General features: G+C 62.5%; 48 protein-coding genes and 5 pseudogenes (2 of these 53 cut by a window edge). 26 read left to right on the forward strand and 27 right to left on the reverse strand.

What is annotated here, in order from left to right; all coding sequences use genetic code 11:
* From der to ETW23_RS10745, 3 genes are all read right to left on the reverse strand, one after another.
* Positions 1-984 carry the 5' portion of a ribosome biogenesis GTPase Der gene (gene der / locus ETW23_RS10735; RefSeq protein ID WP_129371077.1) on the reverse strand. It extends 489 nt beyond the left edge of the window, so the window shows 984 of its 1,473 coding nt (coding positions 1-984); its start codon is at positions 982-984; the stop codon falls past the left edge of the window.
* A gap of 72 nt (positions 985-1,056) precedes the next feature.
* On the reverse strand, positions 1,057-2,379 hold the full coding sequence (locus ETW23_RS10740) for a PQQ-like beta-propeller repeat protein (protein WP_134829980.1): 1,323 nt from the start codon (positions 2,377-2,379) through the stop codon (positions 1,057-1,059).
* A 53-nt stretch (positions 2,380-2,432) separates the two neighbouring features.
* Positions 2,433-3,104: a hypothetical protein gene (locus ETW23_RS10745; RefSeq protein ID WP_134829981.1), complete on the reverse strand. Its 672-nt coding sequence runs from the start codon at positions 3,102-3,104 to the stop codon at positions 2,433-2,435.
* 290 nt (positions 3,105-3,394) lie between these two features.
* On the opposite strand from ETW23_RS10745, the gene ETW23_RS10750 reads away from it, so the two are divergent.
* Positions 3,395-4,510, forward strand: a complete 1,116-nt coding sequence (locus tag ETW23_RS10750) for an efflux RND transporter periplasmic adaptor subunit (RefSeq protein ID WP_134829982.1) — start codon at positions 3,395-3,397, stop codon at positions 4,508-4,510.
* Positions 4,507-8,337, forward strand: coding sequence for an efflux RND transporter permease subunit (locus ETW23_RS10755; protein ID WP_134829983.1), 3,831 nt, complete (start codon positions 4,507-4,509; stop codon positions 8,335-8,337). Before ETW23_RS10750 ends, ETW23_RS10755 begins: the two co-directional genes overlap by 4 nt.
* A 75-nt stretch (positions 8,338-8,412) precedes the next feature.
* Here the strand turns inward: ETW23_RS10755 and ETW23_RS10760 are convergent, their stop codons facing one another.
* Positions 8,413-8,739: a hypothetical protein gene (locus tag ETW23_RS10760; protein ID WP_129371082.1), complete on the reverse strand. Its 327-nt coding sequence runs from the start codon at positions 8,737-8,739 to the stop codon at positions 8,413-8,415.
* Between the two features lie 216 nt (positions 8,740-8,955).
* On the opposite strand from ETW23_RS10760, the gene ETW23_RS10765 reads away from it, so the two are divergent.
* Positions 8,956-10,278: an AcvB/VirJ family lysyl-phosphatidylglycerol hydrolase gene (locus tag ETW23_RS10765; protein WP_134829984.1), complete on the forward strand. Its 1,323-nt coding sequence runs from the start codon at positions 8,956-8,958 to the stop codon at positions 10,276-10,278.
* A gap of 81 nt (positions 10,279-10,359) precedes the next feature.
* Here ETW23_RS10765 and ETW23_RS10770 read toward each other — a convergent pair.
* A protein-coding gene (locus tag ETW23_RS10770) for an IS5 family transposase (RefSeq protein WP_134829985.1) occupies positions 10,360-11,147 on the reverse strand; the annotation gives its coding sequence in 2 pieces (ribosomal slippage) (positions 10,360-10,811 and positions 10,811-11,147; 789 coding nt in all).
* 176 nt (positions 11,148-11,323) lie between these two features.
* Here ETW23_RS10770 and ETW23_RS10775 point away from each other — a divergent pair.
* A complete protein-coding gene (locus ETW23_RS10775) occupies positions 11,324-13,495 on the forward strand; it encodes a methyl-accepting chemotaxis protein (RefSeq protein WP_134829986.1) in 2,172 nt (723 codons plus the stop codon).
* A gap of 97 nt (positions 13,496-13,592) precedes the next feature.
* Here ETW23_RS10775 and ETW23_RS10780 read toward each other — a convergent pair whose 3' ends face one another.
* The 3 genes from ETW23_RS10780 to ETW23_RS10785 all read right to left on the reverse strand — a co-directional run bounded on the left by ETW23_RS10780 (position 13,593) and on the right by ETW23_RS10785 (position 17,165).
* Positions 13,593-15,422 carry an ABC transporter ATP-binding protein/permease gene (locus ETW23_RS10780; RefSeq protein ID WP_134829987.1) on the reverse strand — a complete coding sequence of 610 codons (1,830 nt, stop codon included), beginning with the start codon at positions 15,420-15,422 and terminating at the stop codon, positions 13,593-13,595.
* Positions 15,423-15,519: 97 nt separating this feature from the next.
* A complete protein-coding gene (locus ETW23_RS25920; protein ID WP_254695192.1) occupies positions 15,520-16,071 on the reverse strand; it encodes a LysM peptidoglycan-binding domain-containing protein in 552 nt (183 codons plus the stop codon).
* Positions 16,059-17,165 carry a hypothetical protein gene (locus ETW23_RS10785; protein ID WP_254695193.1) on the reverse strand — a complete coding sequence of 369 codons (1,107 nt, stop codon included), beginning with the start codon at positions 17,163-17,165 and terminating at the stop codon, positions 16,059-16,061. The genes ETW23_RS25920 and ETW23_RS10785 overlap by 13 nt, the downstream gene beginning before the upstream one ends.
* Before the next feature lie 183 nt (positions 17,166-17,348).
* On the opposite strand from ETW23_RS10785, the gene ETW23_RS10790 reads away from it, so the two are divergent.
* Positions 17,349-17,900 (forward strand): TIGR00730 family Rossman fold protein, encoded by a 552-nt coding sequence (locus tag ETW23_RS10790; RefSeq protein ID WP_134829988.1) that lies wholly within the window; start codon positions 17,349-17,351, stop codon positions 17,898-17,900.
* Here ETW23_RS10790 and rarD read toward each other — a convergent pair.
* From rarD to ETW23_RS10830, 8 genes and pseudogenes are all read right to left on the reverse strand, one after another.
* Complete coding sequence (rarD, locus tag ETW23_RS10795; protein WP_134829989.1) at positions 17,837-18,748, reverse strand: EamA family transporter RarD; 912 nt, start codon at positions 18,746-18,748, stop codon at positions 17,837-17,839. The genes ETW23_RS10790 and rarD overlap by 64 nt on opposite strands.
* Positions 18,749-18,857: 109 nt before the next feature.
* On the reverse strand, positions 18,858-19,457 hold the full coding sequence (locus ETW23_RS10800) for a superoxide dismutase (protein ID WP_134829990.1): 600 nt from the start codon (positions 19,455-19,457) through the stop codon (positions 18,858-18,860).
* A gap of 136 nt (positions 19,458-19,593) precedes the next feature.
* A complete protein-coding gene (locus tag ETW23_RS10805) occupies positions 19,594-20,016 on the reverse strand; it encodes a hypothetical protein (RefSeq protein WP_134829991.1) in 423 nt (140 codons plus the stop codon).
* A 115-nt stretch (positions 20,017-20,131) separates the two neighbouring features.
* The gene (locus tag ETW23_RS10810; protein WP_134829992.1) at positions 20,132-20,575 is read right to left on the reverse strand and encodes a hypothetical protein; all 444 of its coding nucleotides are present in this window, start codon (positions 20,573-20,575) and stop codon (positions 20,132-20,134) included.
* Positions 20,576-20,764: 189 nt separating this feature from the next.
* Entirely contained in the window at positions 20,765-21,331 is a 567-nt protein-coding gene (locus ETW23_RS10815) for a sarcosine oxidase subunit gamma (RefSeq protein WP_134829993.1), read from the reverse strand.
* Positions 21,324-24,354, reverse strand: a pseudogene (locus ETW23_RS10820) (sarcosine oxidase subunit alpha family protein). Before ETW23_RS10820 ends, ETW23_RS10815 begins: the two are co-directional and overlap by 8 nt.
* A 49-nt stretch (positions 24,355-24,403) precedes the next feature.
* Complete coding sequence (locus ETW23_RS10825; protein ID WP_024089839.1) at positions 24,404-24,745, reverse strand: sarcosine oxidase subunit delta; 342 nt, start codon at positions 24,743-24,745, stop codon at positions 24,404-24,406.
* A gap of 85 nt (positions 24,746-24,830) precedes the next feature.
* Complete coding sequence (locus ETW23_RS10830; RefSeq protein ID WP_129371094.1) at positions 24,831-26,075, reverse strand: sarcosine oxidase subunit beta family protein; 1,245 nt, start codon at positions 26,073-26,075, stop codon at positions 24,831-24,833.
* A gap of 198 nt (positions 26,076-26,273) precedes the next feature.
* Here ETW23_RS10830 and ccmI point away from each other — a divergent pair, with 198 nt between their 5' ends.
* The 3 genes from ccmI to ETW23_RS10845 are packed head-to-tail and all read left to right on the forward strand — an operon-like array spanning position 26,274 to position 28,219.
* Positions 26,274-27,512: a c-type cytochrome biogenesis protein CcmI gene (gene ccmI / locus ETW23_RS10835; protein ID WP_134829994.1), complete on the forward strand. Its 1,239-nt coding sequence runs from the start codon at positions 26,274-26,276 to the stop codon at positions 27,510-27,512.
* Positions 27,509-27,982, forward strand: coding sequence for a Holliday junction resolvase RuvX (ruvX, locus tag ETW23_RS10840; protein ID WP_134829995.1), 474 nt, complete (start codon positions 27,509-27,511; stop codon positions 27,980-27,982). The genes ccmI and ruvX overlap by 4 nt, the downstream gene beginning before the upstream one ends.
* 3 nt (positions 27,983-27,985) lie before the next feature.
* Positions 27,986-28,219 (forward strand): DUF1289 domain-containing protein, encoded by a 234-nt coding sequence (locus ETW23_RS10845; protein ID WP_129371097.1) that lies wholly within the window; start codon positions 27,986-27,988, stop codon positions 28,217-28,219.
* 423 nt (positions 28,220-28,642) lie between these two features.
* Here the strand turns inward: ETW23_RS10845 and ETW23_RS10850 are convergent, their stop codons facing one another.
* The 4 genes from ETW23_RS10850 to dusA form a co-directional block, all read right to left on the reverse strand.
* Positions 28,643-28,939: a hypothetical protein gene (locus ETW23_RS10850; RefSeq protein WP_129371098.1), complete on the reverse strand. Its 297-nt coding sequence runs from the start codon at positions 28,937-28,939 to the stop codon at positions 28,643-28,645.
* Positions 28,940-28,990: 51 nt separating this feature from the next.
* Positions 28,991-29,788: a hypothetical protein gene (locus ETW23_RS10855; RefSeq protein ID WP_129371099.1), complete on the reverse strand. Its 798-nt coding sequence runs from the start codon at positions 29,786-29,788 to the stop codon at positions 28,991-28,993.
* A 5-nt stretch (positions 29,789-29,793) separates the two neighbouring features.
* Complete coding sequence (locus ETW23_RS10860; protein WP_134829996.1) at positions 29,794-30,648, reverse strand: sulfite exporter TauE/SafE family protein; 855 nt, start codon at positions 30,646-30,648, stop codon at positions 29,794-29,796.
* 86 nt (positions 30,649-30,734) lie between these two features.
* Complete coding sequence (gene dusA, locus ETW23_RS10865; protein ID WP_247676793.1) at positions 30,735-31,685, reverse strand: tRNA dihydrouridine(20/20a) synthase DusA; 951 nt, start codon at positions 31,683-31,685, stop codon at positions 30,735-30,737.
* Between the two features lie 197 nt (positions 31,686-31,882).
* Between dusA and ETW23_RS10870 the strand changes: the two are divergent.
* The 4 genes and pseudogenes from ETW23_RS10870 to ETW23_RS10885 all read left to right on the forward strand — a co-directional run.
* Positions 31,883-32,927: pseudogene (locus tag ETW23_RS10870) on the forward strand (glycine cleavage T C-terminal barrel domain-containing protein); the annotation flags it as partial.
* Positions 32,928-32,950: 23 nt separating this feature from the next.
* Positions 32,951-33,400, forward strand: a complete 450-nt coding sequence (locus ETW23_RS10875) for an OsmC family protein (RefSeq protein ID WP_134829998.1) — start codon at positions 32,951-32,953, stop codon at positions 33,398-33,400.
* 23 nt (positions 33,401-33,423) lie between these two features.
* Positions 33,424-34,222: pseudogene (locus tag ETW23_RS10880) on the forward strand (enoyl-CoA hydratase).
* A 4-nt stretch (positions 34,223-34,226) separates the two neighbouring features.
* Positions 34,227-35,860: pseudogene (locus ETW23_RS10885) on the forward strand (acyl-CoA synthetase).
* 85 nt (positions 35,861-35,945) lie between these two features.
* On the opposite strand, the gene ETW23_RS10890 reads toward ETW23_RS10885, so the two are convergent.
* Positions 35,946-36,692, reverse strand: a complete 747-nt coding sequence (locus ETW23_RS10890; RefSeq protein ID WP_205879890.1) for an SDR family NAD(P)-dependent oxidoreductase — start codon at positions 36,690-36,692, stop codon at positions 35,946-35,948.
* Positions 36,693-36,891: 199 nt separating this feature from the next.
* Between ETW23_RS10890 and ETW23_RS10895 the strand changes: the two genes are divergently transcribed.
* Both ETW23_RS10895 and ETW23_RS10900 read left to right on the forward strand, forming a co-directional pair.
* Entirely contained in the window at positions 36,892-37,446 is a 555-nt protein-coding gene (locus ETW23_RS10895; RefSeq protein ID WP_134829999.1) for a sigma-70 family RNA polymerase sigma factor, read from the forward strand.
* On the forward strand, positions 37,447-38,082 hold the full coding sequence (locus ETW23_RS10900) for a ChrR family anti-sigma-E factor (protein ID WP_134830000.1): 636 nt from the start codon (positions 37,447-37,449) through the stop codon (positions 38,080-38,082).
* A gap of 33 nt (positions 38,083-38,115) precedes the next feature.
* On the opposite strand, the gene ETW23_RS10905 is transcribed toward ETW23_RS10900, so the two are convergent.
* Together ETW23_RS10905 and ETW23_RS10910 are read right to left on the reverse strand one after the other, a co-directional pair.
* Positions 38,116-38,841, reverse strand: a complete 726-nt coding sequence (locus ETW23_RS10905; RefSeq protein ID WP_134830001.1) for an SDR family oxidoreductase — start codon at positions 38,839-38,841, stop codon at positions 38,116-38,118.
* Positions 38,838-39,608 (reverse strand): DUF1365 domain-containing protein, encoded by a 771-nt coding sequence (locus ETW23_RS10910; RefSeq protein WP_134830002.1) that lies wholly within the window; start codon positions 39,606-39,608, stop codon positions 38,838-38,840. Before ETW23_RS10910 ends, ETW23_RS10905 begins: the two co-directional genes overlap by 4 nt.
* A 122-nt stretch (positions 39,609-39,730) precedes the next feature.
* Here ETW23_RS10910 and ETW23_RS10915 point away from each other — a divergent pair, with 122 nt between their 5' ends.
* The 6 genes from ETW23_RS10915 to ETW23_RS10940 are packed head-to-tail and all read left to right on the forward strand — an operon-like array spanning position 39,731 to position 46,011.
* Positions 39,731-41,080: an NAD(P)/FAD-dependent oxidoreductase gene (locus ETW23_RS10915; RefSeq protein ID WP_134830003.1), complete on the forward strand. Its 1,350-nt coding sequence runs from the start codon at positions 39,731-39,733 to the stop codon at positions 41,078-41,080.
* The gene (locus tag ETW23_RS10920; RefSeq protein ID WP_134830004.1) at positions 41,019-42,176 is read left to right on the forward strand and encodes a cyclopropane-fatty-acyl-phospholipid synthase family protein; all 1,158 of its coding nucleotides are present in this window, start codon (positions 41,019-41,021) and stop codon (positions 42,174-42,176) included. The genes ETW23_RS10915 and ETW23_RS10920 overlap by 62 nt, the downstream gene beginning before the upstream one ends.
* Positions 42,169-42,660: a hypothetical protein gene (locus tag ETW23_RS10925; RefSeq protein WP_134830005.1), complete on the forward strand. Its 492-nt coding sequence runs from the start codon at positions 42,169-42,171 to the stop codon at positions 42,658-42,660. Before ETW23_RS10920 ends, ETW23_RS10925 begins: the two co-directional genes overlap by 8 nt.
* A 2-nt stretch (positions 42,661-42,662) precedes the next feature.
* On the forward strand, positions 42,663-43,889 hold the full coding sequence (locus ETW23_RS10930) for an MFS transporter (RefSeq protein WP_134830006.1): 1,227 nt from the start codon (positions 42,663-42,665) through the stop codon (positions 43,887-43,889).
* Positions 43,886-44,434 (forward strand): DUF3833 domain-containing protein, encoded by a 549-nt coding sequence (locus ETW23_RS10935; protein ID WP_134830007.1) that lies wholly within the window; start codon positions 43,886-43,888, stop codon positions 44,432-44,434. Before ETW23_RS10930 ends, ETW23_RS10935 begins: the two co-directional genes overlap by 4 nt.
* Before the next feature lie 59 nt (positions 44,435-44,493).
* Complete coding sequence (locus ETW23_RS10940; RefSeq protein ID WP_134830008.1) at positions 44,494-46,011, forward strand: cryptochrome/photolyase family protein; 1,518 nt, start codon at positions 44,494-44,496, stop codon at positions 46,009-46,011.
* 310 nt (positions 46,012-46,321) lie between these two features.
* Here ETW23_RS10940 and ETW23_RS10945 read toward each other — a convergent pair.
* Together ETW23_RS10945 and ETW23_RS10950 are read right to left on the reverse strand one after the other, a co-directional pair.
* Positions 46,322-47,374 (reverse strand): annotated as a pseudogene (locus tag ETW23_RS10945) (IS5 family transposase).
* Between the two features lie 153 nt (positions 47,375-47,527).
* Positions 47,528-47,710: a transposase gene (locus ETW23_RS10950; RefSeq protein WP_134830009.1), complete on the reverse strand. Its 183-nt coding sequence runs from the start codon at positions 47,708-47,710 to the stop codon at positions 47,528-47,530.
* 304 nt (positions 47,711-48,014) lie between these two features.
* On the opposite strand from ETW23_RS10950, the gene ETW23_RS10955 reads away from it, so the two are divergent.
* Entirely contained in the window at positions 48,015-50,228 is a 2,214-nt protein-coding gene (locus ETW23_RS10955) for a methyl-accepting chemotaxis protein (RefSeq protein ID WP_134830010.1), read from the forward strand.
* 85 nt (positions 50,229-50,313) lie between these two features.
* Here the strand turns inward: ETW23_RS10955 and aroB are convergent, their stop codons facing one another.
* Both aroB and ETW23_RS10965 read right to left on the reverse strand, forming a co-directional pair.
* On the reverse strand, positions 50,314-51,420 hold the full coding sequence (aroB, locus tag ETW23_RS10960; protein ID WP_134830011.1) for a 3-dehydroquinate synthase: 1,107 nt from the start codon (positions 51,418-51,420) through the stop codon (positions 50,314-50,316).
* Positions 51,420-52,010 carry a shikimate kinase gene (locus ETW23_RS10965; protein WP_129371105.1) on the reverse strand — a complete coding sequence of 197 codons (591 nt, stop codon included), beginning with the start codon at positions 52,008-52,010 and terminating at the stop codon, positions 51,420-51,422. Before ETW23_RS10965 ends, aroB begins: the two co-directional genes overlap by 1 nt.
* Positions 52,011-52,091: 81 nt before the next feature.
* Here ETW23_RS10965 and ETW23_RS25150 point away from each other — a divergent pair, with 81 nt between their 5' ends.
* From ETW23_RS25150 to ETW23_RS10985, 5 genes are all read left to right on the forward strand, one after another.
* Positions 52,092-52,241, forward strand: a complete 150-nt coding sequence (locus tag ETW23_RS25150; protein ID WP_164982734.1) for a hypothetical protein — start codon at positions 52,092-52,094, stop codon at positions 52,239-52,241.
* Positions 52,231-53,748 (forward strand): hypothetical protein, encoded by a 1,518-nt coding sequence (locus ETW23_RS10970; RefSeq protein ID WP_134830012.1) that lies wholly within the window; start codon positions 52,231-52,233, stop codon positions 53,746-53,748. Before ETW23_RS25150 ends, ETW23_RS10970 begins: the two co-directional genes overlap by 11 nt.
* A gap of 21 nt (positions 53,749-53,769) precedes the next feature.
* A complete protein-coding gene (locus tag ETW23_RS10975) occupies positions 53,770-54,693 on the forward strand; it encodes a site-specific tyrosine recombinase XerD (protein ID WP_134830013.1) in 924 nt (307 codons plus the stop codon).
* Positions 54,694-54,775: 82 nt separating this feature from the next.
* Positions 54,776-56,086 carry an HlyC/CorC family transporter gene (locus ETW23_RS10980; protein ID WP_129371108.1) on the forward strand — a complete coding sequence of 437 codons (1,311 nt, stop codon included), beginning with the start codon at positions 54,776-54,778 and terminating at the stop codon, positions 56,084-56,086.
* Between the two features lie 13 nt (positions 56,087-56,099).
* On the forward strand, positions 56,100-57,671 hold the 5' portion of the coding sequence (locus tag ETW23_RS10985) for a hypothetical protein (protein WP_134830014.1). It continues 63 nt past the right edge of the window; 1,572 of the gene's 1,635 nt are visible here — the first part of the coding sequence; it begins with the start codon at positions 56,100-56,102; its stop codon lies beyond the right edge, outside the window.

Below are 57,671 nucleotides of genomic sequence, written 5' to 3' on the forward strand. Positions count from 1 at the left end.
CTTGTTGTCTTCGATGTCCCATTTGTTGACTGCAACCACAACCGAGCGGCCCTCGCGCTCGGCCAGGTCGGCAATCCGCAGGTCCTGCTGCTCGAACGGGATATCCGCATCCAGCAGCACCACCACAACTTCGGCGAACTTCACCGCGCGCAGGCCATCGGACACAGACAGCTTTTCCAGCTTTTCCTGCACCTTGGCCTTCTTGCGCATGCCGGCAGTGTCAAACACCCGCATCGGCACGCCGTTCCAGTTCATCCGCAGCGAGATCGCATCGCGGGTGATGCCGGCCTCGGGTCCGGTCAGCAGCCGGTCCTCGCCCAGGATCTTGTTGATCAGCGTCGACTTGCCGGCGTTGGGGCGGCCCACAACAGCAACCTGCAGCGGCTTGGCATCGGTCGGCTCGGGGATGCTCTCGACCTCGTCCTCACCGATTTCCTCGTCCAGCACCACATCGGTGACCGGCGAATGATCCACCGCCTCGGATTCAAACTTCTCTGCCAGCGGCATCAGGACCGAATACAGATCCGGCATCCCTTCGCCATGCTCCCCGGACAAGCGCAAGGGCTCGCCCAGACCAAGGCTGTAGGCCTCCAGCACACCGGCTTCGGCGGCATTGCCTTCGGCCTTGTTGGCGACCAGGATCACGTGGGCGGATTTGCGGCGCAGGATGTCGGCAAACAGTTCATCCGTCGGTGTCACGCCGGTGCGCGCGTCGATCATGAACATGCAGATATCGGCCATATCCACCGCCCGCTCGGTCAGGCGGCGCATGCGGCCCTCGAGCGAGTTGTCAGTGGCATCCTCCAGACCCGCGGTATCAATCACCGTGAACCGCAAATCGCCCAGCCGCGCCTCGCCCTCGCGCAAATCGCGCGTGACACCCGGCTGGTCGTCGACCAGAGCCAGTTTTTTGCCCACTAGGCGGTTGAACAGGGTGGACTTGCCCACATTGGGACGGCCCACGATGGCGAGGGTAAAGGACATCAGACCAGCTTTCTGCGATTCAGACGCGGCTCATAACGCATCCGGGCGGCGTCCGCCACCCGGAAACACAGATCAGCGGTATGCCAGCAATTCACCCTTGGAGGAAACCACGTAAAGCGTCCGCCCTGCAACAACCGGTGCGGTGGTGGCGCCGCCCGGCACTTCAATGGTTCGGGTCAGGCTGCCGTCCTGCGGGTTGAAGAACCGCAGCAGGCCGTCGTTGGAGGCGACAATGATCTGCCCGCCCGCCAGAACGGGGCCGTAATGCACATGGATCCGGCCGCGCTTGCCGGGCTTGTCCTTCAGAAACCCAGGCAGATCCACTGCCCAGACCACCTCGCCGCTGCCGCCGTCCAGACGCAGCAGCCGGTTCTGGTCGCTGACCTGGAACAGGCTGCCGCCCGCGGGCCATGCGGTTCCAGAGGCACCTTCGCGCGCGGTCCACAGCCGGTCACCGGAGTCCAGATCGATCGCAACGGTGCGGCCCGAGTTATTGCCTGCGTAAAGGCGCTTGCCCGAAACCACCGGTGCACCGGTCACATCGCTGATCCGCGACAGGGTCTGACCCGTGCGCTGACCGGAGACGGACGCGCTCCAGCGCCGCAGACCGCCGCGGCGGAAGGTGGCGATCAGATCGCCGGACCCAAAGGCAAAAACCGCCAGATCGTTGGTCACCACAGGCGCAGGCGCGCCAAGGATGTTCGACGCCGAGGGCGAGGCTTCGATCTGCCAGGCGATGCGGCCGTCCTTGGTCTTGACCGCCCAGCCGGTGTCATCGCCAGCCACCAGATAGACCAGCCCGCCGCTGACCCGCGGCTGGCCGGAACCGGTGGCGTCCAGCTCCTGGCGCCAGATCAGGCTGCCGTCGGCGGCGTTCAACGCCGTCAGCACGCCATAGCCCGAGGAGATGTAGAGCACGCCGTCGTCATAGGCCAATCCGCCACCGGTTGCCTGGCCCTCGTCATCTGCTGCCGGGATCAGCGTGCTGCGCCACAACACCTGGCCCTGCTGCGATACCGCCGAGACCTGTGCTGCGCTGTCCAGCGCGTAAATGCGCCCGCCGCCGACAACCGGTGTTGCGGTGATACGCTGGCGCCGCCCATCGCCGTCTCCGATGGACGCGGACCAGATCCGCTGCGGCGCGGCCGACAGCGCCGGATGCGATGTGCGGGTGGCCTCGGCGCCATGGCCCTGGGCCCAGCTTGCATTTGCCACCTGCTTGGGTAAGGAAATCGCGCGGGATTGATTAACCACCTCAATTGCGGCCTCTGGACGGATGTCCTCGCGTTCGCCGCGCAGGATGATCTCCTCCTCGGAACAGGCGGCCAGAATTGCCACCGCTGCGGTGCCGCACAAAAATGCCCGTGTCCGGGAGAAAGTTCTGTTTTTTGTCATTGCCCTGCCCTGTCTGCCGTTCGTGTTCCGCAAGTTCCCATCCGCGGAGCGCCTTACCCCTCAGGCGCAGAGGCATCCTCAACGGAGCCGCCAAGCGCCACAATCACCTGAGTTGCCCGTTCTTTCAAGTCCGCACTCACAGCCGCATCCGCCGCAATCCCGCGAAGCCGGGTGATTGCGGCAGCGCTGTTGCCCTCTTCAATCTCCAAAAGCGCCAGCTGTTCGGATGCCAGCAGCGCCAGCGGCGCGCCCGGCTGGGCCAGCGCCTCATATTGCAGACGCCGGTCGCCGGCGCTCAGGGTTCCGGACTGCAGGGCCAGCGCCTTAAAGCTGGCAATATGGCGGTAAATCAGCGGCAGCTCGCCATTGACCGCCACGGCTTCCAGCCGCGCCACGGCCTCAGCAGTCTTGTCCGCGTCTGCCAGCGCACCGGCTTCAAGCATCTTCAGAATGGCCGCGCCGCCTGCGCTTTCGGCTGAAACTGCTGCCAGCGCTTCGGACCGGCTGCCGCTGCCGTCAATCTCCAGCGCCGCGGTGATCGCATCCCCCAGCGCTTCGGCCGCCGCCTGGTCCTGTGCTTTGCTGTACTCACGGAACGCCGCGCCGCCGACGATCAGCGCCACCACGGCACCGCCGATCCAGCCGTAGCGTTTCAGCATCAGGAAAAGCCGGTCACGGCGGACCTCTTCGGTCACCTCGTCGATAAAGCTGTCGGTATCGCTCATGAAAAGCCCCTGATATGCGCGGCCCGGACGTTCCGCCCGAACCGGTATTGAATGCGTTGCGCCCCTCTTAACCCGGCTCAAAGCCCAAGCCAAGTGGCCCGTTTGCACCAGAAACGCCGGCAATTACGCCAGAAAAGCAAGAAATGTGAACTAAACCACTTAGTTTAGAATGGACATCTCCTATATCAGGCTTATCCATACGCGCGACTCCCGTTGTGAGCAGGCCCCGCCGTATTCTGGCTATGGCTCATTTTGCACCCGGGACCAGACAAGAAACAGGAAGACCCGATATGCGTATCATTCCGATGCTGACTGCAGTGGCTGTGACGGCCGGCCTCTATCTGGTGGTGATTGAGCGCGACGATCTGATGGCCTTCGCCCGGGGCGAGAATGCACCGGAGGCAGCCGAGGCCGAAACCGTCATTGATGACGGCCAGGCGCTGACCCAGGCCGCGGACACGCGCGTTGGCGTGGTGGCGCTGCAAAGCAAGGCGCGCACCATTGGCAGCGCGGTCATCCTGCGCGGCCAGACCCAAGCAATCCGCCAGGTCGAAGTCCGGGCCGAAATCACCTCGACTGTGATTTCCGAACCTCTGCGCAAAGGGTCGCATGTTAAGAAGGGCGACCTCTTGTGCGAGCTGGACCCCGGCACCCGCCCGGCCATGCTGCTGCAGGCGCAGGCCCAGCTGAAAGAAGCCCGGATCAACCTGACCGCCTCCTCTAAGCTGTCCCAGGGCGGATACGCTTCGGAAACCCGGCTGGCTTCCTCCGAGGCCGCAGAGCGGACGGCACTGGCTGCCGTGGCTACTGCAGAAAAAGAACTCAGCCATCTGACCATCACCGCGCCGTTTGACGGTCTGCTGGAAAGCGACACCGCCGAGCTGGGCAGCCTGCTGCAGCCTGGCAGCCTGTGCGGGACCGTGATCCAGCTCGACACCATCAAGCTGGTTGGCTACGTGCCCGAGGCCGAGGTGAACAAAGTGACCCTGGGCGCCACGGCCGGCGCCGAGCTGGCAACCGGCCAGCAGGTGCAAGGGGAAGTCACATTCCTCAGCCGCTCTGCCGACCCCAACACCCGCACGTTTGAGGTGGAAATCACCGTTCCCAACCCGGATCTGAGCATCCGTGACGGCCAAACGGCGGATATTGCGATTTCGTCGGCCGGCCGGCTTGCGCATAAGCTGCCGCAATCGGCGCTGACGCTGAACAACGAAGGCAAGCTGGGTGTTCGTGTTGTCGGTTCCGACAGCACCGTGGTATTCTACCCCGTGCAACTGCTCAGGGATGAGGCCGACGGCGTTTGGCTCGGCGGCCTGCCCGAAACCGCGGATGTGATCGTGGTGGGGCAGGATTTTGTGACCGAAGGCGTCGCCGTGGCGGCCACCTACCGGGAGACTGAACAGTGATTGGCATTGTCGATTGGGCTGCCGGCCGTGCCCGGATGGTCCTTGCCTTTATAGCAATCTCGCTGCTTGTCGGCGGCGTCGCCTATTCAATGCTGCCCAAAGAGGGCGAGCCGGACATCGAAATCCCCGCCCTGTTCATCTCGGTCCCCTTCCCCGGCATTTCCGCCGAAGATTCCGAATCCCTGATGGTCAAGGTGATGGAGACCGAGCTGGCCGATCTCGACGGGCTGGACAAGATGACCTCAACCGCCGCCGAGGGTTATGCCGGTGTGGCGCTGGAGTTTGATTTCGGCTGGGACAAGACCGCGATCATGGCCGACGTGCGCGACGCCATGGACAAGGCCGAGGCAGAGTTTCCCGAAGGCGCCGAGAAATACTCGATCACCGAGATCAACTTCTCGGAATTCCCGATTGTCATCGTGAACCTGACCGGCGCCGTTCCGGAACGCACGATGGCGCGCATTGCCAAAGACTTGCAGGACGATCTTGAAGCCTTGGACGCCGTGCTGGAAGCCGGGATCGCCGGCAACCGCGACGAAATGGTCGAGGTGCTGATCGACCCGCTGCGGCTGGAGGCCTATAACGTCACAGCACTTGAGCTGATCAATGTTGTCCAGAACAACAACCAGCTGATTGCGGCGGGTGAAGTGGAAACCGCACAGGGCACTTTTGCGGTCAAGATCCCCTCCTCGTTCGACGAAGTGAAGGATATCTATCAGCTGCCGGTCAAAACCAACGGCGACCGTGTGGTAACCCTTGGGGAGCTGGCGCAGATCAATTTCACCTTCGAGGACCGGGTCGGCACTGCCCGGTTCAACGGCGGCGACACCGTGGCGCTGCAGGTGGTCAAGCGCAAGGGCTACAACGTTATCGACACCGTCAACCTGGTGAAAGAGACGCTGGAAGCCTCCAAATCCAAATGGCCGCCGGAACTGCAGGCCGCGGTTGAAGTCGGCACCTCCAACGACCAAAGCCGCGTTGTCGGCTCGATGGTCAGCCAGCTTGAAGGCTCGGTTCTGACCGCCGTGGCGCTGGTGATGATCGTTGTTCTGTCCGCACTTGGCAGCCGCGCAGCACTGCTGGTCGGCTTTGCGATCCCGACCTCGTTCCTCTTGTGCTTTGCCTTCCTGGCGCTGATGGGCGTCACCATTTCCAACATGGTGATGTTCGGCCTGATCCTTGCCGTGGGCATGCTGGTGGATGGCGCCATTGTCATCGTGGAATACGCCGACAAACGCATTAAGGAAGGCACCGGCCCGATGCACGCCTATGTCGAGGCGGCGCAGCGGATGTTCTGGCCGGTGGTGTCTTCCACTGCGACCACGCTCTGTGCCTTTTTGCCCCTGCTGTTCTGGCCCGGTGTGCCCGGTGAATTCATGGGCATGCTGCCGGTCACCATGATCTTCGTGCTGTCCGCCTCGCTGGTGGTGGCGCTGATCTACCTGCCTGTCATGGGCGGCGTCACCGGCCGCATCAGCCGCACGTTTGAGGGCGCCTCCCGCGCCTTGCGCATGGTCGCGCCCTGGTGGCTGCGCGCCGCCTTGGTGCCGGTGGCCATGTGGGGCATGTTTGCAGGCGCCATGCAGATGCTGAACCCGTCCTACCTTCTGGGCGGCGGGGCCGGCGGATTGGGCGGCGTGCTGTTTGGCGGGCTGGTCTTTACGCTTGCGTCCTTTGCCGCCTCCATCACCCTGAGCGCGGTCAAGATCGAACGCGAGCAGAAAGAGGTTACCCCCGGTTACCACCACACGCCTTTCGGCCATGTGATCAAATTCATCGCCGGCAACCCGGTAATGCCCATCGTGACCATCGCCGTGGTGGCATTTTCCATCATGACGGTGTTCAAAACCTTTGGCGAAAACAACCTGGGCGTTGAATTCTTCGTGGATTCGGAACCGGAGCAAGCCACCGCCTACGTCCGCGCCCGCGGCAACATCTCGTTGCTGGAAAAGGACGAAATGGTCCGCGCCGCCGAAGACATCATCCTGCAGCACCACGCGGTGATCAACGTCTTTTCCTTTGCCGGCGACGGCGGCCTGAACACCGACAGCTCCGGTGCACAGCTGCCGCCAGACACCATCGGCCAGGTCCAGTTCGAAATCATCCCCTGGGAAGACCGCCCCACCGACAGCGAGCCGCTGGACGGCTGGTTCGGCGGATTGCTGAGCAAGTATCTGGGTTTTGAAAAAGAACTCATTGCCGAGGAATACGACGGCAACACGGTTCTGGATGAGCTGAACGCCGAAATGGTCAAGCTGCCCGGGTTCGAAGTTGAGGTCCGCGCTCTGGCGCAAGGTCCGGCCTCCGGCAAACCAGTGCACCTGCGCCTGCGCGGTGACGGCTGGGAGGATCTGACTTCTGCCACCCTGGCCGCACGGGAGCATTTTGAAAACACTCCCGGACTGATCCTGATCGAAGACAGCCTGCCGCTGCCCGGCATTGACTGGCAGATCGACGTCGATGTGACAAAGGCCGGCCGCTACGGCGCCGATGTGGCAACCGTTGGCGCGATGGTGCAGCTTGTGACACGCGGCGTGCTGCTGGGTGACATGCGGATGGACAGCTCGGACGAAGAAATCGACATCCGCGTCCGCCTGCCGGAGCAGGACCGGGTGCTGTCAACGCTCGATAACCTCAAGGTCCGCACTGCCGACGGGCTGGTGCCGCTGTCCAATTTCATCACCCGCCAGCCGGTGCCGAAACTGGCCCAGATCAACCGCATCGGCCAAGAGCGCTACTATGACGTGAAGGCCGACGTGGACGCGGGTCTGAGCAAGGCCGTGATCGAAGATCCGGATACCGGCGAAATGACCCGCTTGGCGCTGCTCAAGGACCTGCCCGAAGGCACGCAGGCTACCGGAGAAACCGTCGTCTCGCCCAACGGCAAGATCCTGCAGCTGGTCCAGCTGACGGGTGCCGAAAGCCTCGAGGCGCTGAAGGCAGCACTTGAGGATGGTGCCAGGATCAGCCCGGTGAACCCGAACGAGCGGATCGCCGTGATTACCGAGTGGCTGGAAAGCGACCCGCTGCCGCGCGGTATCGGCTGGGAATGGACCGGCGACCAGGAGGAGCAGGAGGAATCCGGCGCCTTCCTGTCCAAGGCGTTTGCCGGCGCGCTGGCGCTGATGTTCGTGATCCTGCTGGCCCAGTTCAACAGCTTCTACAACGCGGCGCTGGTGCTGCTGGCGGTGGTTCTGTCCACTACTGGCGTGCTGATCGGCATGATGGTGATGCAGCAGCCGTTCTCGATCATCATGACCGGAACCGGCATCGTGGCGCTGGCGGGGATTGTGGTGAACAACAACATCGTGCTGATCGACACCTATCAGGAGTTCGCCCAGCAGATGCCGCGGATCGAGGCGATCATCCGCACCGCCGAGGCGCGTATCCGCCCGGTGCTGCTGACCACCATCACCACGATGGCCGGCCTTACCCCGATGATGTTCGGCGTCAGCCTGGACTTCATCGACGGCGGCTACTCGATCGACAGCCCCACTGCGCTGTGGTGGAAACAGCTGGCAACCGCTGTGGTATTCGGCCTGGGCATCGCCACGGTACTGACCTTGGTGGTCACCCCCTCGCTGCTGGCCATCCGGGTGTGGTTCGCCACCTACATGCGCGCCTTGGGCCGGGCGCTGTCGCGGATCACCCGCGGCCGCTCCAGCCGCATCGCGCAGGACTCGCGCCTGTTCAAAAAGGCGCGCCAGCTGCCGACAACGGAAATCCAGTGGGTCGAAAACGAGGCCCCCGAAACGCTTGAAGCCCCAGCGGAGGAGGGAGAACCCGAACCGCCCGCACCGCAGGGCCGCCTGCGCGCAGCCGAATAACCGGCCGCAAAAAAAGCCCCGCTCCGGCGGGGCTTTTCTTTGCAGCAGCCGGGGCGCGCCCAGCCATTGCCTGGATCAGTCGGTAAAGGTGTATTCACCCAGATCACACAGATCGAGACCAAAGTCTTCTGCTTCGGATCCATCATCAAAGCTGCCGCGGATGTCGTAGACGCAGGTGGTTGCACCGTCGGCAATCACCACACCGATCTCATAACCAGGCGCCAGATAGCCGCCATCCATCAGATTGTCTTCCCAATCGCTGGAAGACGCCGGGGATACATTGAACTCAACCAAATCGGCGCTGCTGTCATTGATCAGCAGGAATTCCAGGTCCTCGGCAAAGGCAGGAGCCTGAAAAGCCAGGAGGGCAGCCGCGGCGGCGGCAGGTAGAAGGGTCTTCATCTGATTATCCTTTCGATCAGGTCAGCCGGCGCCCGTGCCGCTGATCCCGGAATGACAGCACTTTAGGTACGTCGCTTTGCCGGTCAATGGGGAAAGCTGCATACGGCTTCCCCTGCGTAAACTTCTGCCTGGCAAGACCCCGGCGCTGTTCACGGTTCCGCAGGAAAGTTATGCATATTCTGCCGGTAGACGAGGATAAGTCCCGGAAGGCAGCACATGGCACGGCAACTTGATCTCCGGAAAGGGTTCGCCTGGGCCGCGGCCCTGTTGTTTCTCACCGCCGGCACCTGTCCCGGACAACCGGATGCGCGCGGGCTGCAGCCATCCGCGGTCATAGCTCCGGACGGCAAGGAGGCCCGCTCGACAGCGCTGATCATCACCGGCGCCGAAGGCTGGAGCAAAGAGCTGGCCGCCCGGGCGCAGCGCCTGTCGGACATGCATACCCTGGTTATCGGCGTGGACGGGCGGGCGCTGCTGTCGCAGGCGGGCGGGGATTGTGCTGCTGCCGCACCGCTTTTGTCCGGCCTTGCCCGCCGCACCCAGCAGCAGCTGGGCGCCCTGGCCCGCACTCCGGTTCTGTCCGGCTATGGCGAGGGCGCGGCCATCGCCCTCCACGCCGCAGGCGCCGCACCCATCAGCTTCAAGGGGCTGGTCACCGTGCGCTTCGACGTGTCCCCTGTGCTTTGCGCAGGCAATGCGCTGACAGACGCACAGGCGGGAAAAGCCCCGGTGCGATGGTTGGACATCGCGCCGCCGGGAACCGTCTCCGCCGCCAGCGGTATTGCCGGCGCCACTGTGGTCGATCCAAAATCCGATCCGCGCCGCGCGTTTTATCAAAGCTACCTGCGCCTTGCTGGCACCGATCACGCCTTTGACACGCAGACCGCCGCCGCAGGCTCCGGCTTGGACGGTCTGCCTCTTACTATTCACCAGGATGCGGATGCGCCTGCCAGCGGCACCTACGCCATCTTTCTGTCCGGCGACGGCGGCTGGGCCAATTTTGACGAACAGGTGTCCGACCGGCTGGCAGCACAGGGCATTCCGGTGGCCGGCATCTCCAGCCTGCGTTACATGTGGCAGGAGAAACGCCCGGAACAGATCGCCGCGGATCTTGTCCGCATAGACGCGCATTACCGCACTGTTTTCGGGCGGGACAAGGTGCTGCTTCTGGGGTTCTCGCTTGGCGCCAACACCCTGCCCTTCGCCGCCGCTGAGCTGCCGGAGCGTTTCCGGGCACGGCTGGCAGGTGTCGGCCTGATTGCACCGGAGACGCACACCGGTTTTGAAATCGTTGTGGGCGGGTGGCTGGGCCGGAAGACCGGCTCGGTTGAGGTGGCCCCGGCCATTGACGCCTTGGCCGCCAGCCTGCCGCCTGCGCGGATTTTATGCCTGTATGGCCGCAATGAGACCGTCAGCGCCTGCCCGGCTTCCAGCCTGCCTGGGCGGCAGCAGGTGGTATTTGAGGGCGGCCACCATCTAGGTCATAACCACGCCCGCATCGTTCGCACCCTTTCAGTACTTGCCGGGACTGGCAACTAGGCGCCGGATTGGCCCGGTCTGCTGCGGTTTGGCCAATGGAACAGTTGCAGCCAGGCTTCCATCGGAAAGCGTCTGCTTAGGTCATGTTGACAAATGGCGGAACCATAGGCGGATTGACGTGATGTCGATGAAACCCAGAAAACTCTCAGCAGTTTTGTCATAACGGGTTGCGACACGGCGCGCGTTCTTGAGCTTGTTGAAGCACCGTTCGACCATATTGCGCAGCCGGTAAAGCGTATGATCCACTCCAACACGCATCTTGCGGGTCTTTCGCATCGGGATTTGCGGCTGGATAATGCGCTCGTTCATGTTTTCCCGAATGCGATCAGCGTCATATCCACGATCTGCCAGCAGCACTTTCGGCTCGGGCAGGTTGTCAGCCATGACAAGATCAAAGCCAAGGTAATCTGACGTTTGCCCCGGCGTGATCTCGGTTCTCATTGGCAACCCGTGCGCGTTGACGCGGAGGTGGATCTTGGTCGAAAACCCACCTCTTGAGCGGCCAAAACCCAGTTCCGGAGTCCCCCTTTTGCGCCAGCGGCTTGGTGGTGCGCGCGGATCACGGTGCTATCAACCATTTGCAGGGCGTCGGGGACGGCTCTGCTCTGGTTCAGGGCATCCAGGATATCCTCCCAAAGCCCTGCCAGGGTCCAGCGCCTGAACTGGCGGTAAACGCTGGACCATTTGCCGAACTCCTCAGGTAGGTCCCGCCACGGGGACCCGGTTCTGGATATCCAGAAAATCCCATCCAGAACAAGGCGGTGGTTGGCCGGTTTGCGCCCGATTGCAGCGCGGATAGCGAGGATGAAGTGTTCAAAAAACGCCCATTCCTCATCCGTCATCAGATCTCGTGCCAAGCTGGTCTCCATCGAAGATACCAGCTTGAATCATGCCTGCGGTCCGTTGTGAATCCCTTTTGTCAACACCGCCTAGCTGCTGAAATCCCCTCCCTCCCGCAGTTCACAAAATCTTATTTCTTACATGTCAGAGATGGGTAAATGCGGACCACCTCCCGCTTTGCGTGTTTTCTTGTTGAGGAAATGAAATGTCATTACGATCGCAAATCCTGGCACTTATCGCTATCCCATTCATCGCGCTCGCCGGTATCGGAAGCTTTAAGGCTCTGTCGGATTGGGACCGTTACCAAAGTGCGCAATCCTCGCGGTCTCAGACCAGCGAATCCGTTGCATTGATGAAGGTCATCCACTTCCTGCAGGTTGAGCGCGGCCTGTCCGCAGTTTATCTGTCCTCGGACAACCAATCCGGTGCAGCTGACCTGAACAGCACCAGAGCCGAAGTGGACGGGGCGGCGCAAAATGTGCCGCAGACAGCAGCCTCCACGCTGAAGCATTTGGAACAGCTTGCCGCGCTGCGTGACTCCGTCACCGCTCAAACATTGACACCAGGTCAGATGGGCGCGCGCTATTCCGCAATGATTGCCAGCCTTTTGCGGGATGCCAGCGCGCTGCTGCTGCAAATGAAGAACGCAGAAGTGGTGCAATACAGCGCCGGCCTGGTCAGCCTGGCCTACGCCAAGGAAGCTGCAGGCCAGCAACGGGCTGCGGGGGCATCCGGCTTTGGCGAGGGCAGTTTCAATTTGAACCTCTACCGATGGTTCACCGAAACCGCAGCAGTGGAGAAACAGCTTCTCGACATCGCAAACTTTGCCTTTGACGGGTTGATGCCGGAGCTGGGTATCCGTGGGGGCCTGGAGGCAACCGGGCTGCCCGGCATCCGCACCGAAGTTCTGGATGCAGGCCCGGGCAACCCGGCACCAGTGTATACGTCGCAAAACTGGTTTGACCGGGCAACCCGCTGGGTCAGCTCTCTCAGGGATGTGGAAAACACTGTTACCGGTGCAATGATTGCCCTCACAGTTGAGGAAGCAAGCAATGCCCGCCAGGCGCTGATCCTCACCCTGGTTGCGGTCGCCGCGTCGCTGGTTGTCAGCGGCACCATCGGTCTGCGCCTGATCATGGCCTTCACCAAACAGTTCGGCGCCCTGCAGGCCGACCTGGATAGACTCTCCCGCAAGGAGTTTGATTTTGAGCCGGCATATCTGCAGTCCAAGACCGAAGTCGGCAAACTCAGCCGCGCAATGGAACAAACCCGAGCTGCGCTGGCGGAAGGCGAAGACAAACTCGCCTCCATCGAGGCCAGCCGCATTGCCGACCGCGGTGCCGTCGTCGGCAAGCTTGAAGACAATCTCGCCCGCCTCTCCAACCGCGATCTCGAATGCACCATCGTCGAGGCGTTCCCGGAAGAATATGATCAGCTGCGCCAAAGCTTCAACACCACAGTATCAACGCTGAAGGAAACCATCACACAGGTGATCTCGGCCACCAGCAGCATCCACAACGGCGCAACCGAAATCAGCACCGCCTCGGATGATTTGTCGAACCGCACAGAAAGCCAGGCCGCCACGCTGGAAGAAACCGCTGCCGCGCTGGAACAGCTGACCTCTTCGGTAAAATCCTCAGCCGAGGGTGCCCGCGACGTCGAGAACACGATGCAGGAAGCCCGCCAGGAGGCCGAAGGCAGCAGCGAAGTGGTGCGAAACGCGGTTGCCGCAATGAACGAGATCGAGCAGTCGTCGGTCAAGATCTCACAGATCATCTCGGTCATCGACGATATCGCTTTCCAGACCAATCTTCTGGCCCTGAATGCAGGTGTCGAGGCCGCCCGAGCCGGGGAAGCCGGCAAGGGTTTTGCCGTTGTCGCTTCCGAAGTCCGGGCTTTGGCTCAGCGCTCTGCTGATGCGGCAACCGAAATCAAGACACTGATCGGCGACAGCTCCAAACATGTGAAACAAGGGGTCGATCTGGTTGGTGAAACCGGCGTGGCGCTGACCAGCATCGTGGACCGCGTCAACACTGTTTCGGAACTGGTGTCCAACATTGCCGAAGGCGCTGCCGAGCAGTCGACCGGCCTGAGCGAGATCAACACCGGCGTCAGTCAGCTGGATCAAGTCACCCAGCAAAATGCCGCCATGGTGGAAGAAGCTACCGCTGCCGGCCACTTGCTGCACACCGATGCGGGTAAGCTGGCAGAGGTTGTGGCTCAATTCAAAATTGCCGGACTGGCCGCCCCGGCCGCGCCCAGCACATTCGCAGACACGGCGCCGGCAGGTCCCAGCGCACATGGTGAAGATATCGAATTCGATTCAGCAGTTCCGATGCCTGCCAAAGCAGCAAACGCAAGCTGGGACGATTTCTAGGTCCGGTTTTACACTGCACGAAACAGGAAAGGCCGGTTGCTGAACCGGCCTTTTTCCATGAGCGATTTGCCTTCGCTGCCCTGTCCGCAGCTTGCCGTCAGGCCGTGTCCTTTTCCGCCTGCTGGCGCTGCCACAGCCGGGCATAGCGGCCATCCTGCGCCAGCAGTTCGTCATGCGTGCCGGTCTCGGAAATTTCCCCCTGTTCCAGCACCACAATCCGGTCTGCTTCAGCAATGGTTGACAGGCGGTGGGCAATGGTGATCACCGTGCGCCCCTGCCCGGCCCGCGCCAGCGCTTCCTTGATCTCCTGCTCTGTGTCGGTGTCCAGCGCCGAGGTTGCCTCGTCCAGCAGCAGCACCGGCGGGTTCTTCAGCAATGTGCGGGCAATGCCAACCCGCTGCTTTTCGCCGCCCGACAGTTTCAGTCCGCGCTCACCGACCTGGGTGCCGTAACCCTCTGGCAGGGCTGCGATGAAGTCATGGATTTGCGCGTCGCGCGCCGCTTGCTCCACGTCGGCCTGAGTGGCCCCGTCGCGGCCATAGGCGATGTTGTAACGGATCGTGTCGTTGAACAGCACGGTGTCCTGCGGCACCACACCAATCGCGTGGTGCAGGCTTTTCTGACTTACATCCCGCACGTCTTGCCCGTCGATCTTCAGCGCGCCGCCGGTGACGTCGTAAAAGCGGAACAACAGCCGTCCGATGGTCGATTTTCCTGATCCGGTAGAGCCGACAATCGCCACCGTCTGCCCTGGCTCTGCCTCCAGCGAGACACCTTTCAGGATCTCCCGCCCGGCATCATAGGAGAACCGCACATCCTCCAGCGTGATCCGGCCGCCATTGACCTGCAGCTCGCCAACTCCGGGAAGGTCGCTCACATCAGCCGGTTGCTCCAGAAGATCGAACATCTCGCCCATGTCCACCAGGCTTTGGCGGATTTCGCGGTAGACAGTGCCAAGGAAGTTCAGCGGCACGGTGATCTGGATCATATAGGCGTTGACCATGACAAAATCGCCGACCGTCAGCGCCCCCCGCTCCACGCCGATCGCGGCCATGACCATGACACCGATAAGGCCCGCAGTGATAATCATACTCTGGCCGAAATTCAGGGCTGCCAGCGAATAGGCTGTTTTCAGCGCCGCCTGCGCATAGCCCCGCATCGCCCCGTCATAACGCGCCGCCTCGCGCTCTTCGGCGACGAAATACTTGACCGTCTCGTAGTTCAGCAGGCTGTCGATGGCTTTTTGATTGGCGTCGGTGTCCTGCTTGTTCATCTCGCGGCGCAGTTTCACCCGCCATTCGGTCACCGCAAAGGTGAACCAGACATACAAAGCAATGGTGCCGGCCACGACCGCCAGATACCAAGCGTCGAACAGCACCGTCAAGATCACCGCCACCAGCGTCAGCTCCAGGATCAGCGGTCCGATGGAAAACAGCATGAACCGCAGCAGGAATTCGACGCCTTTCACCCCGCGCTCGATGATCCGGCTGAGGCCCCCGGTCTTGCGGGTGATGTGATAGCGCATCGACAACCGGTGGATATGGGTAAAGGTCTCCAGCGCCAAACGGCGCAAGGCGCGCTGCCCGACCGGAGCAAAGATTGCATCGCGCAGCTGTTGAAAGCCAGTGGTCAGGACCCGCGACATGCCATAGGCCACCGTCAGCCCGACGGCGCCCAAAGCCAGCGGCGGCACGCCCTCCCCGGCGAGGCTGTCGACCGCGTCCTTGTACAGCATCGGTGTGTAAACCGCGATCAGCTTGGCCAGGACCAGCACCGCAAGTGCCAGCACCACCCGGACCTTCACGGCGCGGTTATCCTTGGGCCACAGATACGGTCCCACCCTGCGCAAAGTGCGCAGGCCGGAGCGGCGTTCGTCTTCGGCGGTGTCGGCTTGCAACGGCACGGCGGCCTGGTCTGTCTGGGTCATGGCGGTTCCTGGCTTGACCCCTTCAGATATTCACCTGTTCACGGATTTGCGAGGGGCGGACAGGAAAAACGCGCCGCAGGGGCGCGGTTCTCTGGCGTTACTCCGGAACAGTAAAGACTTGCCCCGGATAAATCAGGTCGGGATTTCGGATCGCGCCGCGGTTGGCCTCAAAGACCCGGACATACAGAAAGCCGCTGCCGTATTTCTGCTGGGAAATGGCCCAGAGCGTATCGCCCTTCTGCACTGTTACCGCCTGAACCAATGGCACTGGCTGTTCCGGCGTTGCGTCGCCGCCCGGTTGCGGCAGCGCCTCGGGCGCTTCGCGTTTGAAGGGGGTTTCCAGACGGCTGACCACAGCGCCGGTTGCCGGTTCGACCTCGTCCAGGCGCAGGGTGTAAATGCCTGGCGCCACATCCTCCAGCCGGCCGCTCCAGCGCCCGTCTGCCGCGGCGCCCAGCTCGGCCACCGGCCGGTTGTCGACATAGACCCGTACCTGTGATTGCGGCTGCGCCCGTCCCGACAGCTCAACCCCGCCGCTGCCATTGTAGCTGATTGAATCCAATGCCACTTCGTCACCCAACCCTGGGTCAGCAGGAATTGCGGGCTGCACCACCTCGATGCCCTCCGCGTCAGCCCTCAGAACCGCCACAGCCTGCCCTGCGGTTGCGGTGTTCCGGGTTCGACGGCAAGCGCCGGATCTGCTGCAGACGGAGCCTCGGCTGCGGCATTGGCTGTTGCCTGCCCGGCGCTGGCAACATCATCGCCTGCGTCCGCCGTTCCTGCATCTGAGCTTGCGGGTTGATCCAGGGAGGCCGCTGGGGCTTCAGTCCCGGATTGTTCCACGAAGGCATTCTCTGCAGGGTCCAGGGTGGCAACTTGTTCCGGCGCAGGCGCTGTGACGTCTTGTTCCGCACCCGTTGCGCGCGAAGCCCCGGTTTCCGCGGCCTGCGCCGATTGGGCGGCCTCGCCCGCCGCCGCGACCGCAACCGGGCTGGCCGGCGCCAGAATAAAGGACGCCCCGGAGGCATTTTTCTGCCCTTCATATTCGGCCAGAAGCGACACCACCCGTGCATCGTTGCTTGGTGCGATCGAGGTCAGAGAGACGAATTCACCGCCCGCAGGCACTTCCAGTTGCTCCAGCACTTCGCCGTCCAGCAAGACCGAAATACGCACCCCCGCCTGGGCGCGCCCTGCAATCACTGCAGAACCCTCGTTGTCGACACGCACCAGGTCCAGTTCGGGGGCTTCCAGAACAAAAAGGCCTTCGTTGGCATCCGGCGCCAGCGGTGCTGCTTGACCGGTGCCCTGTACCTCGCCGCCAGGTTCGTCCAAGGCGATTTCTTCCGGCCGCGCCTCTGCTCCGGCAGTTTGATCCGAGGATGTTTCGGTTTCAGTTCCGGCCGTTTCCGGCTGGCCTTCAGAAACCGCTGTTTCAGCAAGTTCCTCTGCCGCAGCCGCCTCCGGTTCCGGACCTGCCTCCGGATCCGCAACCGTCAAGGCCGCTGCCGGCGCACCTGTTTCAGCCTCAGCTCCGCCGGTGTCTGGAACAACAGCCGCAGTTTCAGCTTTGGTTTGTGCCCGGTTCTGCAGCGGCTGACCGGATTCATCGCCATCCCCTAAAAACGCACCGCTCCCGTTTGCCGCCTGGCTGCCCGCCTGCCCGTCCGCCGTCCCGCCGCCTGGCTGGCCGCTGCCGAACACCCCAAGCTGGAACAGCACCACGCCGCCCAGCACCACGGCCACGCCGGCAATACCGCCAATTGTGAGGCCCCCAGGCCCCCGCTTCCAGATGCTTCCGCCATTTCGATCCCTTCGGCATTTGCGGAATGTTGCCTTCCGCTTAGTTGAGCAAACCTACCAATCCCGCTATCACGGGTCAAAACACCAATTGCGTTTCACTTTGAAATTCCACGGAAAGGCTGGCCGATGAGCATCAAATCCGTCTGTGTCTATTGCGGCTCCCGTGCCGGAGCGCTGCCCGATTATACCCAAGCCGCACAGGATCTTGGCACTGCACTGGCTGAAAACGGGATGCGGCTGGTCTATGGCGCCGGCGATGTCGGACTGATGGGAGAGGTCGCACGCGCCGCCCAGGCGGCGGGCGGCGAAACCTTTGGCGTGATCCCCGGCCACCTGGAAAAGCGCGAAGTCGGCAAATCCGATCTCAGCACCTATGTTGTCACCGAGACCATGCATGAACGTAAAAAGGTCATGCTGTGGAACGCCGATGCGGTGGTGGTTCTGCCCGGCGGCGCCGGGTCGCTGGATGAATTGTTCGAGGCGCTCACCTGGCGCCAGCTGGGCCTGCACGGCAAGCCCATCGTAATCCTGAACACCGCTGGTTACTGGGACAAGCTGCGCGACCTGCTGGACCATATCGTCGGCCAGGGCTTTGCCGGTCAGGACACCGCGGACTATCTGATCTGGGCTGACACCCCGGTGGCAGCCATTGCCGCCCTGCGCGACGCCCGCTCCTGACGCAGGGCCGAGAACGAGAACACCGCAACCGCGCTCCAGATCAGCGCAAAGGCGGCGCTGTGCCAAGGGGTGAACGGTTCGGCAAAGACCAGCACCGCCACCAGGAACTGCAACGTCGGGTTCAGGTACTGCAACACCCCCACTGTCCCCAGCCGCACCCGTTTGGCGGCATAGCTGAACAGGATCAGCGGCAGCCCGGTCAGGATGCCGGAGAACGCCAGCATCACAGCGGTCGAAGTGCCGTCCAGAAAACCTGCGCCGCCGGTGAACCAGATCACCGCCAGCGCCACTGGCAGGATCAGCAGCACTTCGGCGGTGACAGACACCACCGGACCCAGCAAAATCTGTTTCTTCGCAACGCCATAAAGGGCAAAGCTGATCGCCAGCACCAGCGGGATCAGGGGCGCTGCCCTCAGCCCGAAGGACAGCACCGCAACCGCCAGCGCCGCCAGCCCGACAGCCGCGACCTGCGCCCGGCTCAGCTGTTCGCCGAAGACCAGCCGCCCCAGCAGTACGCTCAGCAACGGAAAGATATAGTACCCCAGGCTCGCCTCGGTGGCGTAACCGGTCTGCACTGAAGAGATGAACACAAACCAGTTGAGCGAGATCATCGCCGTAGCGAGAACCAGAAACAATGTGCTCCGCCTGCTGGTGAAAGCTGCCGTTAAGGCGCCGATCCGGCCCTGAAACAGCAGCACGCCGGCAAAAAACAGAAATGACCACAAAGCCCGGTGCGACAGAACCTGCTCCGGCGGCACATGCGACAGAGCATTGTAGTAGATCCCCGACAGCCCCCAGACCACGCAGGCCGAGACCATTGCCAGTATGCCCTTGGCTGCCTCTGTCATCACCGTTCCCCGTTCCGGCGGGCCGTGCGCAATACGCGCCAGCCGCCGGTCCAAACAAGAAACGCCCGGTCGGGTGACCGGGCGCTCCAGAATTCATGCCGCTCAGGACTTACATCCGCGAGGCGACGTTTTCCCAGTTCACCAGATTGTCCAGGAAGTTGGTCAGGTAAGCCGGACGCTTGTTGCGGAAATCAATGTAATAGGAGTGTTCCCACACATCGCAGCCCAGCAACGCGGTCTGGTTGAAGCACAGCGGATTGACGCCGTTTTCGGTTTTGGTCACTGCCAGCGACCCGTCGGCGTTCTTAACCAGCCAGGCCCAGCCGGAACCGAACTGGCCGGCGCCTGCTGCGGAGAACTGCGACTTGAACTCGTCAACCGAGCCGAACGACTCAACCATCGCCTTTTCCAGTTCGCCCGGCATTGCGCTGGCGCCCGGGCCCATCATTTCCCAGAACTGGTTGTGGTTCCACAGTTGCGAAATGTTGTTGAAGATACCGTTCTGGGCAACAGAACCGGCGTCATAGGTGCCTTTAATGATCTCTTCCAGCGACTTGCCGTCCCACTCGGTGCCGGCAATCAGCTTGTTGCCGTTATCGACATACGCCTTGTGGTGCAGGTCGTGGTGGTATTCCAGGGTCTCGGCCGACATGCCTTTGGCAGCCAGGGCGTCGTGTGCATAAGGAAGATCGGGAAGTTCAAAAGCCATTTGGGCCCCTGTAAAAAAGATTGCGTTCCTGCGCAGATACATGCTGTGCGCGCGCTATCAGGTCAAGAGCCAAGGCCCCATTTCCGCGCAAGGTCTATGTGCAAAAAGATTATGCCCGGCCGGCGCGGTGCCGGTCTCAGCCTTTCTTGACTATGCACTTGCCCTTGCCGCGCGGCGCGTTGTCAAAACCAGTGATAACGCCCCGGATCGACAGGGAGTTCTGCTTCATGTTGAGCACGGCAGAATACAACCCATCAACTTTGGTTCTGGCATTACTGACTGGAATATCGCTCACGCGCCAGTCCAGATTATAGGATGTTTCACTGCGCTTTACGACAGTTGCCGGGATCGGTTCACCGACCAACTCGTGGATGTAACCGTCGTATACCTTTGCCGTTTCAGACTGCTCATCCCACATGATGAACACCCGCGGAGCTATCCAGCCATTGCTTGTGAATACCTTTATCTCGCAGTCATATGTGGTGGTGCCTTTACTTCCCGCTGCTGCGCCGGACGCCGCTGCCAGCACAATGGATGCAGCCGTTAGATATCGTTTCATTCAGATGGGTCCAATTTTGATGCAGCGCAGTGATGCAAGGATACCGGTTTCAATGCAATGGCAATCTGCAGTTGTACCGCCTGAACAGAGAAATCCGCCAAGTCAGTACACGCGCTTAGTTCCATCCAATGTGGTTCTGGGCCAGCCGTGACAAAGACGGCTCCCGGCGGCAGGTTCCCGAACCGCGCGGCGGCTGTTTTGTACCGCTTGTTCGGGTCGATTGAATGCTCATCTTCAGGTTGGCGGTGTTCAGAACGGCCCTGAAGCGCGGCTTTGCCTGCCCGCTGTCCGTCAGTACGGCAAGCCCCGGCAGCGACCAGCTGATCGCATAAGTTGTCTCGCTGCGTTGCGAAACCTTAGCTGCAACAGACACACCAAACGCCGCATCAGTGACCTTTGCAGTGGTGAAATCATCGGAAAAATGCACGGTAATCCGGCCGGGAACCCAAGTGACGCCGGAAATCGGTTTCAGATTGCAACGAAAGCTGGTTTCCGCCAGAGCGCCCGCCCCGGTCAGCGTCAGAACCAGTGCTAAAATATTACATGCCGGCAGACTCATCGGCCGCTCCCTGAAACATCGTTAATAAACCTCCCCCACGCCAGAGAAGGGTAATAAATTCAAACAGATGCAATCGAAACAAAAAGCGAGCTTCCTGGCAAGCCAGAATAAAAAAGGTGCCCTGGAAAGGTCTCCGGGGCACCGTAAATGACGCGCGATGGCGTCACAAGCAAAAAGCGAGTGAAAACTTTAGTAAACACCCACCTTGGACTGCGGATGCGACGCTGTGCTTAGCAGTTTGAATACATATTCACCAACCGAGCGGAAGCAGACGATATAAAAGCTGCCGTCCTCGTTCAGCCAGAAGGCGCCTGCCACCTGCGCCAGGCGCGAGCGGCGGAACCGGCCTGCCTTGAATGCAGCTGCGTCAAAGTCCACCGGGCTCACTTTGCCCAGCACCTCGCGCGCGCCTTCGCCCGACACGCGGAAGAAGGCACGGGCGTCAGAGACATTCGCCGCCAGCGCATGTTCGCCTTTCAGAGCCTCTGCCACTTCGGCGGTTTTGGCAACGGCATCCTCATAGGGCACCAGCAGCAGCAGCTCGTCCGGCGACATCCAGGCAGCGGCACCGTTTTCGGCAACCGTGATAGCCCCCCGGGCTGGAACTTCGGCGCCGGTGGCGGCCTTGACAGCCGCCTTCAGAACCGATGACTCCAGATCGCCGCGCAGGGTGATCATGCCCTGCAGGCCTGCGTCCTCGACCTTGGCCAGGCCGGAGAACTGCGCGCCGTTCAGTACGGAAACAGCCTTAGACATTCTGCTTTTCTCCTTCCTTGTCGTAGAAGACCGGATCAACGATCTTGGCCTTGTAGGTCTTGCCGTCAGTGCCCGGGAATTCAACCACTTCGCCCATCCGCTTGGTGCCGTGCTTGATCAGGCCCATTGCGATACCGCGGCCCAGAGTCGCGGAATGATAGGTTGAGGTCACCCGGCCGATCATGTTGCGCTGGCCGTTGGCGTTGACGCCTTCACCCAATGCATAGGCGCCGTCGGGCAGCACCGAACCGTCCACGGTTTCCAGGCCAACCAGCTGCCAGCGGTCCGGATCCGCCATGTGGGAGCGCAGCTGCGCGCGCTTGCCCAGATAGTCTTCCTTCTTCTTCGACAGCGCCCAATGCAGACCCAGATCCTGCGGGATCACGGTGCCATCGGTCTCGTCGCCGATCATGATGAAGCCTTTTTCGGCGCGCAGGATGTGCAGGGTCTCGGTGCCGTAAGGCATGACGCCGAATTCCTTGCCTGCTTCCATCAGCGCATCCCAGAACGCCTGGCCCTCCGAGGCCGCAACCGCGATCTCATAAGACAGCTCGCCCGAGAAGGAGATCCGGTAAGCGCGGGCATCAAAGCCGCCGATCTGACCGTCGCGCCATTCCATGAACGGCAGCGCCTCTTTCGACAGATCCATACCGCCGCCCGCTGCTGCGTTCAGCTTTTCCAGCACCTTGCGGGCGTTGGGGCCGACCACGGCGACCTGGGCGTACTGCTCGGTCACATTGGCAACATAGACTTTCCAGTCCCACCATTCGGTCTGCAGCCATTCTTCCATGTGGCCATGGATGCTTTCGGCGCCGCCGGTGGTGGTGTGGCACAGGAAGGTGTCCTCGTCGATGCGGGCAACAACGCCGTCGTCGATCAGGAAACCGTTCTCCGAGCACATCAGGCCATAGCGGCATTTGCCGACCTTCAGCGTGGACATCATGTTGGTATAGAGCATGTCCAGGAACTTGCCCGCATCCGGCCCTTTGACAATCAGCTTGCCCAGGGTCGAGGCATCCAGCAGGCCGAGGTTTTCGCGGGTGTTCTTCACCTCGCGGTTCACCGCAGCATGACGGTCCTCACCGGGTTGGGTGATGGCAAACGGGCGGCGCCACTGGCCAACCGGTTCCCAATCCGCACCGTTCTTGTCCATCCAGTCATAGATCGGCGTCTTGCGCACCGGCTGGAAGATCTCGGCCCGTGCTTCCCCGCGATCGCACCGATCGAGATCGGGTGGTACGGCGGACGGAAGGTGGTGGTGCCCACCGACGGGATTTCCGAGTTCAGCGCGTCCGCAAGGATCGCCAGACCGTTGATGTTGGACAATTTGCCCTGGTCGGTCGCCATGCCCAGTGTGGTGTAACGCTTGGTGTGCTCGACGCTTTCATAGCCTTCGCGCGCAGCCAGCTGCACGTCGGAGACCTTGACGTCGTTCTGATAGTCCAGCCAGGACTTCATGCGCAGTTTGATGTCCGCTTTGGCCGGCATCAGCCAGACCGCTTCCATCTGCGCCTCATTCTCAGAGACACCCTTGGCAGCCGCCACGGATTTCGCCGGGAAGCCGGCAGCCTCAGCCGCTTTGGCGCCAGCCGCAGCCGCGTCTTCCAGCAGCGCGCCCAGGCCGAATTCGCCATTTGCGGCACCGGCCGGAACCACAAAGCCGTTGCCGTCATGGCCCAGCGGCGGACGCGAGGCATCGGGGCGGAAGTTGGCGTTTTTGTCGTCCCAAGTCAGCTTGCCGCCGCAGTGGGACCACAGATGGACCACCGGCGACCAGCCGCCGGACATGGCAACTGCGTCTGCTTCGACGTCTTCGCGGGCGCCGCCTTCACCGTTCTGGGCGCAGATGGAGACCTGAGTCACGCATTTGCCGTCCTTCACCTTGGCAATGGCACGGCCCAGCTCAACCCGGATACCCTTCTCGCGAACAGCTTCCATCAGTTCGCCGCCGCCGGTTTCGCGGGTGTCGATCACGCGGACCACTTCAACGCCGGCTTCATGCAGCACCAATGCGGTGCGGTAGGCGTCGTCGTTGTTGGTGGCAACCACCACCTTCTGGCCGGGGTTCACACCCCAGTTCACCACATAGTCACGCATCGAACCGGCCAGCATCACGCCCGGCACATCGTTGCCCGCAAAGGACAGCGGCCGTTCAATAGCGCCGGTTGCGGTGACGATCTGGCCGGCACGGACCCGCCACAGACGGTGGCGCGGACCGCCCTGGCCCGGTGCGTGGTCGGTCAGACGCTCATAACCCAGGGCATAGCCGTGGTCATAGACGCCGGACCCCATGCAGCGGTCGCGGAGTGTGACGTTGTCCATCGCATCCAGCTCGGCCAGGGTCTTGGCGATCCAGGCGTCGGGGCTTCACCGTCGATGGTGCCGCCGTCGACCGGCGCGCGGCCGCCCCAATGGTTGTTCTGCTCCATCACCAGTACCTTGGCACCGGTGGCCGCAGCCGCCTTGGCCGCCTGCAGGCCGGCAACGCCGCCGCCAATGACCAGCACATCCGCAAAGAAGTAGAAATGCTCGTAGGTGTCGGCATCCTTCAGCTCGGCGTCAGGCGCATTGCCCAGACCGGCGGATTTGCGGATGATCGGCTCATAGACATGTTTCCACAGCGGACGCGGGTGGATGAACATCTTGTAATAAAAGCCAGCCGTCAGGAACCGCGACAGCTTGTTGTTGATCGACAGAACGTCGAACTCCAGGCTGGGCCAGTGGTTCTGCGAATTCGCCGACAGCCCCGAGAACAGCTCGGTGGTGGTGGCGCGCTGGTTCGGCTCGTAACGGTCACCGGTGCCCAGCTGCATCAGCGCATTGGGTTCTTCCGAACCGGATGCGACAACGCCGCGCGGGCGGTGGTATTTGAACGAGCGGCCCATCATCACCTGGCCGTTGGCCAAAAGAGCGGAGGCCAATGTATCGCCGGCAAAGCCCTTCATGGTTTTGCCGTTGAAGGTGAAGGCGATCTGTTTGGAGCGGTCGATCAGCCGGCCGTGCTTGGCAAGACGCGTGCTCATGTGCGCAGACCTTTCAAAAGAAAAGCGGGTGTTTCAGTCAGGCGGCGGATCATTTCTGACCATCCGAGAATTCGCGCCAGGTCCACCCGGGGCGTTTTGCGGTGATCTTGTCCATGATCTCCTGCGTCGGCACAGAGGTCTGGGCCGTGTAGGTGCCAAAGACCTCCAGCGTCATGGTGCAGCGGGCGGCATGGAACCACTTGCCGCAGCCATTGGCATGGCGCCAGCGTTCAAAGTGAACGCCTTTGGGGTTTTCGCGCATGAACAGATAGTCATGGAACTCATCATCCGAGGAGCCGGGACCAAAGCGCTTCAGATGCGCTTCGCCGCCCGCGGCCAGTTCGGTTTCTTCGGCTTTGACACCGCAATAAGGGCATTCAAGGATCAGCATTGTGCGGACCTCTCCAACTGGGGGCCAAGGATTTTCAAAAATCCTTGGCAAAATTCTTCGAAGAATTTTGCGACGGCGCGCGGCATCAGTGTGCCACACCCGCAGCGACGCTCTCGTCGATGAACTTGCCTTCTTTGAAGCGCATCATCGAGAACTCCTCGGTCAGCGGCGAATGGCCGGTGGCCATCAGTTCCGCCATCGCCCAGCCCGAGCCCGGGATCGACTTAAAGCCGCCGGTGCCCCAGCCGCAGTTGACAAAGCAGTTCTGCACAGGCGTTTTCGAGATGATCGGCGAGCGGTCGCCGGTCACATCCACAATGCCGCCCCACTGGCGCAGCATCTTGAGGCGCGACACCATCGGGAAGGTTTCGACCAGGGCCCGCACGGTTTCCTCGATATGGTGGAAAGAGCCGCGCTGGGTGTAGTTGTTGAACCCGTCAGTGCCGCCGCCGATCACCATCTCGCCCTTGTCGGACTGGGACATGTAGCCGTGCACGGTGTTGGCCATCACAACCACATCCATGCAGGGTTTGATCGGCTCAGACACCATCGCCTGCAAGGCAACAGATTCCATCGGCAGACGGAAACCCGCCCGTTCGGCCAGAACCGAAGCATTACCCGCCACGATCATGCCGATCTTGTCGCAGTCAATCGCGCCCTTGGTGGTGTCGACACCCACGGTGCGGCCGTTCTCGGTGCGCACACCGGTGACTTCACATTGCTGGATGATGTCCATGCCCATGTCGGAACAGGCCCGCGCATAGCCCCAGGCCACCGCATCGTGACGGGCGGTGCCGCCGCGTTCCTGCCACAAGCCGCCCAGAACCGGGTAACGGGGGCCGTGCAAGTTGATGATCGGCACCAGTTCCTTGACCCGCTCAGGGGTGATCCACTCAGTCGGGACACCCTGCTGCAGGTTGGCATGCGCGGTGCGTTTGTAGCCACGGATCTCATGCTCGGTCTGGGCCAGCATGATCACCCCGCGCGGGCTGAACATCACGTTGTAGTTCAGGTCCTGCGACATCGTCTCATACAGGCTGCGCGCCTTTTCATAGATCGCAGCGGACGGGTCCTGCAGGTAGTTCGAGCGGATGATGGTGGTGTTCCGGCCGGTGTTACCGCCGCCCAGCCAGCCTTTCTCGATAATTGCGACATTGGTAATGCCGAAATTCTTGCCCAGGTAATAGGCAGTGGCAAGGCCATGCCCGCCCGCCCCGACGATGACAACATCATAATGGCGTTTGGGTTCAGGCGAGCGCCAGGCGCGCTCCCATCCGGTGTGATAGCGCAGGGCTTCCCGCGCGACGGCAAAAGCTGAATAGCGTTTCATGAGCGAATCCGATGGTTCGTGTCTGGTAGCGGGTATGCCTGAAATGCATAACAGACCAGTGCCGTTTATCGCCCTGTTTCTGCGTTATTGCGACATAAGAAACGGTCGCAATCCGACCCGAGGCGTCCGGGCGCGGCAGTTTGGCTCTTTTGTTCACCCGCCTCCGCATATAGATGCAACCCAAACTTCGGAGACGGCATGATTTTCTGGACAGTCACCGCCCTTATCGCGTTCTCGGCAGCCTTTCTGCTGGCCATGATCCTTATTCGCGCCCGCAACACCGGCGAACCCGCCGCGGCTTATGACCTGCGCGTCTACCGCCAGCAACTGCGCGAGGTGGACAAGGATCTGGCCCGCGGCGTCATCAATGCAGGCGACGCCGACCGCATCCGCACCGAGATTTCCCGCCGCATCCTGGCCGCCGACACGCAGCTGCAGCAGGCGCAATCAGGACGCTCGCAGCCAAAAACCCTGTCGCTGGTCTTTGGCATAGCAACAGCGCTGCTGATCACCGGCGGCACCCTGGGCATCTACTGGCAGCTGGGCGCGCCGGGCTATGGCGACCTGGGCCTGAAGGACCGTATCCAGCTGGCAGGCCAACGCGCCGAAAACCGCCCGTCCCAGGCAGAGGCCGAGGCTGAGGTGCCCGCCCTGCCCAAGCCGCAGGTCGAAGAAGGATACGTCACACTGGTGGAGCAGCTGCGCAAGACTGCTAATGAACGCGCGGACGACGCTCAGGGCCAGGCCCTTCTGGCCCAGCACGAGGCGAACCTTGGCAATTTCCAGGCTGCCTATGCTGCCAAAACCAGTTACATCCGGCTGGCTGAGGGGCAGGTCAATGCCCGCGACTTCACCGAACTGGCCGAGTTGAAGATCATGGCCGCCGGCGGCTATGTCTCTCCCGAGGCCCAGACCGACCTGCAGAAAGCACGCGCCATTGATCCCGCACACGGGCCCGCCCGTTATTACTGGGGTCTGATGCTGGGCCAGATCGGCCGTCCGGACCTGGCTTACCGCGAATGGGCCGCAACCCTGCGGGCAGGCCCGGCAGACGCCCCCTGGATCAAAGGCATCCAGGGCCAGATCGAGGAAATGGCCTTCCGCGCCGGGGTTGAATACCGCCCGATTGCGCCCGGCGGCAGCACTACCCCCGCCCTGCCCGGCCCCAGCGCCGAGGATATGGCCGGCGCCAGCGAGCTGAGCGCTGAAGACCGGCAGGAGATGATCCGCGGCATGGTCACCCGCCTGTCGGACCGTTTGGCAACCGAAGGCGGCTCGGCCGAAGAATGGGCCCGGCTCATCGGCGCCCTTTCGGTCCTTGGCGACACCGACCGCGCCCGCACGATTTATGGCGAGGCCCGCGACGCCTTTGCCGCCGACCAGGAAGCCCTGGCCCTGCTGGAAACCATCGCTGCACAGGCAGGGCTTGCAGAATGATCCACGATGTTTTCGAAGATTTCGCCGCCGCTCTGCCGCCGATGCACGCGCTGATGGGGCTGGACCTTGGCACCAAGACCATCGGCGTTGCCGTTTCCGACCGCATCGGCGCCGTTGCCACACCGCTGGAAACTGTAAAGCGCAAGAAGTTCACACTGGACGCCGCCCGCCTTTTGGAAATCATCACGATGCGCGACATCAGCGGTATCGTCCTTGGCCTGCCCCGCAACATGGACGGCACCGAGGGCCCCCGCTGCCAATCCACCCGCTCCTTCGCCCGCAACCTGGGCCGGCTCACCGAACTTCCTATTGGTTTCTGGGACGAACGCCTCAGCACCGTTGCGGCAGAAAAAGCGCTTCTTGAGGCAGATACGACACGCAAACGCCGCGCAGAGGTTATCGACCATGTCGCGGCCTCCTATATTCTTCAGGGTGCATTGGACCGGATGCGGCATTTGAAGAACGGGTGAATGATGACTGACGACGTATGGAAACGGGACGAGATCCAAAGCCCCTGCATCAAGATCTGCGTCGTCCACCCGGAATCGCGCATCTGCACCGGTTGCTACCGCTCTATTGACGAGATCCGCGACTGGTCCAAGATGAGCAACGAGGAACGCGCCGGCATCATGAACGACCTGCCGGAACGCGCCAGCAAACTGGTCAAGCGCCGCGGCGGCCGCGGCGCGAGATTAAAGCGCAGCTAAGCATGTCGCTCAAAAGCGGGAACCGGTTTTGAGCTTCTCGGACATGCGTAGTCTAAAAATCAACGCGGCGCGCGGCGGGGTAAGGCTCTGTAAATCATGCGGAATAAGCACTGACCCAATGTTTCGCGCGCGAAACATTCAGGCAGAATTACTGACCTATTCGAAAAGCCTGCACTTTAGCCAACCCAGACTAATTTACCATAAAAACCAATGTGCTACCAAGACACGCCATCAAATCAGAGGGCGAGCGCCTGCCCGTGGGATGGTGCTTCAAAGATTGGGTACTGCCGCTTTATCCCTGCAAAGCAAATCCCCGGCTGAAATGCCGAACCGCCCTCTAAAAAGCGCCAGCCCGCCGGGACGGGCAGTCGCTCGCCCGGCGCCTACGGCTTGTTCCGGGCGAGAAAAGCAAATTGCCTCACGTTACTTAAGTTCCAGAAATTCGGCGCAGAGGTCATATGCTTTTACCCTGCGCTCCAAATCGCTAACACCTAATTGCAATTCGTGGTAACGAAGAAGAGAAGCCTCTACGACAAGTTCAACGTCAGTAGAAATCCGAGTTTTTGTCAGCTCTTCAATTTGCTCTAAAGAAACCTCTCCACGCTCCAAGAGAGGGCCAAACTTGTACATAAGCTCAGCAGCCTGCTGACATTCATACTCACTTGCAGACGCAACAGACGAAATAGCCGCGCAAACAATCGCCAATAAATACTTTTCCATAGAAACTCCGAAATCTCTGCAGGCAGATCAATGGCGGAAACTTGAAGACGCCTACCCCTCGGCCAGCCACCCCTTGGTCCAATCCGCCAGCTCAGGACGGAAATAGGCGATCATGCGGCCCTCTTCCGGCGCGGATGCCCCCTCACTCCAAGGCGCAACCCCATGCAGACACAACCGGTGCATCAGATAAGACTCACCGGGCTTGGCATGCACTGTGATCCGCGGGCAGGTCTCGAACACCTCGGCACGCGCAGCCGTGTAGGCGTCGGTCACATCCACATCCGCCCAGTCCTCAGGCGATAACCCCTCAAACGCGGCAGCAAAGGCGCGGCGCATGATGTGGTGGCTGCCCTCCCAGATCACCAAGGGCGCGGCATCGGGGCTGCTTTCATTCAGCGGTATTCCCAGCACCCAGGCATGCGGCTCCTCCACCTTGCGGCGGCGGTGCTCGCCAAACATTTTCACCCCGTCCACATGCGCCGCATCACGTTTGATGCGGTAGCGGAAGGCAGCATCGCCCTCGCCCGGACGCGGGCGCGGATAACCTGGAAAGACCGAAGACACCTGCGCCCGGTGCAGATCCGAGATGGGGCCGAGGTGCTGCGTGATGAACTCCACCGGCGCGCCAGCCAGCGGCGGCCCGTCCGGCAACCGCCCGGAGGCATCATTCGGCAACGCATCGACCCCAATGAACCATGTCCCTTCGCACTGGAACCACTCAGCGCAGGCCGGGTCGTCCAGCGACCGGATGCCATGCTGCAACGCATCAGCAGCCCAGGCGGCCACTTGGCGGTCCTGAGCGAAGCGCACCCAGCCCTTGTCCTGAAACTGTTCGAATTGCCTGTTCATTGCCTTCAATATCCAAATGCCTTGCGCAGCATGTTGAGCCCCACCAGCACCAGAAACGCCCCGAACACCCGCTTCAGCGGTTTGGGATCCATTGCATGGGCCAGCTTCACGCCCCAGGGCGCGGTGATCAGCGTCATCGCGATCACAATGAAAAACGCCGCCAGATTAACGGCCCCGACGGTGAACGGAGGCCGCGTAGCCGGGTCCAGATCCAACAGCAGGAACCCCGCGACCGACGGCACCGCAATGATCACGCCAAAGCCTGCGGCGGTCGCCACAGCCCGATGCACCGCAACCCCGTGCAAGGTCATCAGCGGCACCCCAAAGCTGCCGCCGCCGATGCCCATCAGCACCGACAGAAACCCCACGACAGGCGACAGCACCAGCCGCTTGCCGCCCTTAGGCATGGCTTCAGCCAGCCGCCAGTCGGCGCGGCCCAGCCCCAGGTAGCAGCCGATCACCAGTGCCAGCCCGCCAAACACCCCTTGCAGCACGGCGGAGCGCAAGGAGGACACTGCCAGAACGCCAACGATCGCCCCCAGCGCAATTCCGAAGCCCCAGCTGCGCAGAATCTGCCAATCCACCGCTCCCTTCTTGTTATGGCTCAGAACCGACCGCAATGAGGTCACGATAATGGTCGCCAGCGAGGTCGCGAGGCACATCTGCATCAGCTGATCGCCACCATATCCAAGAGTTTGAAAGGCATAGAAGAAGCCCGGCACCAGCACGATGCCGCCACCAACCCCCAATAGCCCTGCCAGAACCCCGGCGAATGCGCCGATCACCAGCAGCAGCCCTGCCATCTGCATCAGCAGCGCAGGCGACGGCAATAGGGCGGTGGTCAGGGCAGGATCAGTCATGCAGGGCACCTCAGGGCTGGCTTCACCGGCAAAGGGTTAGCCGCCGCAATCCGCTTGCACAAGGCTATAGCCTGCAAGCCGCCGCGTCATGCAGCCGCGCGGTCCGCCACCTGCGCCAGCGCCTGCTCCACCAGTTCCGGCCCGGCCCCGGCGCGGCAGGCCCCCTCGGACAGCATCCGCCGCCATTGCCGCGCGCCGGGGCGGCCGGCAAACAGCCCCAGCATATGCCGGGTGATCTGGTTCAGCTTAGCGCCGTTGCCGAGCCGTTCTTCGATGTAAGGCAGCATAAGCATCACCGCCTCAGCAGGATCGCTTGCAGAACCCGTCCCGAAAATTTCCGGATCCGCCGCACACAGCACATCGGCAGGCTGGTGATAGGCCGCACGGCCCACCATCACCCCGTCCAGACCGCGGTCCAGATGCGCCTTGGCCTCGGCCAGCGTCGCAATACCGCCGTTGATCGAGATATGCAGATCAGGAAACGCCGCCTTCATCCGGTGCACCAGATCATAATCCAAGGGTGGAATATCCCGGTTTTCCTTAGGCGAAAGCCCCTTCAGCCAAGCCTTGCGAGCGTGGATCGTCACCCGCTGGCAGCCCGCCGCGCGGATCTTGTCCAGAAAGTCCGGCAGCACCTCTTCCGGCTCCTGTTCATCGACTCCGATGCGGCATTTGACAGTGACTTCGGCCTTCACAGCTGCCCGCATCGCTGTGACGCAATCTGCCACCAGTTCCGGGGTCTGCATCAGCACCGCACCAAACGCGCCGGACTGCACGCGGTCACTGGGGCAGCCGCAGTTGAGGTTGATCTCGTCATACCCCGCCTGTTCGCCCAGCCGCGCGGCTTCTGCCAGTTCGTCCGGGTCAGACCCTCCAAGCTGCAAAGCAACCGGATGCTCGGCGGTATTGAAGTCCAGCAAGTGCAACGCCCCGCCGCGCACCAGTGCCGGCGCGGTCACCATTTCGGTGTACAGCAGCGCCTCCCGGCTCAAGAGCCGGTGCAGATACCTGCAATCGGACGTCGTCCAATCCATCATGGGCGCCACGCTCAAACGCGCCGCTTTTTGTGCATTATTTTTCAATGCGCTAGCCTCACTTCACCCTGACAGACATGTAGCAAAATCCCCCCCGATTTCCGGGTATTTCTCCGGGTTTGTGGCGGTTTTCGATTCTGGATTGCTACCGTGTAGCACACTCGAGCCGACAGGACACCGCCCATTCCGGGCATTCCGCCAACCACATGTACATCCCGCGCGATTTCGGCATTCCGGAGCAAAACTCCTGAAACCCGGTGAACGACGCGATCCTGTGCGACGTCGCAGTGGAACGCCAAGTGGAGATCACCGGTCCGGACGCCGCGAAATTCGTGCAGATGCTGACCCCTCGCGACCTGTCCAAGATGGCCGTTGGCCAGTGCAAATACATCCTGATCACCAATGCCGACGGCGGCATCCTGAACGACCCGATCCTGATGCGACTGGCGGAAAACCACTTCTGGATCTCGTTGGCCGACAGCGACATTCTTCTGTGGGCGCAGGGTGTGGCGGTGCATTCTGGCATGAACGTCACCGTCGGCGAGCCCGACGTGTCGCCGCTGCAGCTGCAGGGGCCGAAGTCGGGCGAGATCATGAAGGCGCTGTTCGGCGACAGCATCATGGATGCTGAAATACTACTGGCTGCGCGAAGTCGAGCTGGACAGCATCCCTCTGATCGTGTCGCGCATCGGCTGGTCCAGCGAACTGGGCTATGAGCTGTATCTGCAGGACGGGTCGCGCGGCGGCGAGCTGTGGGAAAAAATCATGGCGGCAGGCAAACCCTTTGGCCTGCCGCCGGGTCACACCTCCTCGATCCGGCGGATCGAAGGCGGCATGCTGTCCTATCATGCCGATGCCGACATCCACACCAACCCGTTCGAGGTGGGCCTCGGCCGCCTGATCGGCCTCGACATGGAAGCTGACTTCATCGGCAAGGCCGCTCTGCGTCGTATCAAGCAGGAAGGCATCAGCCGCAAACAGGTCGGTCTGGTCATCGATTGCGCCCCGCTAAAAGGTCCCAACACCACTTTCTGGGCGATCACCAAAGATGGCGGCACCGTCGGCAAGGTGACTTCGGCCGTCTACTCGCCGCGCCTTAAGAAGAACATCGCACTGGCGATGGTCGCGGTAGGGAGTTCTGAACTGGGCACCGAAGTCGAAGTGATGACGGCCAGCGGCCCTGCACAGGCCAAGATTGTCGAGATCCCCTTCTACGACCCCAAGAAATCGCTCGCAGCAAGCTAAAGCCGGAACGAGGACTTACGGAGATGTCGGATATTTCGATCGATCTGCACTGGCAGCAAATTGAGCCCGAACTCAAGCCCGGCGCCTACACGGCCGAGCATACCATTCAGCTCAACAACGGTTATGACGTGCAAGTGGACGCCGCCCCCAACTACGGCGGCGACCCCAACTGCACCAATCCCGAGCAGGCGCTGGCCTCGGCCCTGTCCAGCTGTCACATGCTGACCTTTCTTGCTCTGGCCGCCAAGGCCGGTTGGCCGGTGGCCAGCTACCATGATCACGTGGTGGCGCATCTGGGCAAAAACCCGAAGGGCAAAATGTCGGTGACCCGACTGGAAATGCACCCGCTGGTGCGGTTCGACACCGGCTTTCAGGTCAATGATGCGGATCTGGCACAGATGCAGGACCGGGCGCACCGGTACTGTTTCATCACCAACACTCTGGCTGATTTCGTCGAGATCAGCATTCACTGACCCTCAAAACAGGAGAGAGCCCCGTGCAAGACACCGATATCCTGCTGCGCGACCTGGATGAAGATGGCATCCTGCGCCTGACCCTGAACGATGCCGGGCGGCGCAATGCCCTGTCTGAGGCGATGCTGGCGGTACTGGCCGAAACCTTCGCCGAAGCGGGGAAGACCCAAAGGTGCGTGTTGTCGTCCTGGCGGCAAACGGCCCGGCCTATTGCGCAGGGCATGACCTCAAGGAGATGACCGCCGGGCGCGCGGCTGCGGATGGCGGGCGGGCCTATTTGCCGAGGTGATGGCGATGTGCTCTGCCACCATGCAGGCGATCGTCAACTGCCCCAAGCCGGTGATTGCCGAGGTCACGGGGATCGCCACCGCGGCTGGCTGCCAGCTGGTGGCCAGCTGCGACCTGGCCGTTGCTGCGGACACCGCGCAATTCAGCACGCCGGGAGTCCATATCGGGTTGTTCTGCTCAACGCCGATGGTGGCCCTGTCGCGCAATGTCTCCAGCAAGCATGCAATGGAGATGCTGCTCACCGGCGGCATGACCCCGGCCCGGCGGGCAGAAGAGATCGGCCTGATCAACCGGGCCGTTCCCCCCGCAGAACTGCAGGAGGCTGCGATGGAGATGGCCCGCAAGATCGCGTCCAAGTCGGTGATGACCCTGGCCACCGGCAAACGCGCCTTCTATGCGCAGCGGGAAATACCCCTGTCCGATGCATATGACTATGCCTCCGGCGTGATGGTCGGCAACATGTTGGTCCGCGACGCGCAGGAAGGCATCAGCGCCTTCCTCGAAAAACGCAGCCCCCAATGGCAGGATCAATAGGACCATGACGGAAAACCCGTACAACACCGGTCTGGACCGCACCCCCGCGAACTATCAGCCGCTGACGCCGCTGACCTTCCTGGAACGCGCCGCCAGCGTCTTTCCGGACCGCACGGCCATCGTGCATGGGTCTTTGCGGCGCAGCTACGCAGAGTTCTATGCGCGGTCGCGGCAGCTTGCCTCTGCCCTGGCCAAGAACGGCATCTCCCGCGGCGACACCGTGTCGGCGCTGCTGCCCAACGCGCCGGCCATGCTGGAGTGCCGTTACGGCGTGCCGATGTGCGGTGCGGTCCTGCACTCGATCAACACAAGGCTGGATGCGGCGGCCATTGCGTTCCAGCTCGACCATGCGATGTCGAAACTGGTGATCGTCGACCGGGAGTTCATGCCGATGATGCAGGAGGCGCTGGCGCTTGCCGCGGTCTCGCCTGTCCTGATCCAATACGACGATCCGGAGTATGACGGCACACGGACGGATGTTGAGGCCGCCGATTACGAGATGTTTCTGACTCGCGGCAACCCGGATTTCACCTGGCTGATGCCGGAGGACGAATGGGATGCGATCTCGATCAACTACACCTCCGGCACCACCGGCGACCCCAAGGGCGTGGTTTCGCACCACCGGGGCGCCTATCTGCTGGCGCAGGGCAACGCGCTGAACACCTCGATGCAGAAACACGCGGTCTATCTCTGGACCCTGCCGATGTTCCACTGCAACGGCTGGTGCTTCCCCTGGACACTGTCCGCCATCGCTGGCACCCATGTGTGCTTGCGGCAGGTGCGGACAGAACCCATCTGGAACGCCCTGGCGGATGAAGTCGTGACCCACCTGTGCGGCGCCCCCATTGTGATGTCGCTGCTGATCTCGGCGCAGGAAGAGGCTAAGCGCGATCTCGACCAGAAGGTGCAGTTTTTACCGCCGCCGCGCCGCCGCCGGAAAGCCTGCTGGCGGGCATGAAGGCCGCAGGCTTTGAGGTGACCCACCTTTACGGGCTGACGGAAACCTACGGTCCTGCGGTGGTCAATGACTGGCACCACAGCTGGTCTGATCTGCCGCCTGCCGAACCGGCCGCACTGAAGGCGCGCCAGGGCGTGCGCTACCTGCCGCTGGAGCACCTGGACGTGCTGGACCCGGAAACGATGCAGCCGGTGCCGCGTGACGGCCAGACCATGGGCGAAGTGATGTTCCGCGGCAACGTCGTGATGGAGGGCTATTTCCGCAACCCCAAGGCCACAGAGGAAGCCTTTGCCGGCGGCTGGTTCCACTCTGGCGATCTGGGCGTCATGCATCCTGACGGCTATATCCAGCTCAAGGACCGCTCCAAGGACATCATTATCTCGGGCGGCGAGAATATCTCCTCGATCGAGGTGGAGGAGGCGCTGTACTGCCACCCGGCAGTTGCGGTGGCGGCCGTGGTGGCAATGCCGCACAAAAAATGGGGCGAAACCCCCTGCGCCTTTGTAGAACTGGTTCAGGGCCAGGAGGCCGACGCGGAGGTCCTGCGCAGCTGGTGCCGTGAGCGGCTGGCGCCCTACAAGGTTCCGGGCAGGTTCGTGTTCATGGATATTCCAAGAACCTCGACCGGCAAGATCCAGAAATTTGCGCTGCGCGAGCAGGCAAGGCAAATCGCAACCTGACCACTCAAGCAGGGGGCGTGTGCATTCGATACGCTACAGAGGTGCGGCTTCCACTTACGCCGCTTTTTTTGCTCCACATTTCGGTTCAGGGATCGATGCAGCTTCCGTCCCAAGCGAAGCAGTGTCCGCTCTGCGATGGTGTCAGAGTCTGGACTACGGCCAACATTCGGGAAACCGAGTATTGCGGCGAAAAACGTCTATCCGGGGCAACGTTGCGCAGAAACGGCTCGGACAGGCCGCTTTCCACCGTGCCGGGATGCAGCCCGACGACAATTGCCTTCGGGTGGCGGCGGCGAATTTCTATCGAGGCATTGCGAATGAACATGTTCAGGGCTGCCTTGGACGCACGGTACGAGTACCAGCCGCCCAGGTGATTGTCGGAGATGCTGCCGACGCGAGCGGACAGAGCGGCAAAGACCCCGCGCCTTTCACGCGGCAGTAACGGCAGAAAGTGCTTTGCGGTCAGGGCCGGAGCCACCGTGTTGGCCGTGAACAGCGCCAGAAGTTTTTCGGCGCTCAGCTCTCTCAGGGATTTTTCCGGTGTGATATCCCCCTGATGCAGGATCCCGCCCGCCAGGATTATCAGGTCAACCGCGCCTTTCCCGGCGACCTGCTCCGCTGCCGCTTGCAGGCTTCCTTCATCCAGGTAATCCACGTGTATGGACTGCACGCCGGGCGACGCTGAGGCTTTCGGGCTGCGGGACAGGCTGTGGATACTGGCCTGCGGGAATTTCCGCGCCAGTTCACGAAGGAAGGCGGACCCGATCGCACCGGACCCGCCACTGACAACTATATTGTGCATCACTGAACCCTTTCTTGCAGGGATTTGCATGTGTTACGTCCCGCTTCCGGAGTCGGATCAGTTCTTGGTGCCTGGCCGACCAGCGGGGTTTCCGGGCGTTGTAAAAATTTCGGTGACCCATGATCCAACTTCCACACAGGTCCGTATACCGACTATGCTGACACTAAATTTGGATAGTCCGCCCGATAATATCACCGTGCTTCGGGCATCCCCTGAGGGCAAAGCAGTAGTGTCAAAAGAGCAAACCTATTCGCAGCTGACCCTCTGGCTGCTGGCGGTGCGCGATCACCGGGACCGCGCGGCGTTCGGCGAGATGTTCGACCATCTGGCACCGCGGCTGAAAGGGTTTGTCATCCGCTGCGGTGCGCGACCGGCGCTGGCAGAGGAAATCGTCCAGGACGTCATGCTGACCATCTGGCGCAAGGCGGCGCTGTTTGATCCGCACAAGGCGCAGGCCTCGGCCTGGATCTACCAGATCGCTCGCAACCGCCATATCGACATTGTCCGCAAGGAAAGCCGCCCGGTGCCGGACGAACTGGCAGAGGGGCCGGGAGCAGAGCCGGACGCCAGCCAGATCCTGGCCCTGGAGCAGGAGGCAGAACAGTTGAAACAGGCCATTGCGCTGCTGCATCCCGATCAGAAGGATATGATCGAGAAGGCCTATATCGGCGACTTGACCCACCAGGAGATCAGCAGCCAGACCGGCCTGCCCCTGGGAACCGTGAAATCGCGCATCCGCCTGGGCCTTGGGCGGCTGCGCAAGGAACTAAAAGGATTGCGTTGAATGCCTGCAATCACCCATCATATCCCCGACGCGATGATCGCCGCCTATGCTTCCGGCAGCCTGCCGCATGCCTTTTCCATGGTGGTGGCCGCCCACCTGTCCTATTGCCGCGACTGCCAAGCCGCGCTTGGCGCGCATCAGGCCGCAGGCGGCGCGCTGCTTGAGACGGTCAGCAGCGTGGCCGTGGCGCCGGGCCTGAAGGAAAAAGTGCTGGCCGCGCTTGATGTACCTGCGGTGCCGGAACCGGCCTATGACGCCCAGGGGATCTTTCCGGGACCGGTCATTCAATCCCTCAAGGGGCGGCCGCCGCGCTGGAAAACCCTCGGCATGGGGGTGAAGCAGGACATTCTGTTTGAGGACAAGGACGGCTCTGCCCGGCTGCTGTTCATTCCCGCGGGGCAGGCGGTGCCCGACCACAGCCACAACGGGCTGGAGCTGACGCTGGTGCTGCAGGGCAGCTTCAGCGACGAGACCGGCCGGTTCGGGGTTGGCGATGTGGAAATCGGCGACGAGGATCTGGAGCACACGCCGGTTGCCGATGCAGGCGATCCCTGCATCTGCCTGGCCGCCACCGATGCGCCGCTGCGGTTCAAGGCCTTGATGCCGCGCCTGCTGCAGCGGCTGTTCCGGATCTGATCCCGCACAGGGCGGGGTCCATTCGGCAACCGCTCACTTTCCGCGGTAGACCAGCCAGTCGGGCAGCAGGTGCAGCGCCTTGATTGCATAGGAGAATGGGCGCGGAAAATCTGTCCGGAAGCGCCGCGACCGCATCGCCGCCACCACATGCCGGGCGGCCTCTTCAGGCTCCATCAGCTGCGGCATGTTGAAACTGTTCTTGTCCGTCAGCCGGGTTCTGATGAAGCCCGGGTTGACCACGCGCACGGTAACGCCGCTGTCCTTCAGGTCGTGGCGCATGGTTTCGGCAAGGCTGATCAGCGCCGCCTTGCTGGCGCCATAGCCGATGGAAGCGGGCAGCCCCCGGTACCCGGCCAGCGAGCCGATCAGGGTGATGTCCCCCTGCCCTGCCCTGACAAAGCCGGGCACCACCTGCCCCAGCACCCGCAGCACCCCGGTGAAATTCACATCATTCATCGCCAGCACCGCGTCTGCATCCCAGTCCTGGGTCCGCATCGGTTCATAGGCGCCGGCGTTGCAGATCAGCGCATCAACCGGCCCGGCCTGACGGAAAGCCTCCGCAACCGAATCCATGTCGGTGACATCCACCGGCACCGCCCGCGCATGTGTCAGCTCCCGCGCCAAGTCCTCCAGCGCATCGGCGGAACGCGCCGACAGGACCAGCCGGGCGCCCGCCCGGTCCAGCTGCCGCGCAACCTCGCGCCCCAGGCCGTGGCTTGCCCCGACCAGCCAACAGGTCTTGCCTGCAAAGTCCGTCACGCCTTATTCTCCGTGAATGCCGTGCTGTCGGACACCAGCGGCTCCGGCGGCGCAGGTTTCTTCAGGAACGGCGCGCGCTTGATCCACAGCCGCAGCGCCTGCCAGTAGATCAGCGCCACCACCCGCGCCGCCCCCAGCGGCCGCCGCAGGGCCGCGCCCAGCAGGCCGCCCGCGGTAACCGGGCGACGCAAGCCGTTCAGCGTTGCCAGCACCCCCTCGCCGCCGTTGGCATAGGAAATCCGGATATTGAACGCCTCGTCCGTCATCCCGAAATTGAACCGGTAGGTGCCCGCCACCTTCTGGAACGGCGAGACATGCATCAGCTTTTCCGCCTCGATCACGTCGCTGCGCGCGATCGGGCGGAAATCCGGATGCGCCGCGAAATAGCAGTGCCGGTGGCCAAAGGTGTTGTTCACCTCGGCGATGAAGGCGCGCGGGCTGCCCTCCTGCTCCGCAATCCAGAAGCTGACCGGGTTGAAATGGAACCACAGGAAACTGGGCTGGGTCAGCAGCAGCAGCCGTGCGCCCTCCAGGGGAAAACCGCGCCGCTCCAGCTCCGCGCGGAACCAGGCAACGCCGCGCCCGTTGCCGCGTGGTCCGCCGTGGCGGCGGTCATGGATCGAGAACAGGTTGAAGCGGTTGCGCGACAAAAGCGGCGGCGCGCCATGGCTGAGGTCGGTCAGGATGTAGTCGACGCCATAGCGGAAGGCGTTTTTCAAACGTCCCTTGCGCGCGTGAAAGGTCTGGGCTGTCACATGTTCGATCATGAAACGGATACGCCTGGCTTGCCGTCCCGGATCACCCGCCGTGCAGTTTTTTCGCGAACGGAGTGATCCGGTTTCTTGCCTGCGGCGTATCCGGTCAGAACAACAGCAAGGAAAACAGACAGATGCTGGATCAGACGCAGGGACGCCGCCGCAGGATTGCCATCGCGGGCGGCGGCATTTCAGGGCTTTCCGCGGCGTATTACCTGTCTGCCTTTCACGACGTCACCCTGTTTGAAGCCGCGCCGCGGCTCGGCGGCCACGCCCGCACCGTTCTGGCGGGCCGTAACGGCGACCAGCCGGTCGACACCGGCTTTATCGTTTTCAACTATGCCACCTACCCTTATCTGACCCGGCTGTTCCGCGAACTGGACGTGCCGGTCATCAAAAGCGACATGAGCTTTTGCGCCAGCATCGACGACGGGCGCCTGGAATACGGGCTGAACAGCCTGCGTTCGCTCACTGCCCAGAAACGCAACCTGCTGCGCCCTCAGTTCCACGGCATGATCGCGGATATCCTGCGGTTCGGCAAACAGGCCGAGGCCGCCGCCACCGATGACAGCAAGACCATCGGCGAACTGGTGGAGGAACTGGGCCTCGGCAGCTGGTTCCGCAACCACTACCTGATGCCGATGTGCGGCGCGATCTGGTCAACCCCGGCTGCCGATGTGGACGCATTCCCGGCAAAATCGCTGGTCCGCTTCTTCCGCAACCACGCGCTGCTGGCGGGCACCGGCAAGCACCAGTGGTGGACGGTCAAGGGCGGCAGCATTGAATATGTCCGCCGGCTGGAGGCAGCGCTGCTGGCCCGCGGCTGCACCATCCGCACTGGCACGCCGGTGCAGCAGGCCGCCCGCCACCCGGGCGGCGTCTCGGTGCAGGCGCAGGGCCAGGTGCCGCAGGATTTTGACGACCTGATCCTGGCCTGCCATTCCGATCAGGCGCTGGCCATCCTTGGCGCCGACGCCCGCCCTGCCGAAACCGCGGCGCTGTCGGCCATCCGCTACCAGCCGAACACCGCCGTGCTTCACTGCGACACCGGCCAAATGCCCCGGCGGCGCAGCTGCTGGTCCAGCTGGGCCTACCGCAGCCAGAAGGGCCGGGTCGGCGTCACCTACTGGATGAACCGGCTGCAGAACATCCCGGACAGCGACCCGCTGTTTGTGAGCCTGAACCCCGCCCGGCCCATTCCCGCGGACAAGATTTATGACCAGGTGGAATTCTCCCATCCCGTCTTTGACACGGCGGCGCTGCGCGCCCAGCAGCAGATCCGCGCCATGCGGGGTCAGAACAGCACCTGGTTCGCCGGCGCCTACAACCGCCACGGCTTCCACGAAGACGGCATCGCCAGCGCCATGCGGATCGTCCGCATGATTACATCCCTCACCCCCTCCCCCGCCAAAGGAGAAGATCATGGCTTTCACGGACAAAGCGCTTCAGACGGAATTCCTGAACACCTGCGCGCGCCTGCGTGAGGGCCGCCTGACTCTGCGCACCCCTGACGGAGCGCGCTACAGCTTCGGCGAAACCGGCCCCGAGGCCGAAATGCAGATCAACGACTGGGCGGCGGTCTCGGCGATGGCCGCGCACGGCCAGACCGGACTGGGCGAGGCCTATGTGCAGGGCCTGTGGGATACGCCGAGCGTCGAGGGGCTGATGCAGCTGGCGATGCGCAACCGGGATCACCTGGACAGCTACGATCAGGCCAGTCCGCTGAACCGCGCCAAGTTCCGCATCGTCGACACCCTCTTGCGGGCCAATTCCAAGCGCGGCGCCCGCAAGAACATCCGCGCCCATTACGATGTCGGCAACGAGTTCTACCAGCTGTGGCTGGACGACGGCATGACCTATTCCTCCGGCCTGTTCGGGGCAGAGGGCGACGATCTGGCCCAGGCCCAGACCCGCAAGAACGACCGCATCCTGTCGCGGCTGGGGGACGGTGAACGGGTACTGGAGATCGGCTGCGGCTGGGGCGGCTTTGCCGAACAGGCCAGCGCCGGCGGCCGCGACGTGACCGGCGTCACCATCTCGCGCAACCAGCACAGCTACGCCGAAAGCCGCCTGGACGGGCGCGCCGACATCCAGCTGCGCGACTACCGCGATATCGACGGCAAATTCGAAAACATCGTCTCCATCGAGATGATCGAGGCGGTAGGCGAGCGCTACTGGCCGGGCTATTTCGCCAAGCTCAAGAACAGCCTCGCCAAAGGGGGCAAGGTGCTGCTGCAGGCGATCACCGTGCGCGACGCGTATTTCCCGACTTACCGGACCTCCTTCGACTATATCCGCCAGTATGTCTTCCCCGGCGGCATGCTGCTGTCCGACCAGGTGATCGCGCAGCAGGCCAAGTCCGCAGGGCTGCAGGTGGCGGACAGTTTCGCCTTCGGCCAGGATTACGCCCGCACCTGCCGGATCTGGACACAGCGTCTGGCCGCGCAGAAACGCCGGATCAACGACCTCGGCTATGGCGAGGCGTTCTTCCGCAACTGGCAGTACTACCTGGAAATCTGTGCCGCCTCCTTTGCCATCGGCCACACCAACGTGGTGCAGGTGGAGCTGGCCCATGCGTAAGCTGCTGCTGACCCTTTGCCTGCTGGCACTGCCTGCCGCGGGTTCGGCCTCTCCGGTGCAGTCGCTGCTGCCGGGGGCAGAACCGCGAGGGGCAGCCACCTTCCGCCTGCTTGGCCTGCCGGTCTATCAGGCCCGCCTGTTCACCCGCGGCGGCGCGGCGCTGGACTGGGCGCAGGACTTCGGCATTGAGCTCACCTATCAGCGCCGCCTGAGCCAGGATGATCTGGTCGAGGCAACGCTGCGCGAAATGCGGCGGCTTGGATACGGCGCGCCGGGCCGCGCCCAGTTCGAGACCTGTTTCAAAGGCGTCTCTCCCGGCGACCGGTATCTCGCGGTCAGCCAGGGTCCGGACCGGGTGAAGTTTCTGCGCAACGGGCGCACCGCCTGCACCCTCAGCCAGCCGGGCATAAAACGCAGCTTCATGTCGATCTTTGTCGGCGCGAACACCCGTTCTGCCCGGTTCACCCGCGCGCTTCTGGGCTGATCATGCTGTACCCCCGTGTCAGCCTCTATGCGATGATGCTCGCTTCGGCGGGGATACCGCTCTATATCCACCTGCCGCAGTTCGCATCGGTCAATCTGGGCATCGGTCTGGCCGCACTTGGCGGCATCCTGCTGGCAATCCGGCTGTTTGACCTGGTGCAGGATCCGCTGATCGGCTGGGCCATCGACCGCTGGCCGCAGATGCAGCTTTGGTTCGCGCTGGCAGCTGCGGGCGGGCTGGCGGTAGGATTCCCGCTGCTGTTCAGCCTCTCCGCTGGCCCCCTCGCGCTGCCCAAGCTGGTGCTGGTCCTGCTGCTGCTGTTCTCGGCCTACAGCCTGGGCATGATCCTGCTCTATGGCCGCAGCGCCACGCTGGCCAGGCAATCCACCCCGCGCGCGCTGCTGACACTGGCCGCCTTCCGCGAGGCCGGAATGCTGAGCGGTGTGATCCTCGCCGCCATCGCACCGGCGGTTCTGGTGGCGCTCGGGGCTGCGGGCCAGGGCTATGGCGCCTTCGGGCTGGTCCTCGGCGGCCTTGCCCTGTTCACCGCCGCGGCCACCCTGCGGCTGTGGCGGCGCCCGGCCGTCACCGGCCAGCCGCTGTCGGTCACGGCCCTGACCCGGGCCGGCGCGCTGCGGCTGCTGGCGCTGGCGGTGCTCAACAGCCTGCCGGTGGCGCTCACCTCCACCCTGTTCCTGTTTTTTGTGGAGGACCGCCTGCAGCTCCCCGGCCATGCCGGGCCGCTGCTGGTGCTGTTTTTCCTCAGCGCCGGGCTCAGCGTGCCGCTCTGGGCACGGCTCAGCCAGCGCATTGGCGCGAAACAGACGCTGCTGATCGCCATGCCGCTGGCCATTGCCAGCTTTGCGGGCGCTGCCTTCCTCACCCCCGGCAGCCTCATCGGCTTTGCCGTCATATGCGTCGCCTCGGGCGCCGCGCTTGGCGCCGACATGGTGCTGCTGCCCGCCATGTTCAGCCTCGCGCTGACCCGCGCGGGCCTCAACGCGTCTGCCGCCTTCGGCATCTGGTCCTTTGCCGGCAAACTGGCGCTGGCGCTGGCCGCCGCCCTGGCGCTGCCGCTGCTGGAGCAGCAGGGGTTCCAGCCCGGAACGGACAACAGCCCGCAAGCGCTTAGCGCCCTTGCCGTGTCCTATGCCGTCCTGCCCTGCGTTCTGAAAACCGCCGCCTTCGCCTTTGCCCTGACCCTGCCATCAGAGAGAGCAACCGCATGAAACTCCTGACCCTTGTCCTTGCCATCATCGTGCTTGTGATGATCGCAAAAACCTATTTGTTCAGCTTCCGCTTCCAGTCGCCGCAGGATTATGCGGACACCGGCCCGCAGTTCATCCTGACCCAGCACCTGTCCGGCGAGATCCTGTCGGAGGGGGTGGTTTTCGGCCCAACTGGCAAGATGGCCAACAGCTTCACCGCCAAGATGGTGGGCGAATGGGACGGCGATACCGGCACACTGAGCGAAGAGTTCACCTATTCCAACGGCGTCACCCAAAGCCGGAAATGGTTCCTGACCCTCGGACCCGACAACACCTTCACCGCCACGGCAGATGACCTGGCCGGAGAGGCCAAGGGCATCGTGTCCGGCTCCACCGTGCAGCTGACCTACGAGATCATCCTCCCCGAAAGCGCAGGCGGTCACACCCTTAAAGCCACCGACTGGCTGTATCTGACAGCTGACGGGGTGATCATGAACAAGTCCGAAATGCGCAAATTCGGCCTTAAGGTTGCGGAACTGGTCGCCACCATGCGGCCTGCCAGCTGACCCCTGACGGTGATACCCGATGACCTCCTTCTGACGATCAGACCGGTGAGCGCAGCCTTATCCTCATCCTGGGCGACCAGCTGAACCGCAACATCGCCGCGGTCAAGCGCGCAGACCCTGACCGCGACATCGTCCTGATGGCGGAAGTTGCGGAGGAAGCCGGTTATGTCCAGCACCACAAGAAGAAGATCGCGTTTCTGTTTTCGGCAATGCGCCACTTTGCCGAGGCGCTAAAGGAGGACGGCTGGCAGGTGCATTACGTGCGCCTGGACGACCCGGATAACTCCGGCAGTCTGACGGGCGAGATCGACCGGCTGCGCGCAGACCATCCGGAGGCGCGGGTGGTGGTCACGGAGCCCGGAGAATACAGGCTGAAATCCGCGCTGCTTAACTGGGCGGAACAGGCGGGCGCCGCCCTGGACATGCGGCAGGACAGCCGCTTTCTCTGCTCCCATCAGCGGTTCCGCAAATGGGCCGAGGGGCGCAAGCAGCTGCGGATGGAGTATTTCTACCGCGACATGCGTCGCGATACCGGGCTGCTGATGGCCGGCGATAAGCCGGAGGGCGGCAAGTGGAATTTCGACCACGAGAACCGCAAACCCGCCGGGGGCGGATTGTTCCTGCCGCGCCCGCCGCAAACCCTGCCCGACGGCATCACGGAGGATGTTCTGGACCTTGTAGACGCCCGGTTCGGCGGCCATTTCGGCTCTCTGCGCCCGTTCTGGTTTGCGGTCACCCGGGACGGCGCGCTGGAGGCGCTTGAAAGCTTCGTTGAACAGGCGCTGCCGGATTTCGGAGACTATCAGGACGCCATGCTGGAGGGGGAGCGGTTCCTCTACCATTCGGTCCTGTCGCATTACATCAACGCGGGCCTGCTGGAACCGCTGGAGGTCTGCCGCCGGGTCGAGCGCGCCTATTACGAGGGCCTCGCGCCGCTGAACGCGGCCGAGGGGTTCATCCGCCAAATCATCGGCTGGCGCGAGTACACGCGCGGGATCTACTGGCTCAACATGCCGGGCTATACAGAGCGGAATTTTCTGGAGGCCACCCGCTCCCTGCCCGGCTTCTACTGGACAGGCGAGACAGGCATGGCCTGCCTGGCTGCCGCCATCACCCAGACCCGCGACGAAGCCTATGCGCATAACATTCAGCGGCTGATGGTGACGGGGAATTTCGCCATGCTGGCGGGCGTTGACCCGCATCAGGTGCACGAATGGTACCTTGCGGTTTACGCCGACGCCTATGAATGGATCGAGGCGTCGAATGTGATCGGCATGAGCCAGTTTGCCGACGGCGGCCTGCTGGGATCAAAACCCTATGCCGCCAGCGGCAACTACATCAACAAGATGTCGGACCATTGCTCCAGCTGCCGTTACGATGTGAAGCACAAGACCGGCGCGGGGGCCTGCCCGTTCACCCCGCCCTACTGGGACTTCCTTTCGCGCAATGCGGACAAGCTGCGCGAAAACCCCCGCCTGCGTCAGGTCAACAGCATCTGGCACAGGATGAGTGCCGGACAGCAAGACGAATATCTGGAAACTGCCCGGCAGGTACTGGAGCAGAATTGCGACGAATAACCTTGCCTTATGTAATTTTGCCTGTCCGTCCACAAGCGCAGGATCGCGTTCCTAACGACAACTCAGAAAGTACTGGGGAATTCACCTTGTAGCTTGCTTGCCATTAGTCGAAATATCCGCGTCTTGGATGCTGACACATCCGAGGATGAATTTTTCACCTGATCTACTCGCTGCTTCACACTCGCAAGGAATGTCTTTTCAATGTTGTTGCACCGCAGCATCCAGCCAAGAAAACGAATACCCGGATTGGGCCGAGGCGGCATTGTTGCAGAACCCATCAACTGAGCGAGTTTTCCCTTTCCCATTGAGTTCAGGCCATGCGTTCGAGCTCGGCCATGCCGAGTTCGTTGAAGCGGTTCATGAGAGCGATACGGATGTGGATTTCGGCGGTCTGGCGGTCAGGGTCTCGTGAGGCGATGCGTTCGCCGAAGGATTTCAGGCATCGCATCTTTGCCTCGATCCGGCTTCGGGCATGATAGCCGGTCCATCGCTTCCAGATGGCTCGCCCGAGGTGCCGGGTGGCGCGCAGGATCTCGTTGCGAGCCGTCGCGGCCGGACAGTCTTCCTTCCACAGGCGCCCGCTCTTGCGGATGGGGATGACGGCGGCGGCGCCTCGATCCAGGATGGCCGCATGGCAGCGGCGCGTGTCGTAGGCGCCATCACCGGTCACGGTACTGATCTGTTCCTCTGGCGGCACCTGGCTCAGCAGTTCGGGCAGAACCGGACTGTCGCCTTTGTCGCTGGAGGTGAACTCCACCGCCCGGATGCCGCCGGTGCCGGTGTCCATTGCCAGATGAACTTTTCGGTATTGGCGCCTGCGATGGGTTCCATGCTTGCGGGCCGGCCCCTCGCCATCGCCGAGGAACTTGATCCCAGTACTGTCCGCTGCCCGGCAGGGTATTGCGCAGCAATGCCCGAGAGGGAACCAGCAGGTTCAGCGGGCCTGCCGCGCGACGGCCCGATATCTGGACGGTGATGGGCTTCTGGCGCCGGCTCAGGGTGGAAAAGCCGGGCACCGGCCAGTCCAGCCCGGCCATCGTCAGGATGCTGCCCACCATCCCGCCTCGCCATGGTCACTCGGACCAGTGGCGTTCCCATGGCTCGATTTGCCTCAACGGCAGGCCGAACAGCACTTTCACCATCAAACAAAACTGGATCGCCGCATCCGAGAACACAGCAGGGCGACCGTTGCGGCCGGCCCTGGGTGCCAGCCACATCATGTCCTTGTCCAGCCAACCTCTTGGGACATTGCTGCGCAATACCCTGCCGGTCAGCGGATCAGCAGCGAGCCGCGCTGCTTCAGCGCGTCGTTGCAGGGCTTCCAGTTCGTCGTGCGGTGGCGGGCGGGTTCAGGCTTGCTCATGCGAGCTTCTTAACCCACCGGATTCTCAAGGTGAATCCGCATTGGTCAAGTTCTGCAACAACGCCGTACCGTGCTGCAGAATGTAGCACCAACGGGGCCGTGTAGCACTTTTTTCGCGCCAAGTTCCAGCGCCCCTAGTCACGCGCTGCCGGGTCACCACCATACCGGTGCCGCCATGACCTCGGTTTCTATCCTTTTGGTGACCGGCTCAAATACGTTCATGGCCCGGCCGCACCAGTCCAGCAGCGTGCTGTCCGGAACGTCCGCGCCCATGCGGGCGTAGATCCCGTTGAGGTGGAAGGGCGGCACGTGGTCATCAAACTTGAAGGCCAGCACATGTAATGCCCGGCAGGCTGTTGCGCAGCAATCTGCCGCGAGGGGTCAGCAGGCCCGGTCCTACTTCCCGGGATATTCCCTTGGGCGAGGCTCAAATCCTCCTTTGGCACCGCATCCCTGTCTCGATGTGCCGTGATCTTTCGCATGCACGCTCGAGCCAATGGCGCTGCACATGCTCAATGTTCAGCGTTGACAGGCCAACACCCGGATCATCAGCCCGCTGGTCAGTGCAATAGGCGAATATTAAGACATATCGAATATGCTGAATTGAACTAACAGTATTTTTGCAGCAAGGATTCAGACTATGAGTATGCGATTTCTAGGGCATCTGCCGGTCAAAGCAAAGATCGCCATTCTGGTGGCCGCCCCGCTAATGCTCTCACTGTGGTTCATGGGGCAGACACTGCTTCAGCTGAACAAAAACGCCCAGGTCAACACTGCCGAGGCAGGCGAAGTGATCGAGAACATGAGCAGCCTGGTTCACAATCTGCAGCTGGAGCGCGGCCTCAGCGCCTCATATTTGGAAAGCTCTGCCACGGCTGTTCCGGAAAAGCTGGTCCAGGTCCGATTGCAAAACAACACCGCGATGGAGGCCTATCTGGCCGAGATCAGCCACATTGATAAATCCCTCCTCCCGATTGAGGCGGTGCAGGCCATCCAGTTTGCCCGGGCCGAACTGGCCAAGAAAAAAGACATCCGCAAAAAGATCGACGGGCACACGCTCTCGCTGAATCGGACTATGGCCTACTACACGGATCTGAACGCGGCACTCATTCAAACCGGGCTATCGCTGGCACAATCCATTGACAATCCGGTGATCTCGCAAGAGGCCGTCGCGCTGTCCTTCTTCATGCGCGCAATCGATGCTGCCGGGCTGGAACGGGCTGCAGGCGCTGTCGGCTTCAAGCATGGCTGGAAGCCGGCCGACCGGGAGATCTTTGTCGCCTATCACGAACAGTTCAAGGAACGCCTGTCGATGTTCATGGACTTTGCAACTGCGAAAGACCGCGAAACCGTCCAGGGGCTGTTCACCTCCCCTGAGATGAAAAAGTTCGAGGATACCCGCAAGGCCATCCTAAGCGGCGGATCCCAGACAGAAATGACGGCTGAACAGTGGTTTGCGGCGGCCAGTAAAGCGCTGAAGGTGCTCCAGAAAAAAGAGGGGTTCCTGATTGAGCACCTGGAACGGGACATGCAGGCATTCGATGCGGACAACAAGTTTCTGCTGGCGGAGATGGCAGTGTTCACAGCTGTGCTTCTGACCGTTGTTCTGGGCCTCAGCGTGACTATTGCACGGGACATGACCAAGAGCCTTTCGATTCTGAATGTCGCGTTGAAGAAACTTGGCAGCGGTGAAACAGATGTTGACGTGCCGGGTTCAAACCGCCGGGACGAGATTGGTACGGTGGCCCGCAATGTGGTGGATCTGCGCTCGGTGACGCAGCGCAAACAGGAAGAGCGTATGGAGGAGGAAAAACAGCGCCGCGAAGAGGTCATGACTGTTGCGCGCCGCATCGGCGAAGCGCTGATGGATCTCCAGCACAAGCGTTTGGACAAGCCGATCACAGAATTCTTCCCGGAGGAGTTCAAATCGATCCGGATGGATATGAATGACTCGCTGAATGCCTTGAGCGTGTCGATCTCCAATATCGGCGAGCTGACCAGCAGCGTTGACGAAAGCACCAAATCCATTGCCGAAGCCTCTATGGACCTGGCCCACCGCACCGAAGCGGAATCGGCAACGCTGGAAAAGACCACCCATTCGATCAGCGAGCTGACTGCCAATGTTCAGCAGTCGGCAGATAATGCCGGCCGGGCGGAACAATTGGCGAACAGCGCCCAGAACGGGGTTAAATCCTGTGATGCGGTGGTCAAAGATACCATTGCGGCCATGGACAAACTGCAGGAATCCTCACAGGAAATCTCGCAGATCACCAAGGTGATCCAGGATATCGCTTTCCAGACCAATCTTCTGGCACTGAATGCCGGGGTTGAGGCTGCTCGCGCCGGCGAAGCAGGCCGCGGGTTTGCCGTGGTCGCCAGCGAGGTGCGGATGCTGGCGCAGCGCTGCGCTGATGCAGTCCAGCAGATTGACGGGCTGACTGCGCGCAGTTCCGAACAGGTCAAAAACGGTGCTGCACTGGTGGATCAGGCCGGCACCGCAATGTCGGAAGTAAACGACCAAGTCGCCGAGATTTCCGGTCTTGTCATTGAAATTGCCAGCAATATGAAGGAACAGTCTTCGCAAATGGGCGACGTCAACACTGCCGTTGGCGAGCTTGAGATGATGGCACAGCAAAATGCCGCCATGGCCGAGGAAACCACTGCAGCAACCACCTCGCTGTCCGAGCAGGCCCAGGAGCTGCGCGAACTGGTCCAGCAGTTTGCCGTCGGCGAGATTGCGCAGTCCGGAAACGCGCAGGCCGGACCGGGGTTCTATGCGCCTCCGGCACCCGCAATCGACTTTGATGCAGATGATTGGGACGATCAGGATTTTGGCGGCAGCGCCGCAGCCTGATCCGCTATGGACCGGAGTTAGGATATTAATGAATCGGGCAGCCTCTGCGGCTGCCCTTTTTGCTTTGCGGTATTGTTTTCCGGTCTCAGGCCCCGGCGCCGCGCAGCACCTCCAGCACCGTTTCAGGCGGGACATCTCCGGTTACAAACGCTTCGCCAATGCCACGGGCCAGGATAAACCGCAGCTGACCGGCAACAACTTTTTTGTCTTGCCCCATCAGATCCAGCAGCACCTCTGCCCCTGGCAGATCGCCCGGAATGTCGGCCAGATCGGTCTTCATGCCCATCGCCTTGAGATGCGCCCGCACCCGGCTGGGGTCCTCTTGCGAGCACAGCCCCAGCTTGGCCGACAGCTCAAACGCCAGGGCACAGCCGATGGCCACGCCTTCGCCATGCAGCAGCCGGTCCGAATAGCCCGTGGCCGCCTCCAGCGCGTGGCAGAATGTATGGCCCAGGTTCAGCAGCGCCCGGTCGCCCTGCTCGGTTTCGTCGCGAACAACGATATCCGCCTTCATCTGAACCGAACGCGCAACCGCCTCAACCCGCGCTGCAACATCGCCTTCGGCCAGTGCAGGGCCATGCTCTTCGAGCCAGGCAAAGAACTCCGCATCGCCCAGCAGCCCGTATTTCACCACTTCGCCGTAGCCGGACAGGAAATCACGCGGCGTCAGGGTTTCAAGAACGGACGTATCAGCCAGCACCAGCGAGGGCTGGTGAAACGCTCCGATCAGGTTTTTGCCCTGGGGCGCATTGATGCCGGTCTTGCCGCCGACCGAGCTGTCGACTTGCGCCAAAAGCGAGGTCGGGATCTGCACAAACCGCACACCGCGGCGCAGTACCGCCGCCGCAAATCCTGCCAGGTCGCCGATCACACCGCCGCCGAAGGCCACAACAACATCGCCCCGCTCGACCTTCTGCTCCAGCAGCCATTCAACCGCGCGGGTGAACTGCGGCCAGCCCTTGGTCGCCTCTCCCGGCGGCAGCGCCAGCGCGGTCATCTCAACGCCTGCCGCGGCCAGCCCGGCGCGTAATCCTTCCAGATGTTTCTCCGCCACGGTCTCGTCAGTCAGCACCGCCACCTGCGGCCGCTTCAGCAACGGCTTGATCCGCTCGCCCGCCTGCGCCAGCAGGCCGGGGCCGATCACCACATCATAGGCGCGCCCGCCCAGGGGCACATGAACCGTGCGCTCCATCAATTCCACTCCAATACATCGGGGCGGGCCTGCAAGGCTTCCAACACCCGGTCAACCATGGTTTCAATTGCCGCCTGGCCGTCGGAAACAACGGTCAGATCCGCCTTGGCATAAAGCGGCACCCGGTCGCGGAACAGGCCGCTAAGGGTCGCACGCGGATCGGCTGTGCGCAGCAGCGGCCGGGTGTCGCGGTGGCGCACCCGGTTCCACAGAACCTCCAGATCGGCCTGCAGCCAGACAGAGACCCCTTTGGCGGTAATCACATTGCGGTTTTCTTCCGCCAGAAACGCACCGCCGCCCGTCGACAGGACACCGCGCTCTTCCTCCAGCAGGCGCGCGATCACCTGCCGTTCCTTTTGGCGGAAGAACGGCTCACCGTCGCGGGCAAAAATCTCGGGGATCGTCATGTTGGCAGCGGCCTCGATCTCGTGGTCGCTGTCCAGGAAAGGCACATCCAGCCGGGCCGCCAGCGCCCGCCCCACGGCGGTCTTGCCGGCGCCCATCATGCCAACCATCACGATGGTCTTCTTCAGTTTCCCCGGCACCGGGCCTGCTGCCTTCTGGCCGCTGCTTTGCTCTTTTTCGCTCATTCTTCAGTGAATGACGTGATCTTGCGGAAAAGGGAATATATAACTTGGGCAAAAGAGCAGGAAACAGGCTTTGGATATACTATGGGGCGATTGATTAAGTATCTGGTCTATTTGGCGGTTCTGGCGGCTATCGGGCTGGTGGGCTATGCCTATGTCGGGCCTTGGTTCGGTGCGGATTTCCGCGCGCCGGCCACCGAGGTTCGCAAACCGGTGGTGCTGAATGCGGATTAGGGCGGCTGCCGCCGGGGTGGTGATGGCGGGCAGTGCGCTTGCAAATGAACCCCTGGCGGCGATTGACTGGCTGAACCAGCCGCAGCCGCGCAACGGGCTGCCCGGCACTGTGCTGCTGGAGCCGCCAGTGGCAGGCACGGCTGCATTTCCGTCCGTTTCGGTCACAGCTTTGGAAACACTGGTGCCCCCCATCGGGCTGGTTCCGGCCTCGGCAACCGGCCTGCCGGCCGATCTGTGGCGCGGCAGCAATGCCGATGATGTATCGCATCTGATCGAAACCGTTCCGGTGCGCGGCAGCCCGGCGATGCAGGCGTTGCTGTTTACACTGCTGCTGTCAGAATCCCGGCCGCCGGCCGCGGCAGGCGACCGGATTCTGCTGGCCCGGCTGGACCGGCTGCTGGCGCTGGGGGCCACGGATCCCTCCCAGGCTCTGGTCGAACATGCAGGCCCCACGGACAACAAGGACCGCTTCACACGCTGGTTTGACGCCACCCTTTTGACCGGCAGCGAGGACGCCTCTTGCGCCGCCCTCACCGCCTCGCCGCATCTGTCGGACAGCTATGCCGCCAGGATCTTTTGCGCGGCGCGGCGCAGCGACTGGCCCACGGCGGCGCTGATGATGGAAACCGCCCACGCGCTGGAATTGCTGCCCGAAAACCAGATGCAGCTTCTGGACCGCTTTTTGAACCCCGATCTGTTTGAGCTGGCGCCGCCGCTGCGCCGCCCGCCCGACCCGGATCCGCTGACCTTCCGCCTGTTCGAGACCATTGGCGAAGCGATGCCCACCGCCCCCCTGCCGCCAGCCTTTGCCGCGGCAGATCTGCGCGACATTGCCGGCTGGAAGGCGCAACTGGAGGCGGCGGAGCGGCTGGCGCGTGCCGGGGCGCTCAACCCCAATCAGTATCTTGGCCTGTTCAGCGCCCGTAAACCCGCCGCTTCCGGCGGCATCTGGGACCGGGTTGCGGCAGTCCAGCAGTTGGAAAGCGACCTTGGCTCCGGCAGTGCAGACGCCATCGCCCGCTCGCTGCCCCGCGCCTGGGATGCAATGCAGCAGGCGGGCACCGAAACCGTGTTTGCCGACCTCTTTGGCGAGCCGCTGGCGCGGGCAAGCCTGAGCGGCCGGACCGCCGCGCTGGCCTGGCGCATCCGCCTGTTGTCGCCGTCATATGAATTGGCCGCGCATGATGCCCAGGCCGCCGGTGCGAATGACCCGTTCCTGGCAGCACTGGCCCAGGGCCGGCCTGGTGACGCTGCCGCCCCGTCACCGATGGCCAAAGCCATAGCATTGGGGTTTGACACAACGGCCCCGGTGCCGCCCGCGATCCGGCAAATGCTGAACAACGGCCAGCTGGGCGAAGCGATCCTGCGCAGCATGGTGATGTTTGCCCAAGGTGCCGACGGCAATCTGGGCGACCTCACCGCAGCGCTGGCCGCGTTCCGCGCTGTCGGGCTGGAGGACACCGCCCGCCGCGCCGCCTTGCAGCTGATGCTGCTGGAGCACCAGTGAGATGGCGCCCCCCGGGACAATTTGCAGTGGATCTCAACCTTCCTCGACGCCCAGGCGGCCGAAGCGGGCGCCTCGCAGAACACGCTTCTGGCCTATGGCCGCGACCTTAAGGACCTGACCGCCTGGCTGGAACACCGCACCCTGGATTTTCTGACTGCCCGCCAGGACGATATCGAGGCCTATCTGATCAATTGCGACGCGCAAGGACTGGCCCGTTCCACCCGGGCGCGCAGGCTGTCAGCGGCCAAGCAGATTTACCGCTTTGCGTTTGAGGAAGGCTGGCGCGAAGACAATCCGGCGATCCAGATCCGCGGCCCTGGACGCGAGAAGCGCCTGCCCAAAACGCTGGATGTCATCGAGGTCGACCGCCTGCTGGATGCCGCGCGCCAAACCGGCCGCAGCACCGCAGACCGGCTGCGCAACACCTGTTTGATGGAGCTGCTCTATGCCACCGGAATGCGGGTCACCGAGCTGGTCTCGCTGCCGGTTTCCGCCGCCCGCGGCGACCCGCGGATGCTGCTGATCATGGGCAAGGGCGGAAAGGAGCGCATGGTGCCGCTGTCGCCGCCTGCGCGCGAGGCGCTTGCGGTTTGGCTGTCCACCCGCGACGAGGCCGAGGCGCAGCGCGAAGCCAAGGGCCATCCGTCCTCGCGGTTCCTGTTCCCCTCGCGCGGCAAATCCGGCCACCTGACCCGGCACCGCTTTTACCTGCTGATCAAGGAACTGGCAGTCACCGGCGGCGTTTCTCCGGACAAGGTCACACCGCACACGCTGCGGCACGCCTTTGCCACGCATCTGTTGGCCAATGGCGCCGACCTGCGCGCAATCCAGGCGCTGCTCGGCCATGCCGATATCGCCACCACCGAAATTTACACCCATGTGCTGGACGCCCGCCTGCAGGAACTGGTGCTGGAGCATCACCCGCTGGCCAAGGATACGCGCTGACGCGCTGCTAGAACTTGAAGCGCCTGCGGCAAATCCCCATAAATGCAGCGAACATTCAACTGACCGGATCTCTGGACCTCTCATGGACACTGCCTCCACCGTACTCGACAGCGCCTTCTGGACCACTGCCGGGGCCATCGTGCTGCTGCTTGTCCTGTCCGGATTCTTCTCCGGCTCGGAAACTGCGCTGACCGCCGCCTCGCGCGGGAAACTGCGCAGCCAGGCCGATAAAGGCTCGCATGGCGCGCAAAAGGCGCTCAGCGTCACCGAAGACAGCGAAAAGCTGATCGGTTCCGTCCTGCTGGGCAACAACCTGGTAAACATCCTGGGCACGTCGCTGGCGACGGCCCTGTTCACCCGTGCCTTCGGCGAAAGCGGTGTCGCCCTGGCGACACTGGTGATGACCGTTCTGGTGCTGGTTTTTGCCGAAGTGCTGCCCAAGACCTATGCCATTTCCAACGCCGAAAAGGCCGCTGCGGCTGTTGCCCCGGTGATCGGCGTTCTGGTCACCTTGCTGGCGCCGGTGGTTGGTCTTGTCCGGCTGCTGGTGCGCGGGGTGCTCGCCATCTTCGGCGTGCGGATTGATCCCGACAGCCACATCATGGCGGTGCGCGAGGAAATTGCAGGCGCGCTGCATCTGGGCCACTCCGAAGGTGTGGTCGAAAAAGAGGACCGCGACCGCATTCTTGGCGCGCTGGACCTGTCCGACCGCTTTGTCGAAGAAATCATGCTGCACCGCTCCCATATCGAGATGATCGACGCCAACGCCGAGCCGGACACTATCCTAATGCAATGCCTGCAAAGCCCCCACACCCGGCTGCCGGTGTTTCGCGGCGAGCAGGAAAACATCATCGGCGTGGTTCACGCCAAAGATCTGTTCCGGGCGATGTATGAACAAGCCGGCGGTGCGGATGGCGATGCTGGCAAGCTAAAGTTCTTTGATATCTCCGGGGTCGCCAAGGCCCCGTATTTTGTGCCCGAAACCACTACGCTGGACGAGCAGATGCGCCAATTCCTGCGGATGCGCTCGCATTTTGCGCTGGTGGTGGATGAATACGGCGCGCTGCAGGGGCTGATCACGCTGGAGGATATTCTGGAAGAAATCGTCGGCGAAATTACCGACGAATTCGACCCCGACGAGGAAAGCATCGTCAAGAAGACCACAGATGGATCTTATCTGGTCGATGGCGTCACCACCATCCGCGACCTGAACCGCGCCACCGACTGGAACCTGCCCGATGAGGAGGCCAACACCATTGCCGGCCTCGTCATCCACGAAGCGCAGATGATTCCGACCACAGGCCAGGTGTTCTCCTTCCATGGGTTCCGCTTTGAAGTGACCGAGCGCGAGGGCAACCGCGTGACGGGCCTCAAGATCCGGCCTTTGTCGTGACAGGGATCCGCGCATGACCCGTGCGGCGGGGCTGGCCTGGGGCTGGTTCGACAGCATCATCCTGGACCTGTTCCGCCAGCTGCGCTGGTCCTTTCTACCGCCGCTGCTGATCTATTTTGCCTATGGCGCGCAGGGTATAACCACCGTCACCGCATCGTTTTTCGTCAAGGAATACCTGGACTTTTCCGCCGCTTTTCTGGCGGGTCTGGCATTTTGGGTCGGCCTGCCCTGGGCGCTGAAGATGCCGCTGGGGCACCTGGTCGATCTGATCTGGCGCTGGAAATACCTGCTGATCCTGCTTGGTGCCGGTCTGATGGCCGGCAGCTATGGCATCCTTGCTGCCATCGTGCTGGAACCTGCAATGATGGGCACCGTGATGCCGCTGGGCGCCTGGTATGTCACCGCCGCGCTGCTGGCCCCTTGCGGATATGTGCTGCAGGATGTGGTGGCTGATGCCATGTCGGTCGAGGCCGTGCCCCATGCAGATGACCACGGCCGCCCCCTGCCCGAGGCTGAAACCAAATCCCTGCACACCACCATGCAGACCTTTGGCCGTATCGCGCTGATCGGCGGCTCCAGCGCCGCTGCCGCGCTGAATGTTGCCCTATTCGATGGCGCCGATGCGCTGCCTCAAGCGGCAAAGGGCGCGCTTTACGGTTTTGTCTTCAGCCTCGCGCTGCTGATCCCGGTCATTTCCCTGTCCGGGGTCGCACTGGCGATCTGGCAGAAGTGGCGCAAGGCCGCTGCGCTGCGCCGCGCCGGAGTGGCCGAGGCTGAGATCCGCGCCCGCATTGAGCTGCCCCGCGAGCCGGTCACCCCCAACCACTGGTATTTCATCGGCGGCGGCGGCTTTGTGGCGCTCTCCCTCGCCGTGGGCCTGGGCGATGTGCCCTATTCGCAGGAGATCGTCTTTGCCGGTTCCATGGCCATCGTCCTGTTTCTGATGCGCCAGCTGGTCTCGGTTCTGCCAACGGACCAGGCCCGCGCCCTGATCGGCACCGCCATCATCATCTTTGTCTATCGCGCCACGCCCCTGCGCGGCCCCGGCGCCACCTGGTTTGAAATCGACGTGCTGGGGTTCGACCAGCAGTTCCTGTCAGTCCTGGCTCTGATCACTTCGCTGCTGACGCTGGCCGGCATGCTGATTTTCCGCCCGATGATGGCCAGCCGCCCGATCACCTGGATCGTCGCCTTCCTTGCCATTACCGAGGCCGTCCTCAGCCTGCCCAACATCGCGCTTTATTACGGCGCCCACCACTGGACCGCGGCGATGACCGGGGGCGTGATTGACGCCCGCTTCATCGCCATGGTCGACACCGCCGTCGAATCCCCGCTGGGCCAGGTCGCGATGATCCCGATGCTCGCCTGGATCGCCCGCAACGCGCCCTCGGGGCTGAAAGCCACTTTCTTTGCGGTCATGGCCTCCTTCACCAATCTGGCGCTGTCGGCCTCCAGTCTCGGCACCAAATACCTGAACGAAATCTTCGAAGTGACCCGCGAGGTCACGGATTCGGCAGGCACTATTACCACCCCAGCCGATTATACCCAGCTGGGCTTGCTGCTGATCACTGTTGGCGTGATCCTC

This window comes from Leisingera sp. NJS201, assembly GCF_004535885.1.
Taxonomy (GTDB): domain Bacteria; phylum Pseudomonadota; class Alphaproteobacteria; order Rhodobacterales; family Rhodobacteraceae; genus Leisingera.

Excerpts from the sequence above, each read along its gene's own strand:
- ETW23_RS10890 (WP_205879890.1), bottom strand. The coding sequence starts at position 36,692 with ATGCAAATCCCTGCAAGAAAGGGTTCAGTGATGCACAATATAGTTGTC.
- rarD (WP_134829989.1), bottom strand. The coding sequence starts at position 18,748 with ATGACAGAGGCAGCCAAGGGCATACTGGCAATGGTCTCGGCCTGCGTG.
- ETW23_RS10935 (WP_134830007.1), top strand. The coding sequence starts at position 43,886 with ATGAAACTCCTGACCCTTGTCCTTGCCATCATCGTGCTTGTGATGATC.
- ETW23_RS10915 (WP_134830003.1), top strand. The coding sequence starts at position 39,731 with ATGCTGGATCAGACGCAGGGACGCCGCCGCAGGATTGCCATCGCGGGC.
- ccmI (WP_134829994.1), top strand. The coding sequence starts at position 26,274 with ATGATTTTCTGGACAGTCACCGCCCTTATCGCGTTCTCGGCAGCCTTT.
- ruvX (WP_134829995.1), top strand. The coding sequence starts at position 27,509 with ATGATCCACGATGTTTTCGAAGATTTCGCCGCCGCTCTGCCGCCGATG.
- ETW23_RS25150 (WP_164982734.1), top strand. The coding sequence starts at position 52,092 with ATGGGGCGATTGATTAAGTATCTGGTCTATTTGGCGGTTCTGGCGGCT.
- ETW23_RS10740 (WP_134829980.1), bottom strand. The coding sequence starts at position 2,379 with ATGACAAAAAACAGAACTTTCTCCCGGACACGGGCATTTTTGTGCGGC.
- ETW23_RS10845 (WP_129371097.1), top strand. The coding sequence starts at position 27,986 with ATGACTGACGACGTATGGAAACGGGACGAGATCCAAAGCCCCTGCATC.
- ETW23_RS10930 (WP_134830006.1), top strand. The coding sequence starts at position 42,663 with ATGCTGTACCCCCGTGTCAGCCTCTATGCGATGATGCTCGCTTCGGCG.
- ETW23_RS10810 (WP_134829992.1), bottom strand. The coding sequence starts at position 20,575 with ATGAGTCTGCCGGCATGTAATATTTTAGCACTGGTTCTGACGCTGACC.
- ETW23_RS10825 (WP_024089839.1), bottom strand. The coding sequence starts at position 24,745 with ATGCTGATCCTTGAATGCCCTTATTGCGGTGTCAAAGCCGAAGAAACC.
- ETW23_RS10875 (WP_134829998.1), top strand. The coding sequence starts at position 32,951 with ATGTCGGATATTTCGATCGATCTGCACTGGCAGCAAATTGAGCCCGAA.
- ETW23_RS10760 (WP_129371082.1), bottom strand. The coding sequence starts at position 8,739 with ATGAAGACCCTTCTACCTGCCGCCGCCGCGGCTGCCCTCCTGGCTTTT.
- ETW23_RS10900 (WP_134830000.1), top strand. The coding sequence starts at position 37,447 with ATGCCTGCAATCACCCATCATATCCCCGACGCGATGATCGCCGCCTAT.
- aroB (WP_134830011.1), bottom strand. The coding sequence starts at position 51,420 with ATGGAGCGCACGGTTCATGTGCCCCTGGGCGGGCGCGCCTATGATGTG.
- ETW23_RS10775 (WP_134829986.1), top strand. The coding sequence starts at position 11,324 with ATGTCATTACGATCGCAAATCCTGGCACTTATCGCTATCCCATTCATC.
- ETW23_RS10970 (WP_134830012.1), top strand. The coding sequence starts at position 52,231 with ATGCGGATTAGGGCGGCTGCCGCCGGGGTGGTGATGGCGGGCAGTGCG.
- ETW23_RS10860 (WP_134829996.1), bottom strand. The coding sequence starts at position 30,648 with ATGACTGATCCTGCCCTGACCACCGCCCTATTGCCGTCGCCTGCGCTG.
- ETW23_RS10855 (WP_129371099.1), bottom strand. The coding sequence starts at position 29,788 with ATGAACAGGCAATTCGAACAGTTTCAGGACAAGGGCTGGGTGCGCTTC.
- dusA (WP_247676793.1), bottom strand. The coding sequence starts at position 31,685 with ATGATGGATTGGACGACGTCCGATTGCAGGTATCTGCACCGGCTCTTG.
- ETW23_RS10805 (WP_134829991.1), bottom strand. The coding sequence starts at position 20,016 with ATGAAACGATATCTAACGGCTGCATCCATTGTGCTGGCAGCGGCGTCC.
- ETW23_RS10965 (WP_129371105.1), bottom strand. The coding sequence starts at position 52,010 with ATGAGCGAAAAAGAGCAAAGCAGCGGCCAGAAGGCAGCAGGCCCGGTG.
- ETW23_RS10920 (WP_134830004.1), top strand. The coding sequence starts at position 41,019 with ATGGCTTTCACGGACAAAGCGCTTCAGACGGAATTCCTGAACACCTGC.
- ETW23_RS10780 (WP_134829987.1), bottom strand. The coding sequence starts at position 15,422 with ATGACCCAGACAGACCAGGCCGCCGTGCCGTTGCAAGCCGACACCGCC.
- ETW23_RS10955 (WP_134830010.1), top strand. The coding sequence starts at position 48,015 with ATGAGTATGCGATTTCTAGGGCATCTGCCGGTCAAAGCAAAGATCGCC.
- ETW23_RS10750 (WP_134829982.1), top strand. The coding sequence starts at position 3,395 with ATGCGTATCATTCCGATGCTGACTGCAGTGGCTGTGACGGCCGGCCTC.
- ETW23_RS10790 (WP_134829988.1), top strand. The coding sequence starts at position 17,349 with ATGAGCATCAAATCCGTCTGTGTCTATTGCGGCTCCCGTGCCGGAGCG.
- ETW23_RS10800 (WP_134829990.1), bottom strand. The coding sequence starts at position 19,457 with ATGGCTTTTGAACTTCCCGATCTTCCTTATGCACACGACGCCCTGGCT.
- ETW23_RS10745 (WP_134829981.1), bottom strand. The coding sequence starts at position 3,104 with ATGAGCGATACCGACAGCTTTATCGACGAGGTGACCGAAGAGGTCCGC.
- ETW23_RS10815 (WP_134829993.1), bottom strand. The coding sequence starts at position 21,331 with ATGTCTAAGGCTGTTTCCGTACTGAACGGCGCGCAGTTCTCCGGCCTG.
- ETW23_RS10925 (WP_134830005.1), top strand. The coding sequence starts at position 42,169 with ATGCGTAAGCTGCTGCTGACCCTTTGCCTGCTGGCACTGCCTGCCGCG.
- ETW23_RS10850 (WP_129371098.1), bottom strand. The coding sequence starts at position 28,939 with ATGGAAAAGTATTTATTGGCGATTGTTTGCGCGGCTATTTCGTCTGTT.
- ETW23_RS10765 (WP_134829984.1), top strand. The coding sequence starts at position 8,956 with ATGGCACGGCAACTTGATCTCCGGAAAGGGTTCGCCTGGGCCGCGGCC.
- ETW23_RS10910 (WP_134830002.1), bottom strand. The coding sequence starts at position 39,608 with ATGATCGAACATGTGACAGCCCAGACCTTTCACGCGCGCAAGGGACGT.
- ETW23_RS10980 (WP_129371108.1), top strand. The coding sequence starts at position 54,776 with ATGGACACTGCCTCCACCGTACTCGACAGCGCCTTCTGGACCACTGCC.
- ETW23_RS10830 (WP_129371094.1), bottom strand. The coding sequence starts at position 26,075 with ATGAAACGCTATTCAGCTTTTGCCGTCGCGCGGGAAGCCCTGCGCTAT.